The organism is Enterococcus montenegrensis (assembly GCF_029983095.1).
In the GTDB taxonomy this organism is placed as follows: Bacteria; Bacillota; Bacilli; order Lactobacillales; family Enterococcaceae; genus Enterococcus_C; species Enterococcus_C montenegrensis.
In genome coordinates, this window is record NZ_CP120467.1 from 2,392,210 (window position 1) to 2,449,880 (window position 57,671).

Consider the following 57,671-nt stretch of genomic DNA (forward strand, 5'->3'; position numbering starts at 1 on the left):
CTCTTCTGAATTGCCATCTCCATACATTTCGGCTGTATCAATTGCGATTTTTACCGTCGAACTTGCTTGTTTGAGACCCGTTTGCAAAGCTGCTAATTCTGCTGTTCTTTTTACTAAGTCGTCTCCCATATGCCACGTTCCTAAACCAATCGGGTAAATCTTTTCGCCAGCAATTTCCATTTGTCTACCTCCATCTCGCTTTTCTTACTTCAAGTATAAACCAGCTTTATGATTGGGTAAAAAAATTACTATTAGCAAATATAAATTTCCCAAATTTCTTGAAATTTTTACTTAATGCCAAAAAAGCTAGTTTGTGAAACAAGCCACCTAAAAAAGCTGGCTACACGCGGTCTGTTCGCTAACGTTAACAACATGACAAATTTTTTCGTACAAAACTTATGATTGGTTACAAAAAAAACACCAGCAAAAGCTGGCGGCGGCAAATTTTTAAGCAACTTTTTCAAAGAGGCCACGACTAATAAAGCCATCCATTAAAAAGTAAAATTTATCTTGTAACATTTTATGTTGTGGGTCTTTAAAAATATTTACTGCTTTTAAACCATTAGCTGTCGTAATTGACATTTTTAAAGTTTCTATTTCCCCATCAACGGTGATTTTCAATTTGAAACCTTCCTTACTTTGAGGTGTTGCTTCAAGTGGTTGAATTAATTGAAAATTCCCCCCATTTGTTTCTTTAAAACCATTATCGCGCAATGTGTATTTCTTTGCCTCTGGGTCTAGTTGGTACATAACGTTTGCACCTAACACCGTTGCCTTTTTTTGAAATGCCATCTATTTTCCCCCCTGCTTTTTAATTGCTGGTAATAAAACTTGCCGCTTTCATAAAAAATTAGCCTTAACTTTTGCCATCTCTTATTTTTACTACTGACTTTATTACCGCTACAATCTGATTGTCTCTTTAATTATAAAAGTTTTCTGAGTGTTTGACTACTGCTCTTTCGTTATTTTTGGCAAGCCGCAATTAGTTTTTCAGCAAAATATGCGACATCTTCTGCCGTATTACCAAAACCAAAGCTGACGCGAATGGATTCGTGGATTGCATCACTGTCTTTGCCATACATGGCTGTTAGAACGTGAGAAGGTTCAATGTTGCCGGCTGTACAAGCAGAGCCTGTTGAAATCGCTTGGCCTTGTAAATCTAATTTCATTAACAATAAATTGTTATCCACATCATTCAATTGTAAATTTAAAACATGAGGCAATTTATGCGTCACATCACCATTTATATGATAAGCAATTTTTGCTTCGTCTAATTTTTTTAGCAGTAATTCTGCCAATTTTGCGTAATGAGCTTTATTTTCCAATTGCTTTTCTGGGGTTAGAATTTCTACCGCTTTTGCCATGCCAATAATTCCCACTAAATTTTCAGTCCCGGCACGTCGCTTTTCTTCTTGTTCTCCACCATGAAGATAACTTGGTAAGTTTACGCCATCTTTTTTAAACAAGAAGCCTACGCCTTTGGGTCCGTTAATTTTATGCGCTGAAATACTGAATAAATCAATATTATTTTCGTAAGGATCTAAAGCCGTTTTTCCAAAAGCTTGAACTGCATCCGTATGAAAAATTGCAGGATGATCTTTTAACAATTCACCGATGGCTTTGATGGGTAATAAATTCCCTGTTTCATTATTGGCTGCCATCACAGATACTAAGATTGTCTCCGGACGCAAGGCATCTTTTAGCGTTTCTATTGCTAATTGGCCTTTTTCATCGACGGGTAAATAGGTAACTTCAAAGCCCTGTTTTTCCAAATAGTGCATCGATTCTAAAACAGCCGGATGTTCGATTGCAGTGGTAATCACATGTCGCCCTAATTCTTGACGAGCAAGAGCGGTGCCGATAATCGCGGTGTTATCTCCTTCTGTACCGCCACTGTTAAAAATAATTTCATGGGCTTTCACCCCTAAACTTTTGGCAATTAATTGTCGACTCGCTTCTAATTTTTCGTGGGCTTTGCGACCAAAGCCATGTACGCTAGAAGGATTCCCAAAAATTGGCATCGCTTCTGTCATCGCTTTTATTACTTCTGGGTGTAGCGGTGTTGTTGCCGCATGATCCAAATAAATTTCTTTCACTCTCTTCACCTTTTCTTGTGCATACTAGGGTCATTCTAGCATAAAAAGAATTTTTTATTAATTGATTACCATTTTTCCTTTTTCGCCAAATAAAAAAACTGTACCAAAAGTTTGATACAGTCCAAATCGTAATTGTATTAGCTTAAGCGAAATCTTTTTCTTCCAAACGGAATAGGGGACTCATTGGTGTATTTTCGTGAATTCGTTTCACAGCTTCTCCCATTAATTGACCACAAGTGATATACGTCAAATTATTAGGATGGCGACTTTCATCTGTAAAACAAGAATCTGTCACACAAATATCTGTAATATCTGCACTTTCCAAGTTTTCTTTTGCTGGCGGTGATAATAGTGCATGGGAAGCACAAGCATAAACTTCTTTGGCACCTGCTTCTTTTAACAAGCGCGCTGCAACTTTAAATGTATTCCCCGTATTTAAAATGTCGTCCACCATAATACAAGTTTTTCCTGTGACATCGCCGATTACATAACCGCCGTTTTCATCACTTTCCTCTTGGTCGACAATCGCCAATGTTGTATTTAGATACTCTGCTAAGCTGCGGGTTCTGTTGACCCCGGAGTTCTTCGGTGAAACAACCACAAAGTCGTCTCCAAACATTTTCTTTTCCCGATAATATTTGGCAAAAAGCGGCATCGTAAATAAATTGTCCACTGGAATATCAAAGAAACCTTGAACTTGAACGGTATGTAAATCCAACGTCAAAATTCGGGTTGCACCAGCTTCTTGTAACATATTCGCCACAAGCTTAGCTGTAATTGGTTCATGAGGTCTAGCTGTTCTGTCTTGACGAGCATAACCATAATAGGGTAAGACAACATTAATTGTCTTCGCACTTGCTCGTTTCATTGCATCGATCATAATCAACAATTCCATATAATAATCATTAACAGGTTGATTTGTTGCTTGAATCAGATACACGTGCGCACCTCGCACACTTTCTTCGATACTAATTGAAATTTCACCGTCGCTAAATTGCTTAATCGCACATTGGCCTAATTTTGTGCCAAAGACAGCAGCAATTTTTTCTGCTAACGGTTCATTTCCATTCAAGCTAAAAATTTTCAACGATTGATCCTGGTATTGTTCCCCCATGATAGCCTCCTTAGTTATTGGCAGTTCTTTGCGCTAGTCATTTTTTATGACAAATTCTTTTTCATTCTAACATCTTTTTACTCTTTTTTGAACTGTAACAGCTGGTTTCCCTTTTATCTATTTTAAGGTAACGAAATGGTCCCATTAATCCAGCTGGCAGGGATAACTTTATGATAGTTTCCCCAGTTATCATGAACTTTAAGCCATTCTTTCCCTGTTTCATCTTTTTTATAACCATACGCTACTACCCAGTGATTCCCATAGGTGCTTCCTTTAAGTTTCATTAAACCGACAATTACTGGTTTACCTTGTAGCAGACGTTTTTTTACCCGTTCTAAGCCACCAACAGGAGTTTGACGGGCTCTAAATGGTAATTTAAACAAACGAAAATAGCGGGAAAGACCGTGGGAAACTTGTAAAGAAATAGTTGGAAAATCAAAAGGTTGAATGATTACCCGTAGTAAATCTTGCAATGCTTTGGTATTTTCACTGCCATTTTGACGAATGTGGTCAGGCACAATTGTTTTTACAAGATGATCTTGGTAGTAACACAAAAAAACTGTTGCCGCGCTTGTGCCACATAGATAACCTGATTTGGTGGTGATATTGCGATAAGGATAAAATTCTGATTCTGAAATCCCTAGCCATTCATTTGTAATTGTCATCTTCTCACCTCGCGATAAGTATAGCATAAGTTTGTTAGTTGAGATTTTCTGAGCTAACGTCAAAAAATTCTGAACGTTTTCTTTGTGAAAAAGCTTTCTGTGTATGATAATAGGTAATGATACGAAAAAATGGGCAGATTGTCCCAAAATTATCTTAATTTTACGGAGAATTGAGATATTAGAAATAGGAGGATGTGGTCTTATGAACAACTTACTAAAAGATGATTTTTATGAATACGTCAATGGTGATTGGATGAAAACCGCTGTCATTCCAGCTGATAAACCAGCCACAGGTGGGTTTCAAGATTTAGTCGATGGCATTGATAAATTATTGCAAACAGAATTTAAGGATATGTTAGCTGATGAAAGTAAAATTCCCCAAGGAAAAATGAAAGACGTCATTGCCTATTACGAATTAGCTAAAGATTATAAAACGCGAGATGAACTTGGCGCTGAACCGATCCAACCGTTATTAAGTAGAATTCGTGGGCTAAAAGATTACGAAGATCTAAATCAACAATTAACTGATTGGGTTTTAGAAGGTCTCCCGCTACCTTTTAGCTTAAACGTGGATCAAGATATGAAAAATACCCAACAAAATGTTTTATTTGCTTATCCGGCTGATACAATTTTGCCAGATAAAACATATTATGCAAAAGAACATCCTCAAGGGGCAAAATTATTGGAAGTTTTTGCAGCTATGACAATTGCTGTCTTAGAAAAAATGGGCCATAACCAGAAAGAAGCCCAACAAATTACTGAAGATGCGCTGGCTTTTGATCGCCTAATTGTCCCTCACGTAAGAAGTTCAGAAGAAAATGCCGACTATAGCAAAAACTATAATCCCCGCAGCTTTACTGAATTTTGTGCCTATGCACCTGTCTTAGATTTAAAAGAGCTGGTAGAAAATTTAATTAAGACCACACCTGAGACAATTATTGTAACTGAACCCGATTATTTTGACGCATTAAATACACTGCTGACAGAAGAGAACTTCTCCTTATTACAAAATTGGCTGTATATCCAAACTGCATTGGGATACACCAATTTATTAAGTGAAGAATTGCGGCAATTAGGCGGCACTTATTCCCGTCAATTGTCTGGTGCGCCTAGTGCCATGCCACAAGAAAAAGCAGCTTTTTACTTAGCGAATGGTCGTTTTAGTCAAGTAGTCGGTCGCTTTTATGGAACCAAATACTTTGGTGAAAAGGCAAAGCAAGATGTTGAACACATGGTTCACACTATGATTGGCATCTACCAAGACCGCTTGGAAAAAAACGACTGGTTATCAAAAGAAACCAGTGCCAAAGCAATTACTAAATTAAATAAATTAGGCGTTCAAGTGGGTTATCCTGAAACAATTCCTGCTTTTTATGAAAAATTTGATACTACGCCAAAAAACGCCGGTGGCACGCTGGTGGAAAATAGTCGTAAATTTAGTCGAATTGTCAGAGAAGATAATTTTAGTCGTTATGGAAAAAGTGCTGACCGCAACGAATGGGAAATGAGCGCTGCGACTGTGAATGCCTATTACCATCCCTTCAAAAATATTATCGTTTTTCCTGCTGCGATTTTACAAGCGCCATTTTATAGTTTAGAACAATCGACTAGCGCCAACTATGGTGGTATTGGTGCCGTTATTGCCCACGAAATTTCCCATGCTTTTGACAATAACGGGGCGAAATTTGATGAGTATGGCAACATGAACAATTGGTGGACGGATACTGATTTAGCGCATTTTGAAACATTATCTGCTCAAATGATTGCAGAATTTGACGGTATTGCCTTTGCCGGTGGCACGGTTAACGGTACCTTAACCGTTTCAGAAAATATTGCCGATGCCGGTGGTGTTAGTTGTGCTCTAGCTGCAGCTAAAAAAGAAGCAGATGTCGCTTTTGAAGACTTCTTTGTCAACTGGGCAAAAATTTGGCGTACAAAAGCACGGGAACAATACCAACAATTGTTACTAGCTATTGATGTCCATGCGCCAGCAAAATTACGGGCGAATATTCAGTTACAAAATGTCCCTGAATTCTTTGAAACTTACGGAATTAAAGAAGGCGATGGTATGTATAAAGCGCCAGAAAAACGCGTGCATATCTGGTAATTAAAAATTAGAGCAGTAAGCTTACGTAGAAATAAATACGTTTAACTTATTGCTCTTTTTAACAACTTTAAAAGAGGTGATCTACTTTGGAAAAATACGCACAAAATAGTTATTTAACTGAAATTGAAACAACTATTACAGAACGCGGAAAAGATGAAATTGGCAATTTTGTCTGCTTAAGGGAAACTGTCGTCTATCCTGGTGGTGGCGGTCAACCGGCTGATTGTGCTTGGATTGCGGGCAATCCTATTCTAAAAATACAAAAAACAGCAGACAGTGTATTTTATTATCTCGACATTGACGTTGAGACATTGCCTGAAAAAGTTCTTGTCAAAATAAATTGGGAGCAACGCTTTGACTTCATGCAGCAACATACCGGCCAACACATTTTAGCCCGAATTTGCGAAGATCTATTTCAAGCAAGAATCACAAAAGAACAAATGACATTAAAAGATTCATTTTTTGAAATTGATGTGAAACTTGATAAAACACAATTGCAAACGGCTTTAAAACGGAGCAACGAAATTATTCGGGCACAAAAACAAGTCAGTATTCTATTTCCCACTGAAGAAGAATTGGCAAAAGAAACGCTCTTTACCGCGCCACCAAAATACTTTAAAGATCTCCGACTAATAAAAATTGCCGATTTTGATATTATTGGTTGTGGTGGTACTCATGTAAAAAATACTGCCGAAGTGCAAGCTATTGCTTTAACGCAAGTAAAAGAGCACAAAAAAACAACTACCTTGCATTTTGCTTGTGGTAATCGTTTGTTGCAACAATTTGAAACAAATCAAAAACAATTGACGGCATTGACACTACAAGCTAACGTTCCTGTTGATGGGCTAGCTTTAGCTTTCCAAGAACAACAACAAACAATCAAGTTTTATCAAGGGCAAGTTGCGCTTTATCAAGTAAATGAGTTGGTGGCAAATGCCAAAGAACTGACACCACATTTCATTTACAGTGAAATAACTGACACCGAAGCAAAAGAATTGCAAACAGCGGCAAAAAAAATAGCCGAAATTTATCCTGATAAGCTGATTTGTACCGCCACAAGTGATGAGGATAGTTTACGCTATCATTTATACTTAAAAACAGCTGATCCAAAGCGTCCAATTGGCCAAGTAATTCGGACCGCCAACCAAAAATTTACCGGACGCGGTGGTGGTTCACCTACAAAAGGCGATGGTACTATACCTTATTTGCAAAAGGATGCTTTACTACGGTTTTTACAACAATAAAAATTCAGAAAAGCTCCTCAAACGCATGGAACTCACCTGCAATAAGGCGAATTTCAATAAATTATTTCCCAAATTTCTTGAAGTTTTGCCTGATTGTCACAGTGAGTTCCTTTGAAAGAATGGCCATCGTCAGAACTGTCCCTTTAATGTTTTACTGCTAAAAAAAACTTATGCTTTCTTATACGTGAAAAACTCAGTGATCGTAACAGCTAGTTTTAGCTGACTTTCCACTGAGTTTTTTTGAGATAGCTTAACGTTTTAAGGCTTTTTTTAATAGTTCTTCTAAATTTGCAAACTGTGAGTTATGGTTAATAACATCGTCAACTTTTTCTTTTGCAGCAGGGTTTTGTAACAAATTACTTAGTTGACTTAAATCATGAATCCCCAACTTATCTAACAATTCATCTTTATTGTTAAAGTCCGTAAATTGTTTAATAAAATCGTTGCTTAGAATTTTATCAAAGTTCAAATTGCCCTCTTTTTGCAAGTCACCAATAATGCCGCTGATATCGGCTAAATCAAAGCCGTCTTTCAAACGATCAAAAATACTCATCTTTTTCTCCTTCACTTAGCTATAAAAGCTCTGCTCCTAGCGTATTTTGAAAGTGTGTTAACGCCCAGTTATGTCCCACTTCATCAAAGCTTGCCACTGCATCTTTTACAATGTGTAACTGATAGCCCAGATTATACGCATCTACTGCGGTGTGCAAAACACAAATGTCTGTACAAACACCTGTTAAGTACAAATCAGTAATTTCTCTTTCTCGCAAACGTATATCCAAGTCGGTACCACTAAAAGCCGAGTAATGTCTTTTATCGATCCAATAAACCGTTGCAGCATCTTTATTTTTTTCGTATAAGGAATTCAAGCTGCCATAAAGATTTCGCCCAGTCGTTCCAATTACATTATGGGGCAAAAACAACTTATTCTCTGGATGATACGCATCATTTGGATCATGGGCATCAATGGCAAATACAGTATAGTTGCCCGCTTCAATAAAATCTTTGGTAAATTCTACCAACTTTTGTTCAATTGCTTGCCCAGCTGCACCCGTGGTCAATTTGCCATCTGTTGCGACAAAATCATTGGTGTAGTCAATTGAAATTAACGCTTTTTTCATCTTATGCCTCCAGTCTTTTTGACGCAATCTTCCTACCTTATTTTAAAATGCGAATAAATTCTAAAACAAGTTCTGCCGAACGTTTGCCTGCTTCTTCGATAAACTCATCAAAGCTAATTGTAGCGCTGTGATCAGCAGTATCGCTAATAGCCCGCACTACAAGAAACGGAATAGCAAACTGACTGGCCGTTTGAGCAATTGCCGCGCCTTCCATTTCACAAGCTAAGGCTGCTGGAAAATCATTTAAAATAGCATCCACCTTAGTCGGACTGTCGATAAAACTGTCTCCGGTTACAATCAAGCCCTTTTTGATTCGATGCGCTGTTTTTTCTGCTGCTTCAGTCATGACTTGTTGCAAATAAGCACTAGCATCATAATAAAGGGGAAATCCCCCCGGTAATTGGCCTTTCTTGTAACCAAAACCGGTAACGTCGACATCAAAGTAAGCTAATTTTTCGGAAATTACTAAATCGCCGACACTAAGATCGGCTCCGATTCCGCCAGCCGAACCAGTATTAACAACCATATTTACCCCATATTGCTGAATCAATAGACTCGTTGTGACAGAGGCTGCCACTTTGCCAATACCAGACCGTACAACAATAACTTCATGATTGCCAATGCGGCCAGAGATAAACAAAGCATCCGCCCTCTCCCAAGACAGTGGACTGTCAATGGCACTTCGCAAAATTTTAATTTCTTCTTCCATAGCACCGATAATTCCAATTTTCACACAAATTCCTCCAGCTTTTACTTCTATTATTTAGCCTAATAGTACCAGTTTCTAAAAAAAATTTCACTCGATAAGAAAAGCTTTATGTACTCGGTCAACTCGCTAGCAATAAGACGAAAGTCTTGATGAATTGTTCTTCAAATTTTTCAAGATTTTGACTTATTGTCGCTGAGAGTTAGTTCATAAAGCTAGACACTTTGAAAAGCTTTATCTACTCGGTCAACTTATCCTAAAAAAAGTTGAAACCAAGTAGCCTAAACGGCATTCCATGATTTCAACTTATTACTTTGTGCTAACTATAAAAAGAAGGTTGCTAATAAGACAACGCCGATTAATAATGAGACGACAATAATCGCCCCCACTAAAAAACTGTTTAGTTCACGGGATTTGCGGGACTCGCCACTTCTCGTTTTTGTTAGTTCTTTTTGTCTTTTCGCCTCTTTACGATAGAAGTTTTTAATTTTTTCATCTTTGCGGTCGTATTCTTTTTGTAACTTCATCGTGTTTTTTTCCCGCACCGGTGCATCAAATTCTTCTACAATACCAGCTTTTTCCTTTTGACGGCGCAATTCACTGCGGGTAATTAATGGACCTTTACTCACTTACGCTCCTCATTTCTGTAATAATTCCCAATAGGTAATAGCATACATCGTTTTGGCATCACAAATTAAACCTTTTTTCACTGCATCTTTTGCTTCTGAAAGGGTCAAGGTATATAGTTCCAGCACCTCATCGTCATCTTGTGCTCGTGGATTTTCTACTTTAATTAAATCTACTGCATGATACAAATGTAGCATTTCATTTGAAAAGCCCGGTGACAAATACATGGAACCAACATGCTTCATTTCTTTAGCAGTAAAACCAGTTTCTTCTTCCAATTCCCGCGCACCCGTAATTTCAGGGTGGCTTCCTTCACCGGGATCAATTTTACCGGCAGGAATTTCCAAAATAACTTTTTCCAAAGGTTTTCTAAATTGTTTCACCAAAAGCAACTTATTTTCTGGCGTAATGGCAATAATCCCCACACCGCCAGGATGAAACACTAATTCCCGTTTGGCTGTGCCGCCATTAGGTAAAGCAACATCGTCTAAAAAGACATCAATGATTTTGCCGTGAAATAATTCTTTTCGTTGAATTGTTTTTTCTTCAAAATCTGCAAAGGAAAGCATCTTATCCCTACTTTCTATCCGTAATATTTATTTACTCTTTGCCCAAGCAAAGCAACACACAAACCAAGTCAAAAAAGAACTTGTTGTTTATCAAACTAAATACTATTATACACAATTTCACGAACGGGAAACTTAAGATTGCAATAATAAATCTTATGAATTTTCTAAATCGCAAAAATCCACCCTTGGTCTGATTTTTTTCCACCTTCCCCCGTGGTAAAATGAACTCGTGAAGTTAAGGGAAGACCTTTAAAAGATAAATCACCCAAATTATAGGAGGGTAAAAAAATGAAGAAGAAAACCAGCACGCTCTTACTGGTAATTATCGCTTGTTTACTACTATTTGGTTTACTAAAATCCGGCAATTCAGATGAACTTATCCCATTTGTACTTGTCGTAGGTGGGGCAGCTTTGATTATTTACGGCGTGAAAAATCGTCGTCGCAGTAGTAGTCCTTCTGCATTGCCAATTATGACCAAAGAAAAAGAAGCACATTACTTAGAAAGTGGCATGACAGAAAAAGAAATTGAATTTTTCCGAGAAACAATGAACCAAACAAAAAAACAAGTTTTACAATTACAGACAAATATTAATAAAAATGCCAAGTTAAAAGCCATTGACCTGCGGCATGATACTTTACGGGCATCAAAAGCGTTGTTTAAAGAGTTGGTGAAAGATCCACAAAAATTGCATTTTGCTAATCACTTTTTATACACGCATTTGCCAAACATGGTTGATTTAACGGACAAATTTATTGAAATCAATGGTCATGAAATTAAAACAAAAGAAACATATGAAAAAATTGAAGAAAGCTCCCAAATTATCGATCAAATGGCGGCGTTAATTGCAAAAGATTATCAACAATTTGTCGCTGATGATTTAGAGGATTTAGATGTAGAGCTTTCCATTGCCAAACAAAGCTTAAAAAGAGATAATAGTTTGTAAGCAGGCGCTTACAGAAAAAAATCTAGCGCAAGCTAGATTTTTTATTAAACACTTATTTAGGTCAATGACTTAATATTGGAGGAATGAACATGGCGGATACACCCGAAACACAACAAAACGTCGATCAAACACTAGACGATTTATTAAACAATCCTTTTACTACACCAGTAGGTTCTTTAACACAGACACAGCAAAACGAAATTAACGTTTTGAAAGACCAACAAAAAGCAGAGCGGCTTGTGGATAAACTCCCAGAAGATCGTAAAGTACAAGCACAAGAGCTCGCTGCAAAAATCGATGTTAGCGATCAACAAGGCGTTATTACTTACGGCGCAGTAGCACAACAAAAATTAAGCGAGTTTTCTCAATCCATGTTAAATCACGTGCAAGCAGCGGATATTGGTCCTGTTGGCGATTCGTTGACAGATTTAATGTATCGTTTAAACGAAGCCAATCCTGACGATTTAAGAGCTGGGGAGGGCAATGTTTTTAAACGAATGTTTGGCAAAGTAAAACAATCAATTTATGAAATTACGGCCAAGTATCAAAAAATCGGGGCCCAAATTGATAAAATTGCCGTTAAATTGGACAAAGAAAAAGATGGCTTATTAAAAGATAACTTAATGTTGGAGCAACTTTACCATAAAAACAAAGATTATTTTGATGCCTTAAATCTTTACATTGCCGCTGGTGAATTAAAGATGGAAGAATTACAAACCAAAATTATCCCAGAAGCAGTAGCCAAAGCACAATCATCCGGTGATCAAATGGATGTCCAAATCGTCAATGACTACAATCAATTTTTAGACCGTTTGGATAAACGAACCCATGATTTGCGTTTAGCGCGTCAAATCACGATCCAACAAGCACCGCAAATTCGTTTAATTCAAAATACCAACCAAGCATTAGCAGAAAAGATCCAAGCGTCTGTTAATACAGCTATTCCATTGTGGAAAAACCAAGTTGTGATTGCCTTGACCCTATTACGTCAAAAAGATGCTGTAACAGCACAACGTCAAGTTTCTGAAACAACCAATGAATTGTTGAAGAAAAACTCTGAAATGTTAAAAGTTTCTGCAATTGAAACAGCTAAGGAAAACGAACGTGGCATTGTGGATATTGAGACCTTGCAAAAAACTCAAAACGACTTAGTCGAAACTATCCAACAAACCTTACAAATTCAACGAGAAGGTAAAGAAAAACGCCGCGCCGCTGAAGTGGAATTGGGCCATATGGAGGCTGATTTAAAACAACGCCTCTTGGAATTAACCCAAAGCGAAAAATAATTTTTGATAAGCTACCTGAGTGCTAAAGAAAAAAAGTCAATCGGACTTTCTTCTTTAGTACTTTTTTATTTCACATAACAGCTTAGAACCCTCTGCAAACTACAGCTGCACTGCAGTATTTTCTTTTACTTGTGCATATTTTTTTAGGATAGCCAAACGTTGCTACCTCTGCTATCATTAAATTGTAGGAAAATTCTGTTAATTAAAAGGTGGGCTTACCATGACAATTTTAAGTTTTGAAGCAGTCAATTTAATTCGTAAACAAAAAGTTTTATTGAATAATATCAACTGGAGAATTGAAAATGGCGAAGATTGGGCTATTTTAGGCTTAAATGGCGCTGGTAAGACATTATTATTGCAAATGATTGCCGGAAATATTTGGCCGTCAAATGGTAAACTAACTGTTTTGGAATCTGAATTTGGGAAAGCAAATATACCTAATTTAACAAAACGGATCGGCTGGGTCAGCAATGTCGTAGAGGCAAAATTGTATCAAAGTGACACTGCACTTTCCATCGTCATCTCTGGTAAATTTGCCAGTATTGGCTTATGGCAGGAACACAATCTGGCAGATGAAGAAAAAGCAGCTGCCCTATTAACCACATTAGGAGGCGGCCAACTTCTGCAAAAAACTTATCAAATTTTATCCCAAGGAGAAAAACAAGTTGTTTTAATTGCCCGCGCCCTCATGGCTGACCCCGAGCTTTTAATTTTAGATGAGCCTTGTAATGGTCTGGATCTATTTGCAAGAGAAGACTTATTAGCAAAGATTACTAAACTAAAACAGCAAAAAAATGCCCCAACGATTTTATTTGTCACCCACCACACCGAAGAAATTTTACCATTTATTTCACAAGTCCTGATGATTCGCAATGGTCAAATTTATGCCAAAGGAACACCCGCTGAATTAATCACCGCGCCTGTTTTAAATGACTTTTATGAACGGCCGATTCAAATTACGACCTTAAATCAAGACCGCCTACTCGTTTATCCAAAATCATAAATTTTCTAGCTAAAATGAAAAAAGATGTCAAAAACTCCCTACTTAATTTGGAAGTTTTTGACACCTTTTCAATTTATTCGTTGTTCATCTTACTGTTGCGATACCCATAGAAAAAGTAAATTGCTAAACCTAATACTAACGTTACAGCAAAAACAAGATACGTGGTCACGCTAAACTGTGCAATTAAAAAGATACAAGCCAGCACCGATAAAATTGGCAACAAGGGTACAAAGGGCACTGCAAATTGGCCTTTTTCTGGTTTACCAAATTCTTTCCGTAATTTCAAAATACCACCAGAAACCATCATTAAGTAAACCAAGGCGGCAATATTCGTTAACTCCGCCAAAATCTGCAACGGAAAAGCAGCGGCAAAGAATAATGCAAAGGCTCCCGCGACAAAAGTCGCATTTTTTGGTGTACGCGTTTTTTGATCAATTTTTTGCATTTGCTTTGGTAAAAGACCATCTTTGCTTATGGCATACAATAAACGCGCTAAAGAATACATCATTGAAATTGTTACCGTTAGTAGTGTTAAAATGGCCCCCACAGAAATTATAGAACCTAAAAAGCCGTGTCCGGCATAACGCATCACAAACGCCATTGGATCAGATACTTGTAACTTAGCAAATGGTACAACTCCGGTCGAAATCAACGTTACAATAATATATAAAATAGTTGCAATACCAATAGAGCCGATAATTCCTTTTGGTACATCCTTTTGCGGATTTTTTACTTCTTCTGCTGCCATTGCCACTGAATCAAACCCTAAAAAGGCAAAGAAAACTAAAGATGATCCGCGAAAAACACTACTGGCACCATTTGGCATAAAGGGTGTCCAGTTATTGGGTTTAATATAAAAGATTCCAACCGCAATAAATAAAATAATAATGAAAAATTTCACCCACACCATCGCATTGTTTAAGCGTAATGCTTTTTTGGCTTCTTGGCTCACCCAAAAAGTAATAAAAACAATCACCAATGCAGCAATCAAGTCGATATATGTGCCATTTGCAGCATTATATCCAGCTGTTAGCCCTTTGGGTAAATGAATACCCCAGCTACCCAAAAATCCCTGCATATAACCTGACCAACCAGAAGCGACTGATGAAACAGCTAATAAAAACTCACAAATTAAAAACCAGCCTGTAAACCAAGCGGCAAATTCACCAAAGACAACATACATGTAGGCATATGGTCCGCCGATAACAGGAATACGCGCTGAAAATTCAGCAAAACAAAGTCCTGATAAACCCACTACTACCGCTGCTAAAACAAAAGATAACGTTAATGCCGGACCAGCATGATTGGCGTCTGGCACCCCCGTAATCACAAAAATTCCCGTTCCGATAATAGCGCCAATTCCCAGCATAATTAAATCTTTTAGCTGCAAATTACGCTTTAAGTCATTAGCATAACCTGTTTCAATCTCTTTTTTGCGAAAATTCATTGGGCTCCCCCTCATAATTTAACGATATTTCTTTTAGTCGACTTTTAAGATAAAGCCTTCATATATCCTAAAAGAATACCACCAAAAATAACAAGAAGGCAACCGATAATGACATAAAACATTTCTTTTTTCGTCTTGTGTTCACCTAATAAGAAAATTCCACCCAAAGTCGAAATGATAATACCCATTTGTGATAACGAAAATCCGACCGCCAGGCCAACGGTTTGAATGGATAACAGCATACAAATATTTCCGATCCCCCACAAAAGGCCCGAAGTAATATTGCGCCAGACATATTTATCAAAGGCAACTTTTCGCGCTGAAAAACATAACGCACCAGTTAACATCCCAATACTTTGAGGTAAAATAATTGCTAAAGGATCAAGTCCAGCCCAAGTAATGATAATCGTATAAAGACCATAGCCAATTGTCGAAATAAACAAGAAACGAAACCCCTTGCCAAAATCATACATTTTCATACCGGCTTCTGGTTTACTTTTACCATTGGGATCTTTACGGGAAGTTAAGTAAGCCCCCGCTACTAATAATGCCAAAGCTAAAAATCCTAAAATAAAATCTCGCACATGACGCCATTCATGAAAGAAAATAGCCCCAGCAATTGTATTTAGCATCAATTGCATCCCTGTTGAAAGTGGTAAGCCAACTGAAACGCCCATGGCCTTCATGGCATGAAACTGGCCATTTTGTCCCACAAACCAAAACAAGCCTGAAATAAAACCAATCATAATTGTTAACATATCAATGCTTGGTCGCATAACAAAAAAGATTCCCAGTGAAAAAATAAACGCTCCCATCGTCATTCCGAGGGTTTGTTGATTGGCATCGCCACCTAATTTTCCACTTACTAATCCAATGCTGCCCCAAGCAAACATTGGTACTAAAGCTACTAATAAAGCCATTGACATTCTCCTCAATCTATATAATCTAAAAAGACACCCAATCAGTGTAGCAGTGAAAACGTTTTGCAAACAAGAAAAAACTCGCAGTTTCCTACGAGTTTAGCGCTGTTCTTGATAATAAGAGACATACGGAAAGAACAATGTCATGGCTGTGCCAACTCCTACGGTTGATTCCGCTGTTAATTCTACGCCCAACTGATTTGCCAAATTTTGCGCTAAATAAAGCCCTAAGCCTGTTGCATGCATTTCAGAAAAACGACCGTTTTGGCCAGTAAAACCTTTATCAAAAATACGGCGTAAATCTTCTTTGGGAATCCCAATTCCACTGTCTTTTACTGTCAAAGTTACCCCTTTATCAGATTTATCGAGTAAAATGAAAATTTCACCATTTTCCGGCGTATATTTAATCGCGTTACTTAACAGCTGTTGAAAAATAAAACCAATCCACTTCGCATCAGTTAGCACACTGTGATTTTCACCAATAACTTGATACCGCAATTTCTTTTGAATAAAATAGTTGGCATTGCTCCGCATAATTGGCTGTATCACACTCTTTAACTTCGTTTCCTCAATTAAATAATCTTTTGAAAAATTATCCAAGCGAGCAACGTATAAAACTTGTTCAACATAGCCATCAATTTTACCTAATTCATTTTCTAATTGCATATATTTTTCATCAGAAATATCAAATTCTACTGCATGCAGCAAAAGACGACTAGCTGCTAATGGGACTTTAATTTCATGAACCCAAGAGTCGATATAGTCTTTTTGCTCTTCTTGGGCCGCTATTATTTTTTGCATATGGACTTGATGTTCCCGAATAATTTGGTTAATGAAGTCTTGTTGTACTTGTTCTTCGTAAGTTCTTGCCCCAGTTAAATAATTTTGAATGGGACTTTCTTCTTCGGCAGACTGTAATTTTTGCCACCAGCGACGCTTATAATAATAATGATAAATTAGAATTACCGCAAAAAATACCCCTTCGATTAAGGCCAAATAGCCAACATTGCGCCAACTCATCTGAAATCCTGGTGTTAACCACATCACAAATGCCGTTAAAAAGACAAAACCGACCCAGCCAAAGACTAATAACCATTGATCTTTTAAATATTTTAAAAAATTCATGTTAGCTCCTAAATTTAAAATTCTGACCTGTTGTACCGGGGAAAAAATAACTTACGGAACAATATAACCTTGTCCTACTTTAGTTTCAATGTAGTCTTTCACACCAGCCTGTTCAATTTTTCGACGCAGGCGATTAATATTCACGGTTAACGTATTATCATCAACATAACGTTCATCATCCCACAACGCCCGCAACAATTTTTCACGGGATAAAATTTTGCCATTATTCTTCATTAAGATGTACAACAGCCGGTATTCATTTTTACTCAAGTCAATTACTTCATCGTGAATCATCATGGTACTGTTGTCCACATTCAACGTTAAACCATTGTGGACCAACGTTTCAGCATTTGCTTCGGAATAATTGTAGGAACGGCGTAACAAAGCATTAATTTTTGCGACCAAGACATCCAATTCAAAAGGTTTTGTGACAAAGTCATCTGCCCCCATGTTCATGGCCATAATCATATCCATATTCGTATTGCGACTCGAAATAAAAATAATCGGCACCTTGGAAACTTCACGAATTTTTTGACACCAGTAATAGCCATCAAAAACTGGCAAATTGATATCTAATAAAACCAATTGTGGTTCTTCTTCACTAAAATCACTAAAAACATTTTCAAAATTGGTGGTGCCAAAGACATCAAATTGCCACTTTTTCAACTCTTCCATAATTAACTGACGAATGACTCCTTCGTCTTCTACTACCATAATTTTTGCCATGATATCCTCCTATCAGACACATTCGTTTAAAATACTCGCTAGTATCACGTTAGCGCATTTTAGTTTTTGTCGCAAGTTCTGGCTGCTGATTTAAAAATAACTTAGCTAATTTAGACTGATACAAGGTCACGATTGAAGTTACTTATAAAACGCCATCTAGCTAAAATAAATGACTGTGCCAAAAATATTGGCACAGTCATTTGTTATGTCTATTATAATTTATTCAATTAATAAAATGCCCTCTTCCACTAATTTGGCTATAAATAAAAATATTCCATCAGCAAATAAGACACTCATATTAACGCCAAAGTATAACGCTATTTTTTCAAACCAATCACTGGGCCGATTTTTCAAATAACGATATGCTAAAAAATTACTCCCATACGTGATTACAGTTGCACCAACTAAAACCCAACCTATCATTTTTCTTACCCCTTTGTCTAAAACCTTTTCATCTTTAGTTTTACCCAAGTTTGTCAAATTTTGCAAGCGTTATCCAGACAGAAGTTATTTTTTGTCAAAAGGTGCCAAGTCCAATTCAGTAAATGTAGCAAAAAACTCACGTAAAACCGGCAAAACTTTTTCAATCATGCCCACTTCATCGTTTTCTACTTGTAAAACCAACAATGGTTCATGCAAACTTAGTCGTAATAAAAGCCAGCCTGCACCATAAGGTTCACTCAGGGTCAAGCGCACCCCTTCTTCGTTTTCCTCATCTTCTTTAAATCCGACAAAATCGGCTGCTCTTAATGCGTCAATCACTTCTTGACCATAAACTTTAAAATTGCTTTCATTAATTTTTAGCCGAATTTCTAAAGTTTCCGCTGGTTGGTTTAACTGGTCAATCAAATCGGTGATTGTTTGACCTTGTGCTTTTAATTGAGGTAACATCATCAAAATTTTAGCAACAACATACGCACCGTCATCTAAATTATAGTTTTCTTTAAAGGCGGCATGTCCGCTCGTTTCAATAGCTAACTGCGTATCAATCCCCTCTGCATTTAAAGCAATCATTTTATTAATCACATTTTTATATCCCGAAATGTAGCGAACCTGTTGCCCTCCTTGTAAAACGATGAAATCTTTTAGGTGGTCACTCGTCGGAGAATTCGTCACAATTGTCGCTCCAGGATGTTGGGTCAAAATAATTTTACTTAATACCGCAATTAGATTATTCCGATTTAAGACAGCGCCATTTGGCCCTACTAAAGCCGCTCGATCTACATCCGTATCAAAAATTACTCCTAAATCAGCTTTTTGTGTTAAAACAGCAGATTTGATGCTGGCCATTGCTTCTTTATTATCCGGGTTTGGGATATGGTTGGGAAAATTCCCATCAGGGTTTAAAAATTGCGAACCACTTGTATCGGCACCTAGAACTTGCAAGACTTTTTCTGCAAAAAAGCCACCTGCCCCATTGCCGGCATCTACAACAATATGCCAGCCTGTTAATGGTTTTTCACCAAAGTCTTTAGTTGCAGCTTTTATTTTTGCAACCAAATCAGCACTATATACAGAAATCAAGTCCGCAGTTTGATAGGTTCCTTCAAAATTATTTTCATGAATTTCAGGATGGGCCATGATGTAGCGAATATCCTCTTCTTCTACACCGCCGGCTTTGGTAAAGATTTTTACACCATTATAATAATAAGGTAAGTGACTTGCAGTCAGCATAATGCCCGCATCACAGTTAAATTGTGCAAATTGCGTACTCATAAACATTGCTGGGGTCGTTGCAAGATCAAAATCAATCACATTTACTCCTTGCTTTTGTAAAGCAGCAACAAAAGCTTTTTTCAACTCTGGACCACTAATCCGGCTATCTCGTCCAATTCCTACCCGTAATTTTCCGCTCTTATATTTTTGCGCTAAGCCTTTATTTTGTAAAAATTGAATCAGCCCTGCTGCAATTTCTTCCATCTCTACTGGTGTCAAATTTGCTATAAAATCTGTTGTTGCTACTGCAATTCCACGAATATCTGAACTTAATGCCAATGGTAATTTCTTTGCCAAAATAAGCACCCTTTCTGAAAACGCTTTTCCTTAGTATAACAGATTCTTTTTTAACTCGCATTATTTTTTTGGTAAAAAATACTTTTATGCTTTTCAAATAAATTTGCGCATCTTTAATGAGTAAAGCCATAATTTTTCCGTTCAGTTTTTTCGTGAAAAACCAAATGACTCTGCTCTAACTCTGTGATGGCCGCCTTTAAATCTTCAATAAAATCATGCGCCATATTCATCCCAAAATCACTCCGAACTACAATCCGCTGAATTACTTGATTATCTAAAGACTTCGGCAAAGGATAGGTAGGAACTTGCCAGCCTTTCATTAATAGGCGATCAGACAAATCATAAAGTGTCCACTGCCGTTTTTCGTCGGGGTGTAACTGATAACACACAAGCGGTAATTGCTTACCGTCATTAATCAATTCAAATTGATGCGACTCTTTTAATTTTTCTGCTAGGTACATGGCAACATCATGGGTGCGCTTGTGGATACTTTGATAGCCGTTAAAGCCAAAGCGTACAAAATTATAGTATTGTCCAATCAACTGTGCAGCGCTATGGGAAAAATTGATTGCCATCGTTGGCAACTCACCACCTAAGTAGCTCACCTTAAAAATTAATTCTTCTGGTAAAAATGATCTATTCTTCCATACCACCCAACCAACACCAGGATAAACTAATCCATACTTATGACCTGATGCATTAATTGAGATAACATTTTCTAATTGAAAGTCCCATTTTAAATCTGGTTCTACAAAAGGTGCATACAATCCCCCTGAAGCTGCATCTACGTGGATATAAACCTTGTGTTCTGTCTGTTTGTTATATTCTGTTAATTTTGCATCGAGTTTTTCTATATCATCGTATTGACCTGTGTAGGTAATACCTAAAATTCCTACGACGCCAATGGTATATTCATCAATTTCAGCCATTGCTTTTTCAATATCTAAAGAAAGACAATCAGCTGTCAATGGTATTTCCCGAAGCTCAATGTCCCAATAGACACAAAATTTCTCCCAACAAACTTGATAACCTGACGAAATAATTAAATTGGGTTTTCTTTTTTCAAGCGCCACGCCTAGTTTTGCAGCCCGTTTACGCCATGAAAACTTCATCGCCATCCCCGCTAACATACACGCCTCGGAAGAACCAATCGTAGAAGTTCCGATAAAATCTTCTTGTCCATGCCATAAATCTGCAATTATATTGACACAGCGATTTTCAATTTCGGCAGTCCGAGGATATTCGGACTTGTCAATGGCATTACGATCTAGCGTCTCACTCATTAATTTGACCGCTTCTGGCTCCATATAGGTTTGGCAAAAAGTGGCTAAATTTAAGCGCGATTTCCCTTCATCTAACAAATCATCTTTAATCATTTGGTAGGCCACCCGCGGTTCCATTGATTGTTCTCCTAGTTTATAAGAAGGTAACATTTCATCTTCATCTCTAGTTCCAAAGATTGGTTCTAAATATTCCGCTTCACGGCGATTCTTTTTTTCATAAAGCATTTTTTTCACTCCATTTCCCTCATAATGATTGTAAAAATAGCTATCTATTGACGAGTAAAAGACGGTAAGTCTGATTTAATCCTTTGACTAAATCTTAGTAATCTCTCTACTGGTACTCTTTACCAAAAGCCAATTTGTAAATTTATCCAAAAAAGTTCCCTTACACTGATATTGGTAAAATGAATTTTTATCGGTACAAATCTGTAGCCTCTTGATAATGCAACCGCAAAAAAAATCCGCAAAGAAAACGATCTTTAGCGGATTTTCATTTTTACTTAGACTATTTGCTCCATTAATTTCTCCATAACTTTTGCAACTTCCTCTGGTAAAGCATTATAACCTTCATTTTCTTTAGTTTGCGCCAAGATAAAATCAAGGCGTCCTTGCATCCGCACTTTCAATTGTGTGAGATAGGTTGGATCTGTAAAGTCCACCTCAAAGCCTTCAATTGGCAAATAGCTCATATTTTCCAAAGGACCAAATGGTATAAAATCGGCAGTTGCCTCTACAATTTTTTCAATCGCCCCTAATGTATCTTGAGGTTTAACTTTTTTGCCTTTATAAAATCCGGTATTTAAAATATAACAAGCAGTGTCTGTCTTTTCGTTTGCAAAAATTTCTCGAAAATCAGCATAATCTTGACCTAATGGATAGCAGCGGAACGGATTGGCAAAAGGTTCAATTACCAATTTGTCCAAATCAACATTGCCAACGACATTTTCTGCTGTCGTCCGCTTTGTTGCAAGCGTTAAGCCAAAAACTGCCGCTAATGTTGGATCATCGATTTTAACAATCGGTGGTAAACTATCGTCTTTCATAATCCAAAAAATTGCATCAACTGCTTCTTTTAAATGATCGACGCGATTTGGTGTGACATAACGCGACTTAACCGTACGGCCGTTACCATTGCGAATATCTTGTGTAACAATTACTTTCTTTTCTTCATCGTCTAATGTTACCCCTACATTTTGGCAAGTCAGAAAATATTTTACTGCCTCATCTTCCAGTGGATAGTCTTGCGTTTTGTCGAAATAAGCCGGCTCTAATGCCGTTGTCGACCCGTGTTCTTTGTTGATGACAAAAGCATCATCATGTAAGACATCCACCTGATATTTATCCCCGTGTTTGGCTAGAGTGATTGTTGATTTACCTGAACCAGAAAGACCAAAAGCAGCCATTGTAAACTTGCTGTCATCTTTATGATATTGTTTCATACCACCGTGACATGCGACAAAACCATTGCGGTGTGCTGTTGCCCAAGCCAGCGTTAACGTAGCTTTTTTTAGTTCTCCGAAATAATTCAAGCCCAAAACAGCAGCAACGTTATGTTCTGGATCAAATAACGCTAATCCATGTGGGAAATCCGGATGTGTCCATGTAGGATCTGCGTACAAATAAATATCATTTTCCGGATACGCAATTGAAGTTGCGTACAACTCTTGAAATTCATTGGTTAAAATTTGAAAATTTAGTAGATAAGAATAAAAGTTGGTTTCATAGCCTTCGGGCAATAACAAATGTCCCTTGACCATAAACTCCGGATCTAAGCCAACTAAAACTTCACCGCGGTAAAAGTTGTGATGCTGACCGTCATACAAAGCTTGACGCAAAACGCCTTCATAAAAAGTGCGATCAATTCCAGGTTGCCCAATCACACGTCTTGCAGCAGCGGTACGCCCAGTGATTTTGCCGTCATTAAAAACTATCACCTTTGCATCTTGTGGTAAGCCTAACTCTTTAGTGTGAATGACTGGCATATCCGTGATGACTGCGCCAGGAACATTTTTTGCTAAGTCATAAGCGGTGGCTAAATCTTTTACCAGCGTAACATTGTTTCCATAAAAAACAGACTCCACCATTGTTTTAAAGCTTGAGAATAAATGATTATCAGGGTTAATAGCCTGATGTGAATAAGTGCCAACAGTTGCCATTTGTTCTCCTCCCATCGTCTATATTAAAATTAAAGTGTTTACATGATAATAAATTAATTATAATACAACGTTGGTTTCTTGTCTTTTCATTTCCTTAAAAAAATTTTAATATGCAAATTCAGATATTCCTTCTTGCCGCAATAGCGCAACTTTCATCTCTATTCCGCCACGATAGCCCGTTAAGCGCCCGTTCTTTCCAATAATGCGGTGACAAGGTACAACAATCATAATCGGATTACGACCGACGGCATTGGCTACTGCCCGCACGCCTTTTTCATTACCGACTTGTTGCGCTAATTCACTGTAGGCAATGGTCTTACCATAAGGGACCGTTACTAATTTTTGCCACACTTGCTTTTGAAAATCGGTTCCCACAAAAGCCAAAGGAAAATTAAATTCTTCTAATTGACCATTAAAATATGCTGTTAATTGTTCTTTTACGTCCTGACTGCTCCCAATATCTTCCGTTATCGGCCAGCCTTTAAAAAACTTCGTCAACTCTTTTTTTGCTACCGCTGCCGTGCCAATATAACAAACGCCGGCTTTAATGCGACCAACGACAAAATCATGGCCGCTACAAGTAAAACGATCCATCACAATAGTTTCCATCTTTTTCACCTCATTGTTATTGTACCTTGAATGTTGAAGAATTACTCTTCTTATGTTTTTGGCTAAATTTCATTTTTACGTTATACTAAACCCACTAAAAATAAAAAAAAGAGACGAAATAATGACTTTACAAGATAAACTAAAAAATTTACCAGAAACACCCGGAATATACTTAATGAAAGATACCCATGACGCTATTATTTATGTCGGTAAAGCGAAAAATTTAAAGCGACGCGTTCGCTCTTATTTTCAAAAAAATCAACAACATACCAAAAAAGTCCAACGTATGATTTTCAATATTGCTGATTTAGAAATTCGTCCAGTTGATACAGAATTAGATGCACTATTATTGGAATGTCGCCTAATCCAAGAAATTCATCCTCATTACAATCGCATTATGAACTATTATCAAAATTATTGTTACGTTGACTTTACTAAAACGGGGCCGATCTTAACTGATATCCCCACTAAAACCAGCTTGGGCCCTTTTCGTCAATATAAAAAACTGCCTCAAATTTTAGCGTTACTATCAGAAACGTACTTGTTGCCAAATGTAAATAATGTAACAAAAAAAATGATTCTTCAACAATTGCCCACAGTGGAACAAACACCACTCTCGGAGCGTCTAAAAAATTGCCAACAATTTTTTGCCGGTAAAAAGACAAACTTGTTCAATTTATTAAACGCCCGCATTGCTTACAGCGCCAAGCAGCAAAATTTTGAACACGCGCAGTTGATAAAAGAGCAATTAGAACTTTGCCAACATTTCTATCATTACCTGCTGCAGCGCAATGAATTCTGTCAAAAAAAGCAATTGACGCTAAAACTTCCCTTAGGAGACGACAGAGAAAAAATTTATTTTATCGCTTATGGCGTCATTGTAGATACACAGATAAAAAAAAGCAGCCCAGCTGTCACTTTTCCAGACAAAAAATTTTCACCTGTAATCTTACAAAAAGCAGACGTTGACCCTTTGGATATTTTAAGAAGCTATTATGCCCGCTATCACTAGGCTCATTTTAATTTTCCTTTTACTTGATAATCAAAAAGACCAGCCCAAAAAATCTTTTAGATTTTTTGGGCTGGTCTTTTATTTATTTATCCCGCGTATCCATAATGATGGTTACCGGTCCATCATTGATTAAAGAAACTTGCATATCGGCGCCAAATTCACCCGTTTCTACCTCAAGTCCCTTTTGACGCAAACCATCGTTAAATGCCTCATACAGCGGAATGGCCTGCTCTGGCCGCGCCGCTTTGACAAAACTCGGACGATTTCCTTTTTTTGTATCAGCATATAACGTAAATTGTGAAATGCTCAAAATACTACCAGAAATAGCATCAATGCTTAAATTCAGCTTACCTGCTTCATCTTCAAAAACACGCATCATGGCAATTTTACGCACTAAATAGTCCACATCTTCTTTTGTATCTTCTTCATGAATGCCAAGTAAAATCATAAACCCTTGATTAATTTCTCCAACGATTTTTTCATCAATTGCCACGCTGGCTGATTTTACCCGCTGTATAACTGCTCTCATTTTCTACCCCTTTGTTCGTCTGACACTGTAAACTTCAGGAATTTGTTTGATTTTATCAACAATCTGTTTCAAATGTGTTAAGTTCTGAATACCCACGGTAATGCGAATCGTTGCCATTTTATCTTTATTTGATTTGGCTTTTACACTTTGCAGGCGTTTGGTCATAGCGTTAACTGTTTGCAAGACATCATTTAAAAGACCCGAACGATCGTAACCATAAATTTCTAGATCGGCATCGTATTCTTTAGAATTATTGGAAGTATCTTCCCACTCTACTTCAATGAGCCGTTTTTCAGCCGTTGGAGTGTTGACATTGGGACAATCCCGGCGATGAATCGAAATTCCCCGACCTTTGGTGATATAGCCGACGATATCATCGCCTGGCACTGGATTACAACAACGACTGATTCGAATGAGTAAATTATCTGCGCCTTCAATTACGATACCGCCATCATGACGAACTTTCATACGGTCTTCTTTTTTAGTCGCCGGCTGATTCATCATTTCTTGCACTTTTTGCTTTTCTTTTTCTTCTTTTTTCTGACGGCGTTCTTCTTCTGTTAAGCGATTTGCGACAGTTGTCGGACTAACTTCACCATAACCAACAGCAGCATACAAATCATCTTCTGATTGATAATTAAAACGTTCCAAAAGATCTGCCATTTTGTTTTTGTTCATATAATCTTTTGGTAAAAATTCCATTTCTTGCAATGTCTTATACACTGCATCATGACCTTTTTGCACATTTTCTTCTCGATCTTGTGCTTTAAAGAAGCGTTTAATTTTATTTTTGGCTTTACTTGTGGCAACAAATTTTAACCAGTCACGACTCGGTCCAAAAGAATTCGGTGAAGTTAGAATCTCAACGATATCGCCGTTTTTCAGTTTATAATCCAACTGCACCATCTTGCCATTGACCTTTGCACCAGTGGTCTTATTGCCAACATCTGTATGAATGCTGTAGGCAAAGTCTAGTGGTCCAGATCCTTGGGGTAATTCCGTTACATCCCCTTTTGGTGTAAAGACGTATACTTTATCGCTAAAAATGTCCCCTTTAACACCTTCCATGAATTCTGAAGCGTCATAGCTTTCATCTTGTAGTTCCAAAATTTCTCTAAACCAACTAATTTGGTTCGTCATTTTATCTGGTTTTACTTTGTCTGTCTTACCTTCTTTATAGGCCCAGTGTGCTGCCACCCCAAACTCTGCAATTTCATGCATTTCATGGGTTCTAATTTGAATTTCAACAGGATTGCCTTTAGGACCAATAACGGTCGTGTGTAACGACTGATACATATTGGCTTTTGGCATCGCAATATAATCTTTAAACCGACCTGGCATCGGCTTCCATTTTGTATGAATGGTCCCTAAAACAGCATAACAGTCTTTAATCGTATCTACGATTACGCGAATTGCCAACAAGTCATAAATTTCTTCAAATTTTTTCTTTTGATCTACCATTTTGCGATAGATGGAGTAAATGTGTTTGGGACGACCATAAATTTCCGCGTAAATGTCTAACTCTTCTGTGGCCACCCGAATTTCTTCCACTGTTTCGGCCACGTAAGCTTCCCGTTCATCTCGTTTTGACTGCATTAAATGAACGATACGGTAATATTGCTGTGGGTTCAAATACCGCAAAGCCGTATCTTCTAGTTCCCATTTAATTCGACTAATCCCCAAACGATGAGCTAACGGCGCATAAATCTCCAATGTTTCTTTGGCAATTCGGCGCTGCTTGTCTTCTCGCAGATGTTTTAATGTTCGCATATTGTGCAAGCGATCTGCCAATTTGACCATAATAACTCGCAAGTCTTGTGCCATGGCAATCAACATTTTACGGTGATTTTCAGCTAGTTGTTCTTCATGGGATTTGTATTTAATTTTCCCCAGTTTTGTGACGCCATCCACTAACATCGCCACATCACTACCAAAATCTCGTGTCAAATCGGCTAAAGTTATGGGTGTATCTTCTACCACATCATGCAAAAATCCTGTTGCAACGGTATGTGGGTCCATATGCAATTCAGCTAAAATCCCCGCAACTTGAATGGGGTGAATAATGTAAGGTTCGCCAGATTTACGAAATTGTTCCTTGTGAGCTTCCGTGGCATAATCCAATGCTTTTTGCACAAAGGCCACATGTTCTGGGCTCATATATTGACTAACTAAACGAATCACACCGGGGCCTGTTACGATTTCATCTTTTGCCACAAGCATACCTCTTTTCTTTTGAAAAACTTTGTAAAAAATCATTTTTAGCTACTAAGGCGAAGTCTTGATTTACTACGTCGAATTATTCAAAATTTCGCCTTAATATCCTCAAAAACCACTAAAAAAAACAAGCAAACTTTAATTTAAACTCGCTAAATTTTGGTTTAAATTATTTTTCATTTTATGAAGAAAAGTACCGACAATAAAGCGGTACTTTGCGAATAATTAGGCTTATTATACACTAGAAACTAGCGAGATTTCAATTGCTTAAAACTTGCTTAAAACTCCCTTAATTCTGCCGTTAAATCCAAATTAGCTAAAGTTAAAACACCAAAACTATCAGCGCCACTTAAAATTAACTCTTGAAGCTGTTCGCTTGTTACACTGGTTAAATTGATTTGTAGCTTGACAGTTTTACCCGCGTCATAATCAAAAATTGTCGCATCGTGCTTGGCATTGTCAAAAGAATCCCCTTCACCTAAGATTAAATGGTGCCAGCCCAACTCTTTAATTTGTTGGGCAATTTCGATTTTTTGCAATTCTTTTAAGTTGCGGCTGTCTACCCGGAGGCGTATTTCACCCCACGCCATTGCTAAAGATTGTAATGTTTTGTTTAGCTCTTTTGCTTTTGCACTTTGTTGAATGAGCATCGTAGGTGAAACAGTAATTTCCAAAAAATCGGCGCCACTTTGAAATGCTTTGCCAACCTCAAAAGCTTTTTTTGCAATCGTACCATTGCCTAAAGGATAGTCAATTACCGTACCAATTTCAATGGATGTCTTCGCTAGAAGCTGTTTTGCCCGCTCCAAATGATTAGGCAAGACAACAATTTCTTTTAAAGGCTTGTTCTGTAATGACAAAAGTTGATCTTTAAAATCCCAGTCTGTCATCGTCGGATCAACCAAACGTAAACTGATAATCTCACTAACTTTCATAAGCTCACCTCTTTACAATAATTCCCACTGATAACTAATCGCACTTAGTAAGTATAAGGGGGCTGTTTCTGTTCGTAAAATCCGTGGACCTAGACCGCATAATTTACCACCAGCTGCACGCATTTTTTCTATTTCACTAGGTGTAATCCCACCTTCTGGGCCAAAAATTGCGAGTAGGCGGCTGCCAGCTGGCAATTCTTGCAAAATTTGAACCAATTGGGCCTTTTCCCCTTCTTTAGCAGACTCTTCATAAGCTACGACAATTCCGTCGTATTCTGCTAATTTGTCCCACAATTGCCCTTCATTAGCTAAAAGTTCTACATTTGGCGTTAATTGCCGTTGTGATTGCTCAGCTGCTTCTTGGGCAATTTTTGTTAAACGTTGTTTTTTCTTTGCTAATTTTTTTTCATCCCATTTTACAACCGAACTTTGAGCAGGAAAGCCAATAAATTCATAGGCACCCAGTTCAGTTCCTTTTTGGACAATCCATTCCAACTTATCGCCTTTTGGATAACCACTGGCAATCGTAACCAAAAGAGGTAACTCTTTATTTTGCATTTCTTTGGCGACTTCCCTTAAAACGACCGCATTTTCTTCGACGGCGGTGATTTGGGCAATAATAGCAATCTGATCTTCATAAACCAGATATACTTTTTCTGCTGGCTTCATCCGCATGACACGAATCATATGATGAAAAGCTTCCCCTGCTAACCGGATTTCACCGCTTTGATATGGCGCGGAAATAAAGTAGCGTTGCATCTTAAACTTCCTCTTTTTTCAAAATAATCGCAAACCAATCTTTTTGCTGCAAAATTTGCGCTACATAAAAGCCATAAGTGAATAAGACTTCCAGCACCTCATCTTTTTTATCTTCAATAATGCCAGAGACAATCAATGTTCCATCGGATTTTAATAAACGGTTGGCATCTGGAATCATTTTGATGATAATATCGGCTAAAATATTGGCAACGATAACATCAGCTTGAATTTCTACGCCATTTAATAAATCATTGGCACTTACTTGAACATCTTTTGCAACTGGGTTTAAGTCCATATTTTCTTGAGCCGCGCGTACTGCTACTTCATCTAAATCAAAAGCATGAACGTCATTTGCGCCCAAAAACTTGCTGGCTATACTCAATACACCAGAACCTGTCCCCACATCCAGCAGCGTTTCACCACCGCGCAACGTCATTTCCAATGCTTGCAAAGTTAAATTAGTCGTTGGGTGTGTCCCTGTCCCAAAAGCCATGCCTGGATCTAATGTTATAATTTTTTCTTCTGGCATTAAAGTTGTATATTCTTCCCATTGGGGCACGATGGTTAGAAAACGTGTGACCCGCACTGGATGATAATATTTTTTCCAAGCTGTTGCCCAATCCTGCTCAGAAACTTCACTCGTCGTAACAATATTTGCCCCAATAGCTAAACCAAATTCCGGTAATTTATTAATCTGGTCTTTGATAAAAGGCAATATTTCTGGTAAAAATGTCGTTTCGGGAAAATAAGCTTGAACTGTCGCTGCTCCTTTATCTAACTTAGTAAAGTTTTCTTTGTCTAACAATTCACCAAAAGCGTCAGATTGAAAATATTCTGCATCCAAACTATCTTCAATCGCAACTCCGCTAGCGCCAGCCTCCATTAAAATATTCGCTACAGCTTCCACCGCTTCACTAGCTGTTTCCACTTTAATTTCATTCCATTTCATTTTTGTGCTCCTTTATAAAAGTTTTCGCAACAGCTGTTACAAACAGCCACTAAAATCAGTTATTCCTGCCTGTTTTTAACTATATTAATAAGCAGGATAGGAAATATAACTATCCCCATCTTTTTTATAGCTGTTCATGATAGAAAATAAGACGTCATGATCAAAAGTTAGTGCAAAAACTTCTGCTGTTTCATCCGCCAAAAAATCCAGCAAATCACTTTGCCCCTCGTCTAAAACTAATTGTAAATAATCTACTAAACCATCTAACATCGCTTTTGGCATTCCCTTTTTTCCTTCATAGGGCAAGACAGCTAAATAGTCTGTTTCCTCAAATTTTGATTTTTGTGGATTAAATAATAAAATACCATCCTCAAATTCAATAATTTCTTCTTCTGATTCCACTCCAGCTGCATCATCAATTGTTAGTTTTGCCTTATTTTCAGCAAAAAGTCGCAGGACAATCTCAATGGTATGATTTTTCTTATCCCAATCTAGTGCAACATCATAATCGGGAATTTTTTTGGTTAGTGCTTCATCTAAATAAGTTAAAATATTGGTTTTCATTTCTATTTCCAGCCCCAATCTTCTGTAATTTTAGCTTTCTTTTGTTGTGAAATATAAGGATTGCCGGCAAGTGCATAACGCAATGGCATCTGCGTCCACTTTCCTTTATTGGGAATGCCGATACGTGGCAAGCGTAAAATTTCTTTGGGTTCTCGCTTTTTACTCGGCACAAGATGCAACGGACTCGAAAAAATCGAATCGCCATATAAATCTTTGCTAATCCCTAAAGCAGCCACTAATTTTCCTGGACCATTACTAATTTCTGGGCCGTATTTGCCACCACGATTTGCTTGCATTAATGAAATGCCCGCAGCCGGTTCAATCCCTCTGATCATGACCCCTTGAGGAATACCGGACTTTTGAGTGACCATATTCAAAATTAAATGGGTATGCATGGTATACAAATAAATCGAGCCCGCTTTTTCATACATCGCACGAACTCGTGGTGTTTTGCGCATGCCATAACTATGGGCAGCTTCATCTTCCGGACCTAGGTAAGCTTCACAGTCGACGATATAACCACCAGTAGTTCCTTTTGGCGTCACATTTTCTACATACATCCCAATCAAATACTCAGCAATTTCCGGTGTCGTTTTTGTATTAAAAATTTCTTGTGCTTCATTTAATGTACTCATCTCATTCACCTTCCCTCATTGTACACAAAAGACCTGCTTCTGACCATGAAATCAGTTGGTTTTTAAGGATTTTCCACAATTTCAAAAGATTTAATTGTCAAAAAGCTATGTTATACTTTAACCATCCTATATTGTATTCTAAAAAAAATCAGAAAAAGCCAAACTAGCGAATTTCTCTTTAAAAAAATATCCCCCTATTCTGACGTTTTTTGTCTGTTGCACGTTTTCAAAATTTCAAAAAATTGACATGGGATACGGGATCAAAAAGTTAGCAACACTATTTTTTAAAGAGCTGCATTTTAGCTTACAACACACTATAAACCCTACAAAGGAGGCTTGCTCTCATGCAAAAGCCACTTGCTTTTCGCATGCGTCCCCGTAATTTAGATGAAGTGGTCGGCCAACAACAATTGGTAGGCCCAGGCAAAATTATCCGACGTATGGTGGAAGCCAAAATGTTATCTTCTATGATTTTATATGGACCACCTGGAACTGGTAAAACCAGTATTGCCTCAGCAATTGCTGGTTCGACCAAATACGCTTTTCGGATGCTAAATGCGGCAACAGATACCAAAAAAGATTTACAAGTTGTCGCCGAAGAAGCCAAGATGAGTGGGACAGTCATTTTATTATTAGATGAGGTCCATCGCCTAGATAAAACCAAGCAGGACTTTCTTTTACCTCATTTAGAAAGCGGCAGTATTATTATGATTGGTGCTACAACTGAAAATCCCTATATTACAATTAATCCAGCGATTCGCAGTCGATGCCAAATTTTTGAAGTCAAACCCCTTTCAGAAGCTGATATTTTGCAAGCTGTTGATCTCGCGTTAAGTGATTCTAAACGAGGCTTAGGAGATTTTCCTGTTAAAATTGATGAAGACGCACGCCTTCATTTATCCCGCGCTACCAATGGTGACCTGCGCAGCGCCTTAAACGGACTGGAACTAGCCGTTCGCTCTACGCCAGAAAAAGACGGAGTAATTCATTTAACCCTTAGTATCATTGAAGAATGTATCCAAAGAAAAGCCCTTACCCACGATAAAGACGGCGATGCCCATTACGATGTTATTTCAGCCTTTCAAAAATCAATTCGCGGTAGCGACGTGGACGCCGCACTGCATTATTTAGGACGGCTAGTTGAAGCCGGGGATTTAGCGATTATTTGTCGCCGCTTAATGGTTATTGGCTACGAAGATATTGGCTTAGCAAATCCCGCCGCTGCGGCACGAACTGTCAATGCGGTTTTAGCGGCTGAACGTCTTGGTCTGCCAGAAGCACGAATTCCACTAGCAGATTGTGTCGTTGATTTATGTTTATCGCCTAAATCAAATTCTGCTTATGCCGCTCTTGATGCTGCCATTACTGATATTAGAACAGGAGCTACAGGGGATGTTCCCGATCACTTACGGGACAGTCACTACAAAGGGGCAAAAGATTTAGAGCGGGGAGTGGGTTATCAATATCCCCACAACTTCGAAGATTTTTGGGTTAATCAACAGTATCTCCCCGATAAAATCAAAGACGCGCATTATTATCACCCTAAAGCATCGGGAAAATATGAACAAGCATTAGGCCAACAATATTATCGTATCAAAGATTGGCAGCATAAAAGGCGACAAACCAAAAAGCTGTCAGATAGTTAAAGATAGCGATTACAAAAACAAAAGCAATCTGGTTGCTACTTTTGTCCCCCTATGCTACTATGTAAGTGGGAATTCTGTGATGTACGAGTTATCCTTTTTGTGTGTTGACCGAACATTTTTATTGATATATTGGGATCCGTCCTGTGTGTGAGTTGGTAACATGCCTTTTCTTTTGGTAGTTCGATACTTAAACCGTGGAACCCACCTGCTAGAAATTGCGGGATCAATACTATGGGACGAATAACGGCATCTACGGATATTACCCATTCTTTATGAATGTAGCCGCCTGTCTTTTGACAGACGGCTTTTATTTTTAGCTTAGAAATGGAGTTTACTTTTATGATTCGTGTTTTAGTCATTTTATTTGCTTTATTGTTATTACTTTTAAGTTATGTTTTATTGAAAAAACCGCAATTATTAACCCCATTATTAATACAAGAGGAAATTCCGAGCTTTTTAAAAACCTATGGTCACTTCTATTTAACCTTTGGTATTTTGGGCTTCATTGCAGCAATCATCAATTTAAAAATCATTATTTTGCTTTATATTTTTCTTGTCCTTATACTTGCAGCAAGTTTTAGTCTAAAGCTAGCAAAATCACTCAAAAAATAATTCTGATTTTGATAGCTTCTTTTTTGCAATTCACCTAAAGTAGTTTACAATAAAATTGTAGCTAACAAGATGCTTTGTAGTTAGGGCGTTGTAAATGTAAAGGAGTGGGTAAAATGTTACAACAATATAAAACAATTATGGTGGCAGTCGATGGTTCTAGTGAAGCTGAACTTGCCTTCAGAAAAGCTGTCAATGTAGCAAAGCGAAACGAGGCAAAACTATTAATTGCCCACGTTATTGATACAAGAGCTTTTCAAACAGTTTCCTCTTTTGATGGTATGTTAGCTGAACAGGCCACAGAAATGGCCAAACAAACATTAGCAGATTATACCGATTATGCAAAAAAACAAGAATGCCATGATATTAATACCGTTATTGAATATGGTGCACCAAAACCTATCATTGCAAAACAATTACCACAAGAACACAACGTAGATCTAATTATGCTAGGGGCTACCGGGTTAAATGCAGTAGAGCGTCTCTTTATCGGTTCTGTTTCTGAATATGTTATCCGTAACGCACCTTGTGATGTTTTAGTTGTCCGAACTGACTTAAATAACAAAGTTGTCAAAGAAGAAAAAGAATAAGCAACAGTCTGTGTTTGCGTGTTGCATTCCTTAAAAACAAATAATACCTAAAGATTCCTAGTGTTACGAGCTTATAAGCTGGTAATGCTGATATCTTTAGGTATTTTTTTATGAGAAAAAAGTAAGAACAAAATTCATCCACGCCGTTTTTTTATTTTTCTAGCGGGCTAGCACACAACGATTGATATGATCATTAATACAAGTTTGTAAACTAATCCGTTCACCTTTTTCATCTAACATGCGTGGTAAAACGTCGTCTTTTAAGTCATTGGCATTATATCCTTCATCCGTCACATCAACGACCTCGTACACATGATATGTTTTTTGCTTACCATTATCATCATAAACAGTGATCGGCGCTCCTACATAAAGCTCCATTACCGTCGCAAAATCACCGGGATTATGTCCAATAAAATGTGTTGGTGCACTATCGTCCACAAGCCCTTTTCCAAGCCAAGTAGCGGCTCCTTCATCAGGAGCAGAATTAGCACCTGTCGCATGCGAATAAGAAATTGTCTGACCGTTAAACTGGATAACTGAAGTAAACTTGTCAGATGACTTCAAATCATCCTTTGTTGTAGGTGAAGCTAGACTCTCAGCAGAACTTTCTTTTTGCGGCGTTTTTGCCGTATTGGGTGCTGTTGTCTTTTTCAAACTATTTTGAAGAGACAGTGGCTGTTCTAATTTTTCCGCGTGACTACTCGTGCTGGAAACAATTTCTACTACTACTTCTTTTTTAGCAGTATTTCCTGCCTGATCTTTTGCGCTTATCACCACAGTCTGCTTACCAACTTTATTTGTATCAACTGCGCTAATTTTACTTTTATTTAAGGAAATAATTCCATCAACCGTGTCATAAATTGAGAAATAGTCCGCCCAATCAATTTTGGTATTGTGGGGAATGACTAAGGCTTTTTTTTGTTTGATAATAGGTTTTGTTTGATCAACGATTCGAACCGTAATCTGCCGGGTAATGACTTCATCAAATTGAATATAAACCTTAATTGGGACCTCATAAGTTCCTGGTTGCATATTCTGGATGAATTCTAAATTAGGGACATCTACTTTTGTCACGCGGGGAATTTTATTGACATGGGCTGCTGCAAGTAAGGCCTCTTTCGTCACGACTTCTTTGGCGCTAGCGTCAAATGTTACATTTTCGACTAATACTTGATCCAAGCGTCGCTTGGCACTTGCATAAACTTTAAAAAAGCTAATACTAACAACTATCAGACAAAGCAACGTTAAACTCGCCAGTAGCAATTCGCGTTTTTTCATGAGTTCCACCACCCTTCAACTTCTCGGTTTGTTTTTTTATGGTCACAAAAAATAAATTTTATTATTTTTAAAGAATAAAATAATATTATTTTCCCATTGCTATTCACCATTATTATAAAGGCTATCGTCTCATTAAGTTACCTCATATGCACTCTTTTTTCAATTAAATAACCCTCATTTTATGAACGCAATTACGTCATTTAATTAATACCTATTTCATTATTTTAATGTAACGCATGTTTTTTATTCAGCAGATTTTGGGACTAGAGACATTGGCTTGAATTGTCTTTCAAAAAATTCGGCTTCTGGCCTGTAATTGCTGTTACTCTGTTTATCTAAATACACCAGTTAAAGGGTAGAGTATTATTCGCACAATTTAATTGGTCGTGTTAAAATCAACTTACATATGATTAAACAGTCATATGTAAGTTTTTTATTTTTTACCTCTTTATAAAAATGTGCTTAATATTTATCGAATGAAATTGGAGGTCATCCTTATGCATGAGCATCATTTACACACACCCACCACAAAAACTAAACGCGCTTTTAAAATTGGAATTATTATTAATCTCTTATTTGTTGTAATTGAGACTATTTTTGGTTTTTCGGCCAACTCTTTGTCTTTAGTCGCCGATGCCGGTCACAATTTAAGTGATGTTTTAGGACTAGTTATTTCGTGGATCGCAATCTTGTTAAGCGCCCGTCCACGAACAGCAACTAGAACTTACGGCTACAAACGCAGTTCTATTTTAGCGGCCCTATTTAATGCTATCTTTTTATTAGTGGCTATTGGTGGCATCTTAGTTGAGGCCATTTCTCGTTTGCAAAATAGTCAACCCGTTGCTGAAAATAAGGTCATTCTAGTAGCTTTAGTTGGAATTATTATCAATGGTTTTACTGCCTACCTCTTTATGAAAGACCAGCAACACGACTTAAATGTAAAGGGCGCCTTTTTGCATATGGCAGCTGATACATTAGTTTCTGTTGGCGTTGTCCTAGCAGCTATTATCGTTAAATTTACCAATTGGTTCTGGCTAGATCCTGTCATTAGTTTAATCATTGCTGGGATTATTTTTATCGGTACTTGGGGATTACTAAAAGGTGCTGTGAACTTATCTTTAGATGCTGTTCCAGAAGCTGTAGATTATGATGAAGTTAAAAAATTTATTGAAAATAAGCCAACCGTATTAGCCATTCACGATCTTCATATTTGGGGATTAAGCACCACCGAAAATGCACTAACAGTCCACGTTTGTCGTGATACGTTAGCAGATAACAATCAATTTTTGGAGAACTTGGATCATGAGCTGACGAAAAATTTTGTCTTATCTCATATTACAATCCAAGTTGAACTTGGAGAAATCAGTGATGAATCGGTGAAACATAGTATTTAATCAAAAGAACTGCCTGAATCACACTATTTGTGTGAATCAGACAGTCCTTTTTTAATCTTCTTTTGGTACCGGTTGTAGTACGCCATCGGTCATCTTCAAGACCCGGTCACTCCACTGCGTCATGCGTGGATCATGGGTGACCATGATCGTAGCTTTTTTATTTTGATGGGCTTCTTTTACCAATAATTTTACTACTTCAAAGGCGTGATCCGTATCCAAAGAAGCAGTCGGCTCATCTGCCAAAATCACGCTTGGATCATTATACAAGGCCCGTCCAATTGCAACCCGTTGCCGTTCACCGCCAGATAAGTCGCGGGGATATTTATCCTTTAGGTCAAAAATATCCAATGAACGTAAAATTGTTTCGACCTTTTCTTTGTCCAAATTAGATTTTTTAACTTTATCTACTAAGAAAAATTGTTCCTCGATTTTTAAAAAAGGAATTAAATTAGATGCTTGTAAAATAAAGCCGATTTCTTTGAAACGCAGTTGACTACGTTTTTTTTCATTTAGATTCGTAAAATCATGTCCATTGATTAAGATGCTCCCACTAGAAGGTGTCTGTAAGCCACCAGCAATGGTCAAAAAGGTGCTTTTCCCAGAGCCCGAAGGACCAATAATCGAGACAAATTCTCCTGGTTGAACAGCAAAATCAATTCCTTTTAAAGCGGTAATTTGTGTATGTCCGCTACCAAAAACTTTTTTGACATTATTCATTTCTAAAGCATTTTCCATATTCTTAACCTCCAATGGCTGTAATTGGATCGACTTTGGTCACTGTTCTAATTGAGAACAAACCACCAACAACAGCTACAACTAACAAGACGACACCGTATAACAACCAATCATTTACAACAATTTGAAACGGCATCGCACTTGGTAAAATCAGACTCGTTAAAAAGGCTAATAAAGCAGCTCCTAGCACCCCCATCACACCTACCATAAAGGATTGTGCAATAATTGATTTTGCGATAAAGCTAGTAGAAATACCTTCAGCTTTCATAATCCCAAAGGTCGCTGTCTTTTGCAGTGTCATCACGTACATGAAAATACCGATTACGGCAGCCACAACAATAAATAAGAAATAAATCATCCCATTCAAAGTTAAGTTTTGCGCAGAATAACCTGGAATTGCTTCAATAAAATCTGCCAAAGCTAGTGAATCCAGATCTTCTTTTTGTTCTGATGTAAAAGTAGGACGCCCTTTTTTTACTAAAATTCCATTAATTGGCGTCTTTGTTTTATCTTGTGGAATTTGACCATTGTATTTTACATTAACAAATGTTGCCGTATCAGAATAAATAACTGGCGTAACTGTGTAATACGTCGCTTTGAAAATTCCAACGATCGTTAATTTTTCTTCGTATTTGCCAATCGTGATCTTATCGCCAATCTGATAACCCTCATCCGCTAAATTTTGCGAAATAATAATATCATTTTTCTTTAGATTGCGATTACCTTTAGTGACTTTGGGTAACATAAACGCATCTGCGTCAGTTCCAAATAGCGTAATATCGGTAGTTTTTTTATCTAATTTTGCAGCACCATTATAAATACTAATGGGCGCCTTCTTGCTGGTGGTAGCTACGTCATTAAAATCTTGTAACGTCAACTGGGAAGCATTTAGTGACTTATTCGCATCTTTGGCTAATACTACCGTGTCGGCCTGCCAGTCACCTGCTGCTTGCATAAATTCTTGTGCCAATCCCGACGCTAAGCCCGACAACAAGAAAACTACGTAAGAAACTAGCAGCATAATGCCAATGATTAGGCCATAGCGTAACTTCGCATAGCGCATTTCTTTAATTGCTAAAAACATATTCATCATCCTTTATTTACAATTTCATTAAGTACGGTATTCACTTTAAATGCTCAGTAACACTTTGTCACTAATTCTGCTTGCCAATTGCAAATTACTTAATATTTTCTTAATATTTATAAATACATGTGAAGTTCAATCTGCGCATAACACAAATGATTTCTAAAAATTTCCTGCAATTTATTTTCTGGTGTTTTGCCAACTTTAGTTTTACAACTATTCGAGTGTGAAATCTGACATGACGATATTTGTTGTAGAGCACTTTATTCTTGTCAAGATTTTATATTTTCTTATAGTCAAAAAAACAGATACCTGCTTTAAAAAATAGCAAAATTACTATTTTTAGCTGCAAATACCTGGTTTAATCTGAACTATTTTATTTTTGTTGAATACCCTGTTTAAGCCATTTAATCCGTAATTGGTAGACATCTACCAATTCTTTTTCACCCCAGTCATTTACAATAAAGGCAGTCAATACTTCCATCACTAAATCCATAATTAAAAATAACAATTCTTGACTTTCTGCTAGCGTATCCAAGCTAATATCGTTCTTGATCAAAAGCTCTTGCCATTGCAAAACCATCGCATTCTGACCGTTATTATGACTATTGCGCTTGGCAAAAATGGTAGGATTGGCTGTTAACAACTGGATTTGTTGCCATTCTTTTGCTGTTTTATCTACTCCTGCGATTTTTTTCAAATAGGTTTTAATCCCGGCAAACAAATCATCTGACATCGTATAAACAAAAGTCAAAATTTCCCGATGAACAGCAACTGAAGCTTTTTGCACCACATATTGGTGCGCATCTTCCAAATCATTAAAATATTTATAAAACGCTCCCCGTGACATCCCCATTTTTTCAACAATTTCAGATACTTTCACCTGAGAAATGTGACGGTTGTAAAAAGTTGCCAATAAAATCATTTCAATTTTTTCCTGTTTATCAACAGTTAAATTCAAAAAAGTAGCTTTTGGCATCTCATCCCCTCCGTTATTTACCTAACTCTCGACTTTTTTTGGTTGCGGCACTCACAGCTTTCATTGCTGCAGCACGTAGCCCTTCTGTCTCTAATACTTTTACGCCGGCAATTGTCGTTCCACCAGGTGAAGTGACGCGATCTTTTAAAACAGCTGGATGTTCTTTTGTTGCCACTACCATTTTTGCGGCACCAAGAACCGTTTGTGCTGCAAATTCATAAGCCGCTTCTCGCGGCATTCCCTCAAAAACGGCACCATCAGCTAACGCCTCAATAAACAGATAAACAAACGCCGGTCCGGAACCACTTAGCCCCGTTACAACATCCATCATTTTTTCAGGCACAGCCACGGCTTTGCCAAAACTACTAAAAATCGCCAAAGTTTGCGCTAATTCTTCCTCGGTAACGTTTTGATTGGCACAAACAGCTGACATCCCCTCACCAACTAAGGCCGGTGTGTTAGGCATCACCCGTAAAATTTTCTGGTCTTCTCCAAGATAATCAGCGATTGTCTCTATTGTAACTCCTGCAGCAATACAAATTACTAATTGCTCTTTTTTAATAACTTTGGCTACTTGCGGTAAAACTTTAGGTAAAACATCTGGCTTAACTGCGAAAATGATACTATCACTTTTTTTAATTAACGTATCAGCAGCTTGAAGTGTTCTCACACCAAAATCTTTATTGATTTTTTCTAGGGTAGGCGCATATGCATCATAGACAAAGATATCAGCTTTATCATATAGCTTTGCCTGTAATAGTCCCAAAAGCATCGCCTGCCCCATATTTCCCCCACCATAAAACCCAATTGTTCCCATTTCCTTCACCCTCTCTTTGCTTTAAGTTTGCTATATTTTTTCATAAAAAGCTACTGTCAGGTGAATTTTTATTTGCTATGTACATCATAAAAAACATCCTATAAAACACGATTAACTTAAAACTTCATTACCTAGTTTTAAGCTAATCGTGTTTAAAAGACGCCTTATGGATTATTTTTTTTTGAAATGCGCGGTGTCTTTCCAGCTTCAATTTCAATATGGTAGCTTTCTCCATTAAAAATAGTATTAAAAGCCAGACGTTGCCATGATTTTGGTAATTTGGGAGTGACTTGCAACTGGTTGTTTTTCACAGACAAACCACCAAATCCTTTTATAGCTGCTAGCCACGCCCCGCCGTTAGCAGCAGGATGGGTACCACCAATATAAATTGTTCCCGCATATTGTTTTGTCTCTCCAGTTAAGTCAACAGTGGCCGTTTTCATAAAATAAGGATAGGCCCAGTCTTGATTATCAAACTGGCAAGCAACTAAAGCATAGATACAAGCACTCAATGAAGATCCATGTTCGGTTCTTGGCTCGTAGTATTCCCAATTTTTTTGAATTTCACTTTTCGTGTAGTCTTCGCCAAATAGATGCAGCATAAAAATAACATCTGCCTGCTTAATAACCTGGGTATCTGCAGCAACACCATATGCGCCACCCCAATACTCTTTGTCATCTAGCAACCGCTTTCTTACTGCTGTAACCGAAACATCTTCTAAAGAAAAATAATTGTCAAATTGTTCGATTATTTCTGCATCATTTGGCTGTGGTACATAAATTTCATTATAAAATCGTTGAAATTTTTCTTTATCTATTTCCATTAATTCTGTTGCCGTTAAAATTTCAGCCAAATCTTCTGGCGCATTTTCAGCTAACATTTCCCATAAATCCAAAGCAATTTTCATTGTTTTTTGTGCAAGTTTATTGGTATAGGCATTATTGTAAACTCGTTCATGATATTCGTCTGGCCCGATTACATCAATTAATTCAAAGCGATTTTTTTCGACTTTATAATACGCATAAGAATAATAAAATTTGGCACATTCAAAAATAACTTGTGCACCACCTTTTAAAAGCAGTTCTAAATCCTTTGTATATTCATAGTATTGCCAAAAAGCATACGCAATATCACCAGAAATGTGAATTTGTTTATCCCGAAAATAAGTTCGCATTGGCCGCTTGGTAAACACATCGACCACATTGTAATCAGATGTTGCATCTTGACCTAATTCTTGACTTTCCCATGCGTAAAAAGCACCATTAAATCCGTACTCTTTTGCTTTAGCTAATGCGCCAGGAAGTGTATAAATGCGATACGATAAAATATTTTTAGCAACTTCTGGCAAAACATGCATAAAAAATGGGAGCATAAACATTTCAGTATCCCAAAAAATTGCACCCTTATAGGTTTGCCCAGATAAACCACGAGCTGGGATAGAAACCGGATCGGAATGTCTCGGTGCAATGGATAACAAGTGATAAAGACTATATCGAATTGCCTCTTGGGCTTTACTGTCGCCATCAATTTCTACATCCGCTTTTTCCCACAGACCTTTCCAAATCTGCGTATGTTCTTTTTTCAAACTAGCAAAGTCCATTGCAAAAGCCACATCTAATTCTTTTTTGGCAGCCTCTTTGGGATTTTGACAGTCATTAGCATTAAAAGTTGTTGCAAAAATATGAAAAGTTATCGGTTCAGGCGTTAGCGTGACCTCATAGTAGGCAAACTGCCCCTCTTTTTTTAAACAATTCAGTTTAGAAGCATTCACTGCTTGTGCTACTGTAATATTTTTGTGTTCCCTTTGCGTTTTGGCTGACAAAATAATCTGATCTGCTAAATCTTCTGTTTCAAAATTGATCAAATGTGGGCCATTAATATCCCAAACTGCTGTATCAATCCCAATTTTCACTTGTAATGTTATTGGCTTTTCAGCAGCTAGCGTTATCTCGTCTGCCATTAAATGCAGTCGCTTCATATGCAAAAAACGTTCAGCTTGAAGAGTGATCGTGTTTTCGTTATAAGAAAAAGCAGTTTTTCTTATATGCAAACCTTGTTGATAGTCTAATGTCTGCTGATGAAATGACGGTTTTAGCGTTAGTAAGCTGATTTCAGTTGCTTGGTCAAAAATCTTAAAAAATAGGCCATTTGGTGCATTTACTGGTTCACGCCATTTATCTCCGACTTGATCATACAAGCCTAAAATAGTATTTGCAGCTAATTGTTCAGCACCATACTCTTCCATTGTACCGCGATAGCCCATATAACCATTTGCCAAGAGAAACTTATTGCCATTTGAAACAATTTGGTTAGGATCATAACCTGCTCTAACTTGCCAAGACATCTAAGTTCCTCCTAATAGTTTCTTTTAATTTCATAGACTTCATCATTTAATGTAACAGCTTTATCATAGAGACTTAATGTGATATCAGGACCAGTAATTTTGGTTAATGAAACGAATTTTTGGCTTACTTTGACGGCAATCAATGCGTTTTTGTAGGTAAACTTAAATTCATAATCATGCCAATTTTCCGGAATAGTTGGATTTAACTGAAGTATTGGACCATCCGTTCTAACACCGCCAAAGCCATAAACGATATTCATCCAAGCTGCTGCAATAGAAGTTGTATGCAAACCTTCTCGTGTATTGCGATTATAATTATCCAAATCCATACGGGTTGCAAAACCAAAAAATTCGTATGCCGCCTCGTTTTTTCCCAATTCCGCTGCTAAGATAGAGTGGATTGAAGGTGACAATGACGACTCATGGATCGTTTTGGGTTCATAAAACTCATAGTTGACTTTCTTAGATTCAAAAGAAAAATCTTGATTATACAAAAATTGAAACATTAAAACATCCGGTTGTTTGATCATGTCATTACGATAAATGCGATCATAGGACCAATGATGATACAACGGAAAATCTTCAATTGGAATTTCTTGAATATCAAGATGTGGCAATTTGAAAAATCCATCATGCTGTTCAATCACGCCATCTTCTCTTATTAACATCAGTGTTTTATCTGCGCACAATTTCCATAACTCTTGTTCTTCTTGCGTCAATTGCAATTCACTGATTAACTCTATTTTTCTTTCAGGTTTTACTCTTGCAATCTCACTTAACGTTTGTAACGTATATTCAAATGTCTTTTTAGCCATGTAATTCGTATAACCATTATGATTTACCATCATTTGAAATTCATCCGGCCCCATCACACCAAAGAAGCCAAATTCTCCAGTTGGACTAAAATCACCCCGGCTAGCCAAAAAGCGACATATTTCAATTAACATTTCAATTCCATGACCGTATAAAAATTCTGTGTCGTCTGACAAATTCATATAATGAAAAATACCATAAGCGACGCCGGTACTTGGCTGAAACTGAAGACTGGCATGTTGCCACAGATCACTTGCTTCATGACCGTTTAATGTTGCAATCGGATAACAAGCCCCCTTACAATCCAATTCAGTTGCTCGCAGTCGTGCTTGGGACAATGTCTCATAGCGAAATTCTAATAAATTTTTTGCTGCATCTAAATTGTTCAACAAATAAAATGGTAAACAACAAGTTTCTGTATCCCAAAATGCCAATCCCCCATAGGATTCACCTGTTAAACCTTTTGCGCCAATATTGTTGGTTTTATTTTGTCCATGATACGTCTGTTGTAATTGAAAAATACAAAATCGAATCCCTTGTTGATTCAGTTCATCCCCATTAATGGTAATATCATATTTTTCCCAAACTTTCTTCCAATAGACTTTTTGATTAATCTTAGTTTGCTCATAGCTAATTTGTTGTTGTCTTTGACTGTCACGAATACCTTTTTGCCATAATTTTTCTGTCGCAATAGGAGTTTTGCTGACAATATTGTTCACGTGTTTTTCTACTTCAAAACAATTATCACGACTAAGTTTAACGTTAAACTTACGACCGATAAATTTATCCCTCGTCACGACTTCACTTGACAGGGATTGATTGTTTTTTAGATAAAAGCCACTAAAAACTTTTTGTTTGGTTGTTAGCGTTTCTCCTAGAATTCCAGTCGTTTCTCCAACTGTATCTTTTTTTATTTCTCGCCAAAAATTTTGTCCTTGTGAAACATGTTCACTATTAAAGTCAGCCCCTAATGTAAGCTCCAACTCTACGTTCTCGGCTTTAGTACATACAGAGATTTTTTGATAGCCCCATTGTGCTTGCTCCATATCCAAAAATCGTTCGAACTTAAAGAATACTTCTTTATCTGTTCCTGTTGTAATCTGGAAACTCCGAGTTAAAATACCACTACGTAAATCCAGTTCACGGTAATAATCCCTAACAGCAACACGATTTAAATCCAAACGTTGTCCATCAATGATAATTTCCGTCTTTAACCAGTCAACTGCATTTACCATAAAATGACTACGTTTAACAATTCCCTTATACTGTACCCGATTTTCTTCCGGACTATTTTCATAAATGCCATTAAAATAACTGCCGAGTAAAGTAGCGCCAGAAAAACCTTCTTCAAAATAACCTCTGACGCCCATATATTCATTTCCTAATGCAAAAATCGCCTCTGAAACTTCGCTCCGATTTTTATCGAATCCTTTTTCGGCAATCTTCCATAGATCTAATTGGTAATAAAGATCTGCCACTTTTGCCATTTCTTCACTTCCTATTTCTTATTTTTATGTTCATAAACGGTTTTTCGAATCACCAATTCGCTATTCAAATTGAATACTTCTGAATCTTTTTTTGTACCATCAATAACGGATACTAAAATTTCCATTGCCTTTTGTCCTTTGGCAAGCTGATCTAGTCTCACAGTTGTTAATGGTGGGTCATTTAAGGCCGCATATTTAATATCATCAAAACCAATAACAGAAATTTTTCGTTCATAAAAGATCTTATTTTCCTTAAGAAAATGAATCAACTGCATTGCCAAGTAATCCGCTGTAACCAAAATAGCTGTAAAAGATTCGCTAGTAGACAACAATAAATCAAAGTCTTCTTCTGTAAAAATTAATTTTTCATCAACATCGATACCATGCGCATTGAGTGCTGACATATAGCCAATGTAACGCTGTTGCACAACGCCAGATTGCGTCAAATCAAAATCATAAGATAAAAATGCAATTTGTTCGTGTCCTTTTTGGATCAAATATTCTGTTGGTTTGTAAGCTGCATTAAAATCATCTGTATTCAAAAAGTACCGATCAGGATATTCGTGCAAATTATTGTAGACGCGCTCGTCAATATGCGTATCAATAAATACAATGGGAACGCTGATGCTTTCATTAATCAACTCGAAGAATGCTTGATTGAAACCAACGGCGATTAAACCATCAAACTTCCAATTTTTTTGAATATCTTCAATATCTTGTTGAGAGGTAATATTATGAATCAACGTAAAAAAACCTTTTTCTTTTGCAACACGTTCAATACCTTCTAAAACTTCAGAAACAAAAGGATCTGTGAAATCTAGACGGGGACGTTCAGAAAAATACAACAAGCCGATTAAATGTGAAGATGACTGAACTAAAGCACGTGCATTCATATTAGGAGAATAGTCATACTTTTTAATAATTTGATTAATCAGCTCTTTTTTCTCATCTGAAACACGATTAGCCTTATTATTGATTACATTTGAAACAGTTGTCACGCTCACTCCTGCTTCTTCTGCAATTTTTTTTATGGTGATTTTCATGTTTCTTCGCCCTTTCTTTTTTCACTATCGCCTTTGGTTAGTTTCTATTTAATTGCACCGCTAGAAACACCGGCAATAAATCTTTTTTGAAAAACTATATAAATGACTACAACTGGAATAATCGAAATTGCGGTAGCAGCAAAAAGTCCGCCATAATCTGTACCATATTGGCCATTAAACAAGCGTAATCCAACTGATAAAAGTTGTTTTGATTCATCATTAATCATTAAATACGGCCATAGAAAATCTTCCCAGCTCCACAAGAATTGGAAAATTGCTAAACTGGCTATTGCATTTTGGGACATTGGTAAAATGATGCGATGAAAAATATAAAAATCACTTGCACCATCTACTCTTGCGGCTTCAATCAATTCGTCTGGAATTTGCGAAATCGCTTGACGGAACATAAAGATTCCAAATCCCGAAACCATTGATGGAATAATTAGCGCCTTATACGTATTCAGCCAGCCAAAGTCTACCATCATTTCGTATTTAGGAATAATAGTTACTGCCCATGGTAACATCATCGTACTTAAAACAACACCAAATAGTAAATTCTTTCCTTTAAAACGAAACTTCGCAAAAACAAACCCCATCAATGAACTAGTATAAATGATAATTACAGTTGTTAGTACTGATACAAACAAACTGTTTGCAAACATGCGCATAAAGTTAAATTTTTCTTGCACATCAATATAGTTCTGAAAAGTTGATGGCGTAGGAAATAACGAGCCAGTAATTTTTACAATCTCACTGTTTGGCGCAAAAGAAGAAACGAGCATCCAGATAAAAGGGATAATTGTCACCAAAGCCAATAACAACAAGACGACATTTAAAAGAATCGAACGGATATTTTTCATTGATTTTTCTTCCCTTCACCGGTGACTTTAAACATAATAATTGTTAAAATACCAATAATTACAAACAAGATAATCGCCATTGCAGAGGCCGAACCAAAGTTATACTTTACAAAAGCTTCATCATAAATCAAATAAGAAATAACATATGTCGAGGTCCCTGGTCCGCCGTCAGTCATGATCAAGATTTGGATGTAAGCTTGTAGATACGTAATTAGAGATGTAATTACAACAAACAAAGTCGTTGGTTTTAATAATGGGACAGTAATTTTCCAAAATGTTTGCCAAGAGGTGGCACCATCAATTTCAGCAGCTTCAAAAACATCTTCTGGCAACCCCATTAAGCCACCTAAAAAAAGCACGGTAGCATAGCCAAAGTCCTTCCAAATAGTCATAATAATAATCGCCGGTAACGCCCAGTGTGTATCTTTTAACCAATTAATATCAAGATGAAAAACCTTGTTAATCAGGCCAAATTGCGGATCAAACATCCACATCCAAACAAAAGAAACAGCTACTAATGGTGTGATGGTCGGCATATAAAATAGACCTTGAAACAATGTTTTAGCTTTGGTTAGTTTTGAGGAAATTAGCAATGCTAGTCCTAATCCTAGCACTACGCGGAATAAAACCGCAAAAAAAGTAAAAACAAATGTATTGGACATTGATTTCCAAAATAAATCACTGGTTAATACATCTTTGAAATTATCTAAACCAACAAAATCGTATTTATCGATCATTGGATTCCAATCATGTAAGCTTCCAGCAAATGCCTTGTAGATTGGGTAAACAAGAAAAATGGCAAAATAGATAATCAATAAAACGACCGCAACATTTTTCAGATTAAAAAAATTTCTTTTTTTATTAATAGCTTGCATTTACTTCACCCCTTTTTTACGTCTGCGTTAGCATATATAATTGAATAGTCATTTTTCCGCTAACTTTTTTAGAAAAAGGGTGTGTCAAATTTGTGACACACCCTACCTGACAACTTATTTTGCTTCGTCAATATGTGCGTAGCTATTTTCTAATGACGTAAAATCTGTATCCTTCATATCTTTTTCCATCTTTTCTTGTCCTGATTTTACGGCTGCATTCAAGTCTTTACCATTGAATAAAACATCTTCCATTGTTTGCGTTCCAGTACTTTCTACTGTAGCAGGGAATGGACCTGGCCAAATTAAACGCTCAACGCGAGGTGCAATAGCTTCTAAAACAGGATTTGCCATAATATCTTTATCGTTTGCTAATGATTTTTTTGTAGGGAACGATGCTAATGCTAAAGCACCTGTTTTGGAATATTCATCATTTGCTAAACAATATTTTAAGAAATCTTGTGCGACAGCTTGTTGTTCTTTGGCTTGATTTTTATTAATTCCTGGTGTGCTCTCCCCATTGAAACGATCATAGGCTAAAGGTGTATCTTCAGATGGTGTTGGTGTTGCGAAAACACCAAAATCCACATCTGGATAGTTGGTCTTTAATTCATTTAAATACCAACCCCATTTATAAACCATTGCAGATTGACCATTCCCAAAACTTTGTGAAGATTCTGCTCCAAAGTCTTTTGAACCTACGCCATCTTTTTCATATAGATCAATTAAAAATTGTAAATTTTCTTTTGTTACATCATTATCATAATTTACTTTTTTGCCATTATCTTTAAAGAGTAACTCTCCTTTTTGGTAATTTAAACCTTCGTAAATCGCACTATATGTTTCGCCGTTCCAGTTAAATCCAGCTTGCGTAATTTTACTACCATCTTTTTTGGTTAATTTTTTTGCAACTTCACGGAATTGGTCCCATGTTTTTGGAATATCTTTATCTGTTAAACCAGCATCTTGCCATAATTTTTTATTGTAATAAATATTGCCTGTGTTAATCATGCTATCGGTGTAATAAACTTTCCCGTCAATAATGTGAGGATCAACAGAAGTAAAATCTGCTGTTAAATCTGCTGTTTTAATGTCATAAGGTGCTAAATATGGAAACAACAAATCATGTTGTGAATTATGAATATTAAAAATTGCTGGTCCATTATCCCCTTTTAGCGCCAATGGTAATTTTGTCCAATAATCATCCCATGGATGGTTTACAACTTTAATAGTGACGTTCGGATAAATTTTTTCATAATCTTTTGCCATTGTGATGGCAGGATCACCTTCGTTCCAAGTCCAATACTCAATTTGGATTGGTTTACCATCATTGACTAGTTTATTGGGGTCAAATTTTACATGCTCCCCCAAAACTTCCATCCCTTTATCTTCTTTGGTGTCAGTTGTACCTTTTGCACTATCTTTGCTTGATGAACCACAGGCTGCCAAAGTGCCTACCATCAAAACTGTTGCTAGTGCTGTTAAAACTTTACTCATTTTCATGAAGTTCTCCTCCTTGTTAAGTTTAACGTTCAACTTCTCTTGTAGTTTAACGTTAAACTTAATTGTTGTCAACGCTTACATTATTATTTTTCAAATAAATAACAATTCATGCTCAAAATATCTATTGGCCAATTTATTAAAAGAAGAAAAAATCACAATTATTGCCTGCGAATATTTTGTACTTTTTCTTTTAAGCTAATACATTAAAAGTGAGTACCTCTGAAGGGGAGGCAACATCCCATGCCTGCAATTTATAATATACTCCCTCAACAACCCACTGATAAAATCCATTATCAATTACTATTACAACCTAAAAAAACAACCCATCCCTAAAAGGATAGGTTGTCATAGTCTTCAGTCTTACTAAACCGCTGATAAAGGGACGTTCCTAACAAAAGTATTCAACTACAGCCTGAAAAAGCCCGGAAACAAAGTAATCTTAAAATTGGTTTTTAATAATTTTTATCCGTTTATTCTTGAAGCTAGTGATGAAATGTCCTTTTTAAACTTCTTACTATCTTCTATTTCTTAGGAAAATGTGCTAGTTTAGCGTAGCCTTCCAATTCTTCTTCAATCCGTAAAAATTGATTGTATTTTTCCACTCGTTCACTGCGGGCCATAGAACCTGTTTTAATTTGTCCGGCATTCATTGCGACAGCAAAGTCAGCAATATAAGTATCACCAGTTTCTCCTGAACGATGGGAAATCATTGTATTGTAACCATTTTGGCGCGCCAATTTAATAGCTGTAATGGACTCAGAAACTGTGCCAATTTGGTTTAGTTTGATTAAAATTGCATTGGCGACGCCTTTATCAATGCCCTCTTTAAAAATAGTAGGGTTGGTAACAAAAATATCATCGCCAACTAGTTGAATGTTAGCCCCCATCGTATCCGTTTGTTTTTTAAACCCGTCCCAATCATGTTCGGAAAAACCATCTTCAATTGAAATAATAGCAGGGTATTTCGCTACTAATTCTTGGTAGTAGGTTAACATTTCGTCACTGGACATTTCTTTGCCTTCAAAGTTATATTTATGGGTATCCTCATTATAAAATTCGCTTGAAGCTGGATCTAGCGCAATCGCAATTTCTTCTTTTGGCATGTAACCAGCAGCTTTAATTGCTTCATACAATGTTTCGATAGCAGCTTCTGTACTACCTAGTTTTGGCGCAAAGCCGCCTTCATCCCCAACCGCTGTTTCAAGGCCTTTTTTAGCTAAAATTCCTTTTAGTGTGTGGTAGATATTGGCAATCTTTTCTACTCCATCACGGAAACTTGCTCTTTTAACTGGCGTAATCAAAAATTCTTGAACATCAATGCCCGAATCTGCATGGACACCACCATTAATTACGTTAAAAAATGGTTGTGGTAATTCTAAATCAACACCACCTAAATAACGATACAAAGGTTCCTTTTTGCTAGCGGCAGCGGCTCGACTAACCGCCATCGAAACACCTAAAATAGCGTTAGCACCCAACCGACTTTTATTGGCTGTGCCGTCTAAATCAATCATGATGTGATCAATTTTTTCTTGATCAAATGGACTCAACCCAACTAGTGCATCTTTGATTTCTGTGTTTACATTGTTCACTGCTTTTAAAACACCTTTGCCTTGCAGGCGATCACCGCCATCGCGCAATTCGACAGCCTCACGATCGCCAGTTGAAGCTCCTGATGGCACTTGTGCACGTCCTAATGTTGCATCAGATAAAATGACATCGACTTCGACGGTTGGGTTACCTCTTGAATCAAAAACTTCTCTTGCTTTAACATTTTCAATCACTACTGACATGATAATTCCTCCTTAGATTCTTTGGGTGGCAAAATTTGAAATGCAAAAAAACACCTGTTGTAAAAGTATTTGAAAACATCTCAAATAAACTCTTACAACAGGTGTCATCAGCCATTTCAGCACTTATAGGGAACACCATCCCTTTACGTGAAAATAATATCGCCATTTTCAAAAATTGTAAAACAAAAAGACTTTTGCTTTTAATTAGCCGTAAATTTCAAATTTTTCCGCTAAATAAATAAGATGAAATTTAAGTAACGGTTTAAACTGTTTCATAAATTTCATCTTATCACTAATGGTTACGCTAGACTTTTTTAATCTACGACTTGTTCATTTACATATTTGGCATATAAAGGATGCGTCATAATTAACTCACGGTGTGTCCCACTACCTGTGACTTCTCCATGTTCGATAAAGTAAATTTTATCTGCGTCAACAATCGTTGATAGGCGGTGCGCAATTACTAATGTTGTTCTTCCTGCCATTAACTGATCTAATGCTCGCTGTACTTTTTCTTCTGATTGGGAATCTAAACTTGCGGTAGCTTCGTCTAACATCAAGATATTCGGATTGCGTAAAAAGGCTCTGGCAATCGCAATTCGTTGCTTTTGTCCGCCGGATAATTTGACGCCCCGTTCGCCAATTTGCGTGTCCAATTGATCAGGAAAATCGCGAACAAACTGATCCGCATACGCTAATGACAAACCTTCCCACATTTTTTCATCTGTTAATAACTGATTTAAACCATATTGTAAATTGTCTCGAATACTACCGGCAAAAACCGCGCTATCTTGTGAGACATAGCCAATTTGTGAACGCCAATCTTTCAAAGACAAATCATTAATGTTTTGTCCGCCAATGGTAATGGTGCCCGATTTTGGTTCATAAAAACGTTCCAACAGACCAAAAATCGTTGACTTACCTCCGCCACTAGGTCCGGCAAATGCCACCACCGTATTAGGTTTAGCTTCAAAAGAAACATCTTGTAAAATCACTTTTGATTCATCGTAACTAAAAGATAAGTGATTTGCTTCAATCGTTTTACCTGTGACAGCGATATTAGTATCCACTGTAATTGTTTCCGTTGGCGTTTCTAAAATTGCTTGAATCCGTTCTGTTGCCCCCATTGCTTTTTGCACTTGAGAAAAGAAGGTAGCAAAGCTAGCAGCTGGTGTAATGATATTGAAGAGATACAATAAGAAAGCGACCAATTCACCACTCGTTAGTGTCCCTGCTTGCACCCGCACTGCGCCATAACCTAAAATACCAACAAATAAACCTAACATCGTCGTCATCATTACCGGTTGCAAAACAGCTTCAACTTTGGCATCTTTTAAACCCAGTTTAAAGATTTTATCAATATAGCGACCACCATTTTTAATTTCATAGCTTTCACCATTACTGGATTTAATTAAGCGAATCTCAGATATCTTCTCTGTCGTATCCGCATTAAAATCTGCTAACGCACCTTGCATTTGGCGCCCAATTTTCATCATCACTTTTCCAATTGGCATCATCACTAACATGACAATGGGCACAGATATAAACATTAGCGCCGCCATTTTCCAGTCCATGATAAATAAGATAATCACCGAGCCAACTAATTGAATAGCCCCCGTAATAAAATTAGGAAATTGGGTCGTTACCAAGTCCTTGATTACACTGGTATCGTTCACCAAACGAGAGCTACTTTCACCAGATTTATGGTCGTCATAATATGCGACAGGCAAATGTAACAAATGGTGCCATAATTTTTCTCGTAATGTTTTGACAGAGCTTTCCCCGACATAACGTAAAAAATAACCGCCAATTGCACCGAAACCTAAATATACGATAAACGCCAGCACCAAGACGGCAACCATTTTGCCATCGATTTTTGCTAATTCACTCGTATCTACTAATCCTTTTGTTAACTGTGGCACAACAAGACTCGCACCACTCGTGATTAAGCTTAGTAATAAACCAAAAGCAAAAAGTGCTTTTTTGGGGCTCACACTATTAATTAGTTTCAAAAAATCTTTAAATTTAAATGTTCCTTTAGCTTTTGGTAATTCATCCTCAAAAATTGCAGCTTCACGGCCGCCTCCACCTTGTGGCATTGTAAATTCCTCTTTTCTTCATTAAGCATCTGGCATTACGCACGTGTAAAGAAAAACCGCCTGTAACCTTTACAAACTTAAAATTTTTTGTAAAAAGCATCTGCCAGACTAAATCTTTTTAAACATGGTCATTTTAAAACGTCGTTAACGCTTTTAAAAATCTTTCCATTCATCTTGATCTTGTTGATCTTCTTTGCCGTGATTTGGCTTCATACCGCCAAATTTATTCTTCCAAAAATCAAACCAGGCCTCTTGTTGTTCTTTGGTTGCATGGGGGTGATTTTCGTGAAAATTACGACCACCATGACGGCTGCCACGCCCCCCTCTTGGTCCACCGCCAAAACCACCAAAGCCGCCAAAGCCGCCACGGAAATTACGCATTTGTTCTAAATCTTCAAATGACATTTCCCGCATTTTTTTCTGCATTTCCCGACGTAATTTGTTCATGTCCGCAGCATCCATTTCAGCCCATTCTTGCCCAAACTGTTCTTTAAAAACTTCCTGCATATTTTGAATAGCTGCGAGACGATCAAAAGGATCTACAAAGGCTTCGGCTTTTTGTTTCATGTCATCATTCCAGCCGTCTTTAATTTTTTGTAATAAATCTGCTAGTTCCGTCATTTCCTCTTCTGTCAAGCCATCAAAGAAATGTGCACTTTCACTTGTTTGTGCTGTCTGTGCCGATGCTTCTGCCTGCTTTTTGCCTACTTCGGTCAAAAATACTTTCTTAATACGTTTGTCCTGCTCATCTTCAATGCGTTTTATGGCGCCACTATTTTCTAATTTCTTCAATAATTCTGCCAGTGAACTAGGACTCAAACCCAAAATGTCTGCTAAATAGCCTTGGGTTAATCCGTCTTCCAAGCGCAATACTGCCAATACTCGCTGTTGCCCTGTTAATTTTTGTCTTTTACTCATAAACGCATTGCCAGCATCACTGATGAAACGAATTTGTTTTAATAATTGGTTACTAAATGTATTCATTAAAATTACCTCACTTTTATTACGGCACCGAATATTTCGGCACCGAACTTTATTACATTGGTGATTATATTTCGGTACCGAACAATTGTCAACACTTTTTTCTCAAAAAATTTCAAATCACTTTTTTCTAAAAAAAATCCATACTTTCTTTATAGTCAACAAAAAAACACCAACTTTTATTATCCATTTGGCGTGAATAATAAAATAGTTGGTGTCATTTCGCTAAAATGCGAAAGAATGATTCTAACGAATTGAAGTTGAACGTTAGCCTCACAAATGTATTATACCTGATTTTCATTACATTTGTCCTTAATAATCTATAGCAAGCTGTCACTTACAAGCTAAAAAATTGAATCCCAAACCAAGCTTTACGCTGTCACAAAAATTTTGACTAGCGATGATGCGAATCGAATTATCCCCAAAATTTCCAAATTCTTCTAGCTGCTTGTTTCGTCCTGAAGCTTTCCTTTTGAAACCTTTACTTTATAAGTAGCCCGATCCAAACAAAAAAGCCGCCCACTAACTTTGCTGGAAACGGCTTTTGTTTATAAGCAGACCTACAATTTAGAATAATGTTGCAATATAAAGTAAAATCGCCGAAGCAACTGCCAAAATACCGAAGGCTTTCAAACCCACTTTAAACCATTTTGAAAAGTTAATTTCTGCAATCGCTAATCCGGCTAACAACACGCCACCTGTTGGGGAAATAATGTTCATTAACCCATTGCCAAACTGATTACTTAAAACAATAACATCGCGATTTAGACCTAGTAAGTCACCTAATGGAGCCATTACTGGCATCGTTAAAGCAGCAGCCCCTGAAGATGATGGTACAAAGAATGTTACTAAAACTTGTGCACCTAACAAAATGGTCGAAAATAATGCCTTGGGTAGTCCCCCTAAAAGAGTGGCCAAACTATTTAAAATCGTATCGATAATCATACCATTTTCTAAGATTACCAAAACTCCCCGTGCTAAACCGATGATCACAGCAGCATAGGCGAAATCTGCACAGCCTTCTACAAAAGCCTCCGCGATCTTCTTTTGTCCAAATTTAGCGACAACACCAGCAAATAAGGCCAGCGCGACAAACAATGCCGAAATTTCCACCATGTACCATCCTTGGGCAATAATCCCCCAGATCATAACGCCTAAACCGCCGATAAATCCAGCCACAATCAACTTATCACCATTGGAAAATGGCTTGTCTTGCTCAAAATTTTGAAATTTACTTTTGACCAATTGATCGCTAGCATAAACGATTGAACTTTCAGGATTCGCTTTTACTTTACGGGCATAATTCATAGTGAAAATAATAGAAATTGCAGTTAAAATGACCCAACAAATGACGCGATAGCCTAATAATGGATTGCCATGTACACCTGCAACGCCTTGGGCAATCAAAACATTAAAAGGATTAATCGTTGATCCAACATAGCCCACTTGCGTTCCCAAAAATAAAATTAAAATTGCCGTCATCGAATCATAGCCTAATGAAAACATCAACGAAATAAATACTGCAAATAAAGGAATCGCCTCTTCACTCATGCCAAAAGTCGATCCGCCAAGACTAAATAAGATCATAGACAGCGGAATTACTAAAATTCCTTTATCCCCAAGAGAAGTTGCTAATGAAAACAAAGCACGGTCCACTGCTCCCGTTTTTAGAATAACCCCAAAAGCACCACCAACAACCAACACAAAAGCAACTACTTCAACCGCCGAAATAATTCCCGCAGCTGGCGCCTCTAAGATAGCACCAATTCCTTGACCATAGCCAGCCTTAGCGATTTGGTGATACGTTCCCGGAACAACTGTTGTTTTTTCTGCGCCGTTAATATTTTCAACAACTGTCTCAAATTGACCACTGGGAATAACCCAAGTTAAAATTGCAGCTGCGATAATCAAGCAAAAAATCAATGTATAGCTATGGGGAAAGGCAAATTTCTTTTTTGCTTTTGTTTCTGTTACTTCCATTTCTTTTCCTCCTTCAATTACAAAAATACGTATCAAGACGTTATGGTTTTGACTAAATTTTTTTAACTTTGGTAAACGACCTGCCCATCAATATAGGTGGCGACTACTTTTGCTTTAGTTAAAGCCATAATATCATGAGTCGTTAAATCTTGATCAAAGATTGCTAAATGTGCTTTTTGTCCTTTACATAAAGTACCACAGTCCAGCATACCATTTGCGGCAAAAGCATTTTGGGTAAACGTTTGCAGCAAGGTAAGACAATCTAGCCCTCTTTTTTCTTGCCAGCGTTTCTGTCCATGAGGAAACTTACGCCAAACACTGCGGATAATGGACTCTGGTAAGTCTGTCATGAAAAGTGGTAAATCAGTACCACTGGTAAGCAATACCTTTGCATCTTTTAAGGTGCCATAATTAAAGAAACGCTCAGCATATTTTTGTGGCAAAACATTTTCCATATAGCTTTTTTCATAACTATCATTTAGTCCCAATACTTGCGGATAGATTTCTGCTACAATCTTGTTATCTGCCATTTTCTGTGCAGTTTGCTTAGTGACCATTTCTAAATCACTGATAGAATTATAAACACCTTTAGGTAAACGCTTACCATTTCGAGCTAAAATTTCAGCAGCTTTTGCTGCCGCTTTATCGCCTTCTGTGGTTAAACAGCAAGGAATATTTTGACTATTGCACGCTTTCACTAAATTATAAATAGCAGTGTAATCAATCTGTGGCTGTATTTGCTCAGAAGAATAGTTTCCAAAGGTAGCACCTGTTTCATCTGCTACTACGCCATCTACCATAATTTTTGCACCGCCGAAAGTGATATTTTTTGCAAATTCAGCTTGCTGATATTGGATTAACTGCGCTATATTCAAGGGTTTTGCCACCGCTTGAATATAAAATCGTGTTTGAATTTTCCCTTGTGGACGTCTTTTAAAATAATCGGCATTGTCAAAAACAATTTCTTTTGTTGCGACCACGCCACGAGAAAGCAAGGCTCTTTCATACTTTTGATAAACACAAGCCAGCTCAGCTTCATTCCTTAATAACTCGTTAATCAACTTTTCAGCTGCCTCAGCACTGGTATCTGTTTCCTTAAAACCATAGCGCATTTTAGCAGCACGATTTAACCAACAATACGAACGATTTTTATCGATGCCACTAATTGCACCGGCATAATTTAGGTTATCTAAATCTTGTTGCGTTGGTTTTTCTGACCATTGTGTCAAGTCAAAGCCGTGAAAATAAATCGGCTCTCTTTGTTTTTTTGTTGCTGCGGTCTTGATCTTTTTTAAAGCAGCATCTTTATCTAAACACTGGCTTAAATCAAGACCTGCATTCATCCGCAAATAGCCGCTAAAAAAGACATGATTATCAAACAAGCCAGGCATCACAAAATAATCA

General features: G+C 37.3%; 52 protein-coding genes, 1 other RNA gene and 1 riboswitch (2 of these 54 only partly in view). Of the genes, 11 read left to right on the forward strand and 42 right to left on the reverse strand.

Features of this window, described 5'->3' with window-relative positions; genetic code table 11:
• The 5 genes from P3T75_RS11505 to P3T75_RS11525 form a co-directional block, all read right to left on the reverse strand.
• Positions 1-180, reverse strand: the beginning of a protein-coding gene (locus P3T75_RS11505; protein WP_282461664.1) for an aldo/keto reductase. Its footprint begins 672 nt before the window's first position; the window shows 180 of its 852 coding nt (coding positions 1-180); its start codon is at positions 178-180; its stop codon lies off the left edge, out of view.
• A gap of 267 nt (positions 181-447) precedes the next feature.
• Positions 448-792 (reverse strand): DUF1831 domain-containing protein, encoded by a 345-nt coding sequence (locus P3T75_RS11510; protein ID WP_206902243.1) that lies wholly within the window; start codon positions 790-792, stop codon positions 448-450.
• Positions 793-962: 170 nt separating this feature from the next.
• Positions 963-2,096 (reverse strand): cysteine desulfurase family protein, encoded by a 1,134-nt coding sequence (locus tag P3T75_RS11515; RefSeq protein ID WP_206902242.1) that lies wholly within the window; start codon positions 2,094-2,096, stop codon positions 963-965.
• Between the two features lie 142 nt (positions 2,097-2,238).
• Positions 2,239-3,210 carry a ribose-phosphate diphosphokinase gene (locus P3T75_RS11520; protein ID WP_206902241.1) on the reverse strand — a complete coding sequence of 324 codons (972 nt, stop codon included), beginning with the start codon at positions 3,208-3,210 and terminating at the stop codon, positions 2,239-2,241.
• A 122-nt stretch (positions 3,211-3,332) separates the two neighbouring features.
• Positions 3,333-3,875, reverse strand: coding sequence for a hypothetical protein (locus P3T75_RS11525; RefSeq protein ID WP_230710303.1), 543 nt, complete (start codon positions 3,873-3,875; stop codon positions 3,333-3,335).
• 202 nt (positions 3,876-4,077) lie between these two features.
• Between P3T75_RS11525 and P3T75_RS11530 the strand changes: the two genes are divergently transcribed.
• The gene (locus P3T75_RS11530; RefSeq protein WP_206902239.1) at positions 4,078-5,982 is read left to right on the forward strand and encodes a M13 family metallopeptidase; all 1,905 of its coding nucleotides are present in this window, start codon (positions 4,078-4,080) and stop codon (positions 5,980-5,982) included.
• Positions 5,983-6,068: 86 nt separating this feature from the next.
• Positions 6,069-7,226 carry an alanyl-tRNA editing protein gene (locus tag P3T75_RS11535; protein ID WP_282461665.1) on the forward strand — a complete coding sequence of 386 codons (1,158 nt, stop codon included), beginning with the start codon at positions 6,069-6,071 and terminating at the stop codon, positions 7,224-7,226.
• Between the two features lie 250 nt (positions 7,227-7,476).
• Here P3T75_RS11535 and P3T75_RS11540 read toward each other — a convergent pair whose 3' ends face one another.
• The 5 genes from P3T75_RS11540 to P3T75_RS11560 form a co-directional block, all read right to left on the reverse strand.
• Positions 7,477-7,779: a hypothetical protein gene (locus tag P3T75_RS11540; RefSeq protein WP_282461666.1), complete on the reverse strand. Its 303-nt coding sequence runs from the start codon at positions 7,777-7,779 to the stop codon at positions 7,477-7,479.
• Between the two features lie 19 nt (positions 7,780-7,798).
• On the reverse strand, positions 7,799-8,347 hold the full coding sequence (locus P3T75_RS11545; protein WP_230710309.1) for a cysteine hydrolase family protein: 549 nt from the start codon (positions 8,345-8,347) through the stop codon (positions 7,799-7,801).
• Positions 8,348-8,384: 37 nt separating this feature from the next.
• Entirely contained in the window at positions 8,385-9,080 is a 696-nt protein-coding gene (locus P3T75_RS11550; RefSeq protein WP_282461667.1) for a 5'-methylthioadenosine/adenosylhomocysteine nucleosidase, read from the reverse strand.
• Between the two features lie 296 nt (positions 9,081-9,376).
• Positions 9,377-9,682, reverse strand: coding sequence for a cell wall synthase accessory phosphoprotein MacP (macP, locus tag P3T75_RS11555; RefSeq protein ID WP_206902234.1), 306 nt, complete (start codon positions 9,680-9,682; stop codon positions 9,377-9,379).
• A 9-nt stretch (positions 9,683-9,691) separates the two neighbouring features.
• Positions 9,692-10,249 carry an NUDIX hydrolase gene (locus tag P3T75_RS11560; protein WP_206902233.1) on the reverse strand — a complete coding sequence of 186 codons (558 nt, stop codon included), beginning with the start codon at positions 10,247-10,249 and terminating at the stop codon, positions 9,692-9,694.
• Between the two features lie 288 nt (positions 10,250-10,537).
• Between P3T75_RS11560 and P3T75_RS11565 the strand changes: the two genes are divergently transcribed.
• The 3 genes from P3T75_RS11565 to P3T75_RS11575 all read left to right on the forward strand — a co-directional run bounded on the left by P3T75_RS11565 (position 10,538) and on the right by P3T75_RS11575 (position 13,483).
• Positions 10,538-11,194 (forward strand): 5-bromo-4-chloroindolyl phosphate hydrolysis family protein, encoded by a 657-nt coding sequence (locus tag P3T75_RS11565; RefSeq protein ID WP_206902232.1) that lies wholly within the window; start codon positions 10,538-10,540, stop codon positions 11,192-11,194.
• An 89-nt stretch (positions 11,195-11,283) separates the two neighbouring features.
• Entirely contained in the window at positions 11,284-12,480 is a 1,197-nt protein-coding gene (locus P3T75_RS11570; protein WP_282461668.1) for a toxic anion resistance protein, read from the forward strand.
• 220 nt (positions 12,481-12,700) lie between these two features.
• Positions 12,701-13,483 carry an ABC transporter ATP-binding protein gene (locus P3T75_RS11575; protein ID WP_282461669.1) on the forward strand — a complete coding sequence of 261 codons (783 nt, stop codon included), beginning with the start codon at positions 12,701-12,703 and terminating at the stop codon, positions 13,481-13,483.
• Between the two features lie 73 nt (positions 13,484-13,556).
• Here the strand turns inward: P3T75_RS11575 and P3T75_RS11580 are convergent, their stop codons facing one another.
• From P3T75_RS11580 to P3T75_RS11620, 9 genes are all read right to left on the reverse strand, one after another.
• Positions 13,557-14,930: an amino acid permease gene (locus P3T75_RS11580; protein WP_282461670.1), complete on the reverse strand. Its 1,374-nt coding sequence runs from the start codon at positions 14,928-14,930 to the stop codon at positions 13,557-13,559.
• A gap of 44 nt (positions 14,931-14,974) precedes the next feature.
• Entirely contained in the window at positions 14,975-15,850 is an 876-nt protein-coding gene (locus P3T75_RS11585) for a GRP family sugar transporter (protein WP_282461671.1), read from the reverse strand.
• A 99-nt stretch (positions 15,851-15,949) separates the two neighbouring features.
• A complete protein-coding gene (sapS, locus tag P3T75_RS11590; protein WP_230710320.1) occupies positions 15,950-16,975 on the reverse strand; it encodes a two-component system sensor histidine kinase SapS in 1,026 nt (341 codons plus the stop codon).
• 51 nt (positions 16,976-17,026) lie between these two features.
• Positions 17,027-17,701, reverse strand: coding sequence for a two-component system response regulator SapR (gene sapR / locus P3T75_RS11595; RefSeq protein WP_206902226.1), 675 nt, complete (start codon positions 17,699-17,701; stop codon positions 17,027-17,029).
• A gap of 219 nt (positions 17,702-17,920) precedes the next feature.
• On the reverse strand, positions 17,921-18,124 hold the full coding sequence (locus tag P3T75_RS11600) for a hypothetical protein (RefSeq protein ID WP_206902225.1): 204 nt from the start codon (positions 18,122-18,124) through the stop codon (positions 17,921-17,923).
• A gap of 84 nt (positions 18,125-18,208) precedes the next feature.
• A complete protein-coding gene (locus P3T75_RS11605; RefSeq protein WP_282461672.1) occupies positions 18,209-19,714 on the reverse strand; it encodes a phosphohexomutase domain-containing protein in 1,506 nt (501 codons plus the stop codon).
• A gap of 113 nt (positions 19,715-19,827) precedes the next feature.
• Positions 19,828-21,222 (reverse strand): glutamate decarboxylase, encoded by a 1,395-nt coding sequence (locus tag P3T75_RS11610; protein WP_282462607.1) that lies wholly within the window; start codon positions 21,220-21,222, stop codon positions 19,828-19,830.
• Between the two features lie 275 nt (positions 21,223-21,497).
• The gene (locus P3T75_RS11615) at positions 21,498-23,153 is read right to left on the reverse strand and encodes a phosphoenolpyruvate carboxykinase (ATP) (RefSeq protein WP_282461673.1); all 1,656 of its coding nucleotides are present in this window, start codon (positions 23,151-23,153) and stop codon (positions 21,498-21,500) included.
• A gap of 105 nt (positions 23,154-23,258) precedes the next feature.
• Positions 23,259-23,762, reverse strand: coding sequence for a methylated-DNA--[protein]-cysteine S-methyltransferase (locus tag P3T75_RS11620; protein WP_282461674.1), 504 nt, complete (start codon positions 23,760-23,762; stop codon positions 23,259-23,261).
• Between the two features lie 121 nt (positions 23,763-23,883).
• On the opposite strand from P3T75_RS11620, the gene P3T75_RS11625 reads away from it, so the two are divergent.
• On the forward strand, positions 23,884-24,774 hold the full coding sequence (locus P3T75_RS11625; protein ID WP_282461675.1) for a GIY-YIG nuclease family protein: 891 nt from the start codon (positions 23,884-23,886) through the stop codon (positions 24,772-24,774).
• Between the two features lie 82 nt (positions 24,775-24,856).
• Here P3T75_RS11625 and dtd read toward each other — a convergent pair whose 3' ends face one another.
• From dtd to P3T75_RS11660, 7 genes are all read right to left on the reverse strand, one after another.
• Entirely contained in the window at positions 24,857-25,303 is a 447-nt protein-coding gene (dtd, locus tag P3T75_RS11630; protein ID WP_206902219.1) for a D-aminoacyl-tRNA deacylase, read from the reverse strand.
• 3 nt (positions 25,304-25,306) lie between these two features.
• Complete coding sequence (locus P3T75_RS11635) at positions 25,307-27,517, reverse strand: RelA/SpoT family protein (protein ID WP_282461676.1); 2,211 nt, start codon at positions 27,515-27,517, stop codon at positions 25,307-25,309.
• A 278-nt stretch (positions 27,518-27,795) separates the two neighbouring features.
• Positions 27,796-28,452, reverse strand: coding sequence for a beta/alpha barrel domain-containing protein (locus tag P3T75_RS11640; protein WP_230710340.1), 657 nt, complete (start codon positions 28,450-28,452; stop codon positions 27,796-27,798).
• Positions 28,453-28,464: 12 nt separating this feature from the next.
• Positions 28,465-29,211 (reverse strand): 16S rRNA (uracil(1498)-N(3))-methyltransferase, encoded by a 747-nt coding sequence (locus P3T75_RS11645; RefSeq protein WP_282461677.1) that lies wholly within the window; start codon positions 29,209-29,211, stop codon positions 28,465-28,467.
• 1 nt (position 29,212) lies between these two features.
• Positions 29,213-30,160 (reverse strand): 50S ribosomal protein L11 methyltransferase, encoded by a 948-nt coding sequence (gene prmA / locus P3T75_RS11650; RefSeq protein ID WP_282461678.1) that lies wholly within the window; start codon positions 30,158-30,160, stop codon positions 29,213-29,215.
• A gap of 84 nt (positions 30,161-30,244) precedes the next feature.
• On the reverse strand, positions 30,245-30,724 hold the full coding sequence (locus P3T75_RS11655; RefSeq protein WP_206902214.1) for a DUF3013 family protein: 480 nt from the start codon (positions 30,722-30,724) through the stop codon (positions 30,245-30,247).
• A 2-nt stretch (positions 30,725-30,726) separates the two neighbouring features.
• On the reverse strand, positions 30,727-31,359 hold the full coding sequence (locus P3T75_RS11660; protein ID WP_282461679.1) for a DNA-3-methyladenine glycosylase: 633 nt from the start codon (positions 31,357-31,359) through the stop codon (positions 30,727-30,729).
• 344 nt (positions 31,360-31,703) lie between these two features.
• Between P3T75_RS11660 and P3T75_RS11665 the strand changes: the two genes are divergently transcribed.
• From P3T75_RS11665 to P3T75_RS11680, 4 genes are all read left to right on the forward strand, one after another.
• A complete protein-coding gene (locus P3T75_RS11665) occupies positions 31,704-33,005 on the forward strand; it encodes a replication-associated recombination protein A (RefSeq protein WP_206902212.1) in 1,302 nt (433 codons plus the stop codon).
• A 68-nt stretch (positions 33,006-33,073) separates the two neighbouring features.
• Positions 33,074-33,268: non-coding RNA, 6S RNA (gene ssrS / locus P3T75_RS11670), on the forward strand.
• A gap of 76 nt (positions 33,269-33,344) precedes the next feature.
• Entirely contained in the window at positions 33,345-33,617 is a 273-nt protein-coding gene (locus tag P3T75_RS11675; protein ID WP_206902406.1) for a hypothetical protein, read from the forward strand.
• A 113-nt stretch (positions 33,618-33,730) separates the two neighbouring features.
• On the forward strand, positions 33,731-34,204 hold the full coding sequence (locus tag P3T75_RS11680) for a universal stress protein (RefSeq protein ID WP_282461680.1): 474 nt from the start codon (positions 33,731-33,733) through the stop codon (positions 34,202-34,204).
• A gap of 159 nt (positions 34,205-34,363) precedes the next feature.
• On the opposite strand, the gene P3T75_RS11685 is transcribed toward P3T75_RS11680, so the two are convergent.
• Positions 34,364-35,482 carry a sortase domain-containing protein gene (locus P3T75_RS11685; RefSeq protein ID WP_282461681.1) on the reverse strand — a complete coding sequence of 373 codons (1,119 nt, stop codon included), beginning with the start codon at positions 35,480-35,482 and terminating at the stop codon, positions 34,364-34,366.
• Between the two features lie 497 nt (positions 35,483-35,979).
• Here P3T75_RS11685 and P3T75_RS11690 point away from each other — a divergent pair, with 497 nt between their 5' ends.
• Positions 35,980-36,876 carry a cation diffusion facilitator family transporter gene (locus P3T75_RS11690; RefSeq protein ID WP_282461682.1) on the forward strand — a complete coding sequence of 299 codons (897 nt, stop codon included), beginning with the start codon at positions 35,980-35,982 and terminating at the stop codon, positions 36,874-36,876.
• A 51-nt stretch (positions 36,877-36,927) separates the two neighbouring features.
• Here P3T75_RS11690 and P3T75_RS11695 read toward each other — a convergent pair whose 3' ends face one another.
• The 15 genes from P3T75_RS11695 to P3T75_RS11765 form a co-directional block, all read right to left on the reverse strand.
• Entirely contained in the window at positions 36,928-37,611 is a 684-nt protein-coding gene (locus tag P3T75_RS11695; RefSeq protein ID WP_206902209.1) for an ABC transporter ATP-binding protein, read from the reverse strand.
• A 4-nt stretch (positions 37,612-37,615) separates the two neighbouring features.
• On the reverse strand, positions 37,616-38,695 hold the full coding sequence (locus P3T75_RS11700; protein ID WP_282461683.1) for an ABC transporter permease: 1,080 nt from the start codon (positions 38,693-38,695) through the stop codon (positions 37,616-37,618).
• A gap of 376 nt (positions 38,696-39,071) precedes the next feature.
• Positions 39,072-39,674 carry a TetR family transcriptional regulator gene (locus tag P3T75_RS11705; protein ID WP_230710354.1) on the reverse strand — a complete coding sequence of 201 codons (603 nt, stop codon included), beginning with the start codon at positions 39,672-39,674 and terminating at the stop codon, positions 39,072-39,074.
• Between the two features lie 13 nt (positions 39,675-39,687).
• Positions 39,688-40,491, reverse strand: coding sequence for a pyrroline-5-carboxylate reductase (proC, locus tag P3T75_RS11710; RefSeq protein ID WP_282461684.1), 804 nt, complete (start codon positions 40,489-40,491; stop codon positions 39,688-39,690).
• Positions 40,492-40,655: 164 nt separating this feature from the next.
• A complete protein-coding gene (locus tag P3T75_RS11715; protein ID WP_282461685.1) occupies positions 40,656-42,836 on the reverse strand; it encodes a glycosyl hydrolase family 65 protein in 2,181 nt (726 codons plus the stop codon).
• 11 nt (positions 42,837-42,847) lie between these two features.
• A complete protein-coding gene (locus tag P3T75_RS11720) occupies positions 42,848-45,136 on the reverse strand; it encodes a glycoside hydrolase family 65 protein (RefSeq protein WP_282461686.1) in 2,289 nt (762 codons plus the stop codon).
• A gap of 11 nt (positions 45,137-45,147) precedes the next feature.
• Positions 45,148-46,179 (reverse strand): LacI family DNA-binding transcriptional regulator, encoded by a 1,032-nt coding sequence (locus P3T75_RS11725; RefSeq protein ID WP_282461687.1) that lies wholly within the window; start codon positions 46,177-46,179, stop codon positions 45,148-45,150.
• 44 nt (positions 46,180-46,223) lie between these two features.
• Positions 46,224-47,039, reverse strand: coding sequence for a carbohydrate ABC transporter permease (locus P3T75_RS11730; protein ID WP_206902202.1), 816 nt, complete (start codon positions 47,037-47,039; stop codon positions 46,224-46,226).
• Positions 47,036-47,914 carry a carbohydrate ABC transporter permease gene (locus tag P3T75_RS11735; protein WP_206902201.1) on the reverse strand — a complete coding sequence of 293 codons (879 nt, stop codon included), beginning with the start codon at positions 47,912-47,914 and terminating at the stop codon, positions 47,036-47,038. The genes P3T75_RS11730 and P3T75_RS11735 overlap by 4 nt, the downstream gene beginning before the upstream one ends.
• A gap of 114 nt (positions 47,915-48,028) precedes the next feature.
• On the reverse strand, positions 48,029-49,414 hold the full coding sequence (locus P3T75_RS11740; protein WP_206902200.1) for an extracellular solute-binding protein: 1,386 nt from the start codon (positions 49,412-49,414) through the stop codon (positions 48,029-48,031).
• Between the two features lie 521 nt (positions 49,415-49,935).
• The gene (eno, locus tag P3T75_RS11745; protein WP_282461688.1) at positions 49,936-51,207 is read right to left on the reverse strand and encodes a phosphopyruvate hydratase; all 1,272 of its coding nucleotides are present in this window, start codon (positions 51,205-51,207) and stop codon (positions 49,936-49,938) included.
• Between the two features lie 91 nt (positions 51,208-51,298).
• Positions 51,299-51,359, reverse strand: a riboswitch (Fluoride riboswitch).
• A gap of 162 nt (positions 51,360-51,521) precedes the next feature.
• The gene (locus P3T75_RS11750) at positions 51,522-53,306 is read right to left on the reverse strand and encodes an ABC transporter ATP-binding protein (protein ID WP_282461689.1); all 1,785 of its coding nucleotides are present in this window, start codon (positions 53,304-53,306) and stop codon (positions 51,522-51,524) included.
• A gap of 153 nt (positions 53,307-53,459) precedes the next feature.
• Positions 53,460-54,290 carry a MarR family winged helix-turn-helix transcriptional regulator gene (locus tag P3T75_RS11755; RefSeq protein WP_282461690.1) on the reverse strand — a complete coding sequence of 277 codons (831 nt, stop codon included), beginning with the start codon at positions 54,288-54,290 and terminating at the stop codon, positions 53,460-53,462.
• Positions 54,291-54,854: 564 nt separating this feature from the next.
• Positions 54,855-56,267, reverse strand: a complete 1,413-nt coding sequence (locus P3T75_RS11760) for a YfcC family protein (protein WP_282461691.1) — start codon at positions 56,265-56,267, stop codon at positions 54,855-54,857.
• 62 nt (positions 56,268-56,329) lie between these two features.
• Positions 56,330-57,671: the 3' portion of an amidohydrolase family protein gene (locus tag P3T75_RS11765; protein ID WP_282461692.1), read on the reverse strand. The gene runs 152 nt beyond the window's last position; 1,342 of the gene's 1,494 nt are visible here — the last part of the coding sequence; its start codon lies off the right edge, out of view; it ends in the stop codon at positions 56,330-56,332.

Coding starts and splice junctions, on each gene's coding strand:
- P3T75_RS11510 (WP_206902243.1), bottom strand. CDS start 792: ATGGCATTTCAAAAAAAGGCAACGGTGTTAGGTGCAAACGTTATGTAC.
- P3T75_RS11520 (WP_206902241.1), bottom strand. CDS start 3,210: ATGGGGGAACAATACCAGGATCAATCGTTGAAAATTTTTAGCTTGAAT.
- P3T75_RS11525 (WP_230710303.1), bottom strand. CDS start 3,875: ATGACAATTACAAATGAATGGCTAGGGATTTCAGAATCAGAATTTTAT.
- P3T75_RS11530 (WP_206902239.1), top strand. CDS start 4,078: ATGAACAACTTACTAAAAGATGATTTTTATGAATACGTCAATGGTGAT.
- P3T75_RS11540 (WP_282461666.1), bottom strand. CDS start 7,779: ATGAGTATTTTTGATCGTTTGAAAGACGGCTTTGATTTAGCCGATATC.
- P3T75_RS11545 (WP_230710309.1), bottom strand. CDS start 8,347: ATGAAAAAAGCGTTAATTTCAATTGACTACACCAATGATTTTGTCGCA.
- P3T75_RS11560 (WP_206902233.1), bottom strand. CDS start 10,249: ATGCTTTCCTTTGCAGATTTTGAAGAAAAAACAATTCAACGAAAAGAA.
- P3T75_RS11565 (WP_206902232.1), top strand. CDS start 10,538: ATGAAGAAGAAAACCAGCACGCTCTTACTGGTAATTATCGCTTGTTTA.
- P3T75_RS11570 (WP_282461668.1), top strand. CDS start 11,284: ATGGCGGATACACCCGAAACACAACAAAACGTCGATCAAACACTAGAC.
- P3T75_RS11575 (WP_282461669.1), top strand. CDS start 12,701: ATGACAATTTTAAGTTTTGAAGCAGTCAATTTAATTCGTAAACAAAAA.
- P3T75_RS11580 (WP_282461670.1), bottom strand. CDS start 14,930: ATGAATTTTCGCAAAAAAGAGATTGAAACAGGTTATGCTAATGACTTA.
- P3T75_RS11585 (WP_282461671.1), bottom strand. CDS start 15,850: ATGGCTTTATTAGTAGCTTTAGTACCAATGTTTGCTTGGGGCAGCATT.
- sapS (WP_230710320.1), bottom strand. CDS start 16,975: ATGAATTTTTTAAAATATTTAAAAGATCAATGGTTATTAGTCTTTGGC.
- sapR (WP_206902226.1), bottom strand. CDS start 17,701: ATGGCAAAAATTATGGTAGTAGAAGACGAAGGAGTCATTCGTCAGTTA.
- P3T75_RS11600 (WP_206902225.1), bottom strand. CDS start 18,124: ATGATAGGTTGGGTTTTAGTTGGTGCAACTGTAATCACGTATGGGAGT.
- P3T75_RS11610 (WP_282462607.1), bottom strand. CDS start 21,222: ATGCTTTATGAAAAAAAGAATCGCCGTGAAGCGGAATATTTAGAACCA.
- P3T75_RS11615 (WP_282461673.1), bottom strand. CDS start 23,153: ATGGCAACTGTTGGCACTTATTCACATCAGGCTATTAACCCTGATAAT.
- P3T75_RS11620 (WP_282461674.1), bottom strand. CDS start 23,762: ATGGAAACTATTGTGATGGATCGTTTTACTTGTAGCGGCCATGATTTT.
- P3T75_RS11625 (WP_282461675.1), top strand. CDS start 23,884: ATGACTTTACAAGATAAACTAAAAAATTTACCAGAAACACCCGGAATA.
- dtd (WP_206902219.1), bottom strand. CDS start 25,303: ATGAGAGCAGTTATACAGCGGGTAAAATCAGCCAGCGTGGCAATTGAT.
- P3T75_RS11640 (WP_230710340.1), bottom strand. CDS start 28,452: ATGAAAGTTAGTGAGATTATCAGTTTACGTTTGGTTGATCCGACGATG.
- P3T75_RS11645 (WP_282461677.1), bottom strand. CDS start 29,211: ATGCAACGCTACTTTATTTCCGCGCCATATCAAAGCGGTGAAATCCGG.
- prmA (WP_282461678.1), bottom strand. CDS start 30,160: ATGAAATGGAATGAAATTAAAGTGGAAACAGCTAGTGAAGCGGTGGAA.
- P3T75_RS11655 (WP_206902214.1), bottom strand. CDS start 30,724: ATGAAAACCAATATTTTAACTTATTTAGATGAAGCACTAACCAAAAAA.
- P3T75_RS11660 (WP_282461679.1), bottom strand. CDS start 31,359: ATGAGTACATTAAATGAAGCACAAGAAATTTTTAATACAAAAACGACA.
- P3T75_RS11665 (WP_206902212.1), top strand. CDS start 31,704: ATGCAAAAGCCACTTGCTTTTCGCATGCGTCCCCGTAATTTAGATGAA.
- P3T75_RS11675 (WP_206902406.1), top strand. CDS start 33,345: ATGATTCGTGTTTTAGTCATTTTATTTGCTTTATTGTTATTACTTTTA.
- P3T75_RS11680 (WP_282461680.1), top strand. CDS start 33,731: ATGTTACAACAATATAAAACAATTATGGTGGCAGTCGATGGTTCTAGT.
- P3T75_RS11685 (WP_282461681.1), bottom strand. CDS start 35,482: ATGAAAAAACGCGAATTGCTACTGGCGAGTTTAACGTTGCTTTGTCTG.
- P3T75_RS11690 (WP_282461682.1), top strand. CDS start 35,980: ATGCATGAGCATCATTTACACACACCCACCACAAAAACTAAACGCGCT.
- P3T75_RS11695 (WP_206902209.1), bottom strand. CDS start 37,611: ATGGAAAATGCTTTAGAAATGAATAATGTCAAAAAAGTTTTTGGTAGC.
- P3T75_RS11700 (WP_282461683.1), bottom strand. CDS start 38,695: ATGTTTTTAGCAATTAAAGAAATGCGCTATGCGAAGTTACGCTATGGC.
- P3T75_RS11705 (WP_230710354.1), bottom strand. CDS start 39,674: ATGCCAAAAGCTACTTTTTTGAATTTAACTGTTGATAAACAGGAAAAA.
- proC (WP_282461684.1), bottom strand. CDS start 40,491: ATGGGAACAATTGGGTTTTATGGTGGGGGAAATATGGGGCAGGCGATG.
- P3T75_RS11715 (WP_282461685.1), bottom strand. CDS start 42,836: ATGTCTTGGCAAGTTAGAGCAGGTTATGATCCTAACCAAATTGTTTCA.
- P3T75_RS11720 (WP_282461686.1), bottom strand. CDS start 45,136: ATGGCAAAAGTGGCAGATCTTTATTACCAATTAGATCTATGGAAGATT.
- P3T75_RS11725 (WP_282461687.1), bottom strand. CDS start 46,179: ATGAAAATCACCATAAAAAAAATTGCAGAAGAAGCAGGAGTGAGCGTG.
- P3T75_RS11730 (WP_206902202.1), bottom strand. CDS start 47,039: ATGAAAAATATCCGTTCGATTCTTTTAAATGTCGTCTTGTTGTTATTG.
- P3T75_RS11735 (WP_206902201.1), bottom strand. CDS start 47,914: ATGCAAGCTATTAATAAAAAAAGAAATTTTTTTAATCTGAAAAATGTT.
- P3T75_RS11740 (WP_206902200.1), bottom strand. CDS start 49,414: ATGAAAATGAGTAAAGTTTTAACAGCACTAGCAACAGTTTTGATGGTA.
- eno (WP_282461688.1), bottom strand. CDS start 51,207: ATGTCAGTAGTGATTGAAAATGTTAAAGCAAGAGAAGTTTTTGATTCA.
- P3T75_RS11750 (WP_282461689.1), bottom strand. CDS start 53,306: ATGCCACAAGGTGGAGGCGGCCGTGAAGCTGCAATTTTTGAGGATGAA.
- P3T75_RS11755 (WP_282461690.1), bottom strand. CDS start 54,290: ATGAATACATTTAGTAACCAATTATTAAAACAAATTCGTTTCATCAGT.
- P3T75_RS11760 (WP_282461691.1), bottom strand. CDS start 56,267: ATGGAAGTAACAGAAACAAAAGCAAAAAAGAAATTTGCCTTTCCCCAT.